Genomic DNA, 57671 nt, shown 5'->3' on the forward strand with positions numbered 1-57671 from the left:
CGTTACGTTTGAAGCATGCTTTAATAAGATACTGTTACCCGCCATAAGGTTAGCAATCGTATAACGAATAACTTGATAAGCCGGATAGTTCCAAGGCTGAATGCCATAAATAATACCAATAGGCTGATAAGTTACGATACCTTTTTTTAGTCCTTCAAGATCACGTTCTTCATATGCTAAAGCTTCTACCCCTTTGTTAGCAGTGAAATCACAAATACTTTTACAAAGGTCGATTTCTTGCAAGCTATGCTCGTAAGTCTTACCACGCTCTTCGGTCATTAATTTAGCTAGCTCTTCTTTATACTTCATAAGTTTATCACCAATAGAGTTGATGACCTTAGCGCGTTCATCTGCTGATTTCTCTCTCCACTCAAGGAATGCTTCGTGAGATTTATTGATGATACGATCAACTTCATCGGCGCTCATATATGAGTACGATTTAATTTCTTCACCATTAGTAGGGTTTATTGTTGTAATATCTGACATAATTCATCCTTATATATTATTATCTATTTTCTTTTGGGTGTCTTATTAACCGTTTTTTTAAATTTAAAATTAGCTATTTAGCTATTTTTACTATTTAAAAACCTAGATACCTAAAGAAGCAGATTCACTAAAAAGTACATAAAACAGCATTGCTATTAGGTCTGTAGTTAGCTATACAGATACGTAAAAATGTACGGTTCTCTAGGTTCTAATAATTATGTGACTATTAGAATAACAGGCAAAGACTTAAAAACCTTTGTTAGGATGTAATTAACTGTGCAATAAGTGTTTAACTTATTTATTAACTAAGTAATTGTTTTTATTAGAATAAATGACTAATTACTTGGGTTTCATTTTTATCAGCTTCTTCATCAGCAACAACTTGACGCGCAACGTGCATAATTAGTTGACGTAGCCATCTATGGGCTGGGTGATGTTGTAATAAGGGAGACCACGCCATAGTTAATTCAAATTCTGGAATAAAAAATGGCGGCTCTTTTAATACGATACTGTCATTTGTTGCTTGCATTTTTGCAACTCGTGTCGGTAATGTTGCTATCAAATCTTTATTAGCGGCAAGCATAGCAGGCATTTGATAATGACGAGTAAAGACACTAATTTGACGTTTTTGACCTAAGCGTTGCAAGGCTTGATCGATAGAACCCAAACCTCCTGACTTATCAGGATTTACGCCAAACCCTACCCCCATACCTGTTTTTGATACCCAGACATGCTGAGCTTTTAAATAATTTTTTAGATTAAAGCGGTTGGCGTAGGGGCTTTCTGCTGCTAAAAGGCAACTAAACGTGTCTCGCCATACTAAAACTTGGTGAAAGCTTTGCGGAATCTCATTAAATCTGTTAATAGCTAAATCAACTCTACCCTGCTCCATATCTCTATAAGAAACATCAGATGGCGTCAAAAAATCTAAAATGACATTAGGCGCTTCTGAACGTAATGCTTTAACTAATCTTGGAACCAGTGTGGCTTCGGCATAATCCGAGGTCATAATTCTAAATACACGAGAGGTACTATAGGGTCTAAACTCAGTTCGTGGCTCTAAAAGTTGAGTTAGCTCTGCTAGTATTTCACGTACACGGGGCTGTAGCTCTAAAGCTCTTTCAGTTGGTGTCATACCTTCTGAAGAACGTACTAATAAAGGGTCATTGAATAACTTACGTAAGCGCCTTAATATGTTACTCATTGCAGGCTGGGTAATGCCTAATTGTTCTGCTGCGCGGGTGACATTTTTTTCACGTAAAAGGACATCTAAGTTGACTAACAAATTTAAATCAACGCGTTGTAAGTTCATAAGTTTCTCGATACCCTATATTAAAAGTGAAGTATTAAAAGTGAAGTATTAAAAGTGAAGTATTAAAAGTGAAGTATTAGATATAAAATGATAAATATATTTAGCTATAATTTGTATTAATTTGGTATTTAAAATTTATGGTATTTAAATTGGACTAGCATTTAAAGCAAGCTCGTATTTAAAGTAGATTTACGTGACAGCGAATTAGCTCCGAATAGGGTTATTTAATAAGAGTTTTTTATGCCATTAATATACATAGGAAAAATAATTTAAAACCTTAGGGTCTGTTGAACATTCAAATATGGAACTGGCGGCGGTTATTTTTTAGGCAATATGCAGGGAAATTTTAGACACTTAGTTATTCTAAGTTAGAAAATTTCACAATATATTGACAAAAAATAGACCCGCCCCGTAGGGCTGATGCTAAAATTGCCCCAAACGTTGTTATAAACCTAGCTAAGGTCTAGACATTATCGTCGGTTTATGCCTAGTTTGGAACAATTTTAGCTATCAGCAGTCCTAATATTTGAATGTTCAACAGACCCTAGCTTAAGATATATAGTTCAATAAAAAATTCTTTAATAGACTATATTGTGGCGATATAAATCAACTTATCTTAATTAAATAATGTGCGTCTGTATACTTAAAAAGGCCAAATTCCATGCGTCAAAGCATTGTAATAATTATACTATAAATTAAATAAATACCCAAGATAACCCTCATAAACTAGATAAATTCTACGATTCTCGTTATAGTGCTTTACAGAAAAATAAATACGGTTAAGTTTTAAAACAAATTAAGTTTAATGTAATGTTTTACTTTGTTTTTTTATTTTGAATTCACAGTTTATATGTCATAACACCTATATAAAAATTAAAATGGTTTAGATCATATTAGTTTAATTGGAAAGTTAATGATTGAGTTCAAATTGAATAAGTATTCGTTTTTAGATAATTATTCGTTTAAAAAATTATTAAAATACCAAGGAAAGTTATGTACTACCTTGTCTATGCAGTAAAATTAAGAAATTTATCATATATAAACATGAGAAAATTTTTTAAATAAATCATCCTCAAACCTGGAGACAATTAATGTCAAATTACCAATCAGCTATTGAACATATCCGCGCTGTAAAAGAAAAAGTCGGCAACATGGATAATATCAGTGCCGAAGATGCCGCTCGCATGAAAATGCAAAACCGTTTCAAAACGGGTCTTGATATCGCTAAATACACAGCTGGTATCATGCGTCAAGACATGGCAGAGTATGACGAAGACACCTCTAAGTACACTCAGTCTTTAGGGGCATGGCACGGTTTTATTGCACAACAAACAATGTATGCCAAGAAAAAGTACTTCGGTACCACGTCTAAAACATACATCTATCTTTCAGGATGGATGGTAGCTGCTCTACGTTCTGAGCTTGGTCCATTACCTGATCAATCAATGCATGAAAAAACGACAGTACCTAACCTTATCGAAGAGATCTACACTTTCTTACGTCAAGCTGATGCTAAAGTGTTAAATGATTACTTCCGTGAGTTAGACGCTGCTAAAGAAGCCGGTCAAGACACGTCTAAAATCATCGCTAAAATTGATAACTTTGATTCACACGTTGTGCCAATTATTGCTGATATCGATGCAGGTTTTGGTAACGAAGAAGCGACTTACTTACTTACTAAAGCAATGATCGAAGCAGGCGCTTGTGCTATCCAAGTAGAAAACCAAGTATCTGATGCTAAGCAGTGTGGTCACCAAGCTGGTAAAGTAACCGTACCACATGAAGATTTCATCGCAAAATTAAACGCTATTCGCTATGCTTTCTTAGAGCTAGGTGTTGACCAAGGTGTTATCGTTGCCCGTACTGACTCTGAAGGCGCATCTTTAACTCAAAAAATTCCAGTATCTGAAAAGCCTGGTGATTTAGCATCTAAGTACATTGACTTCATCGAAGCTGAAGAAGTTGATATCGCTGACGTTAATGAAAATGACGTACTTATCAAACGTGACGGTAAATTAGTTCGTCCAGTACGTATGCCTAACGGTTTATATCAGTTCCGTGAAGGTACTAACATTGACCGCGTTGTTCTAGACTGTGTTACTGCACTTGAAAACGGTGCTGATCTACTTTGGATCGAAACTCCGACGCCAAACGTTGAACACATCAAAATGATGGTTGATCGTATTAAAGAAGAGCAGCCTAAAGCGAAGCTGGTATATAACAACAGCCCATCATTCAACTGGACACTTAACTTCCGTAAGCAAGTTATCGCTCAGTGGGAAGAAGAAGGTAAAGACATATCAGCATACGATAAGAACAACTTAATGAGTAGCGACTACGACGGTACTGAGTTAGATGCTGCTGCCGATGAAGCTGCGAAGAACTTCCAGAAAGACGCATCTCGTGAAGCGGGTGTATTCCATCACTTAATCACGCTACCAACTTATCATACCACTGCACTAAGTGTACATGAGTTAGCTCAAGGTTACTTCGGTGAAAAAGGTATGCTTGCTTATGCTGCAGGCGTACAACGTAAAGAAATCCGTGAAGGTATCTCTTGCGTTAAGCACCAAGCAATGGCGGGTTCTGACCTAGGTGATGATCATAAAGAGATCTTCTCTGGTGATAACGCGCTTAAAGCTGGCGGCGAAAAGAACACCATGAACCAGTTCTAAGATAGTTTATCAAATTTATTAATTTTTATTTTAAAATACCCTAACCTACGTTAGGGTATTTTTTATGCATATAAAACGTTTTTAAAGTTTTATTTTTATAAGGCTCGGGGCTGTATAAAATGCTTTAACAACTTGCATTAATTTATAAGTTTTATACGTTGTAAATAAAATTAAAAGTTTTAAGCTTGATAATTTTATACCTATTAAATAATTTATTAATTACTTTTTAACGTTTCCCTGCTTTAATAAAACTTTAATATATAAAGCCATTCAAATCCTTGCCTTTACCAACACTATCCAATACGATATGAGCTATTATAGTCATATAATATTACTCAAAATAATTTTTAATCACCTTTTTAATTTAGGATAGATAATGCTTGAAATAGAGCTAAAGTTTTTAGTACCCGTTTACAAGGTTGAGTCATTGTTACGTCAAATTAACATCAAGTCCTCAATAACCTCTCAGCTTGAAGCTCATTACTACGACACGTCTGAACATTTACTGGCTAAGTCAAATATGGCCCTTAGAATACGTAAAGAAGGTGATGACTGGGTACAAACTTTAAAAACGAGTGGTGATGGTATTGCGTCTCGTGGTGAACAAAATGATATTTTAGATACAGGTAGCGTAGAAACTGCTATTAAGCAAGATGCCTTATATCCTGACCTTTCGCTTTATGATAAGCCTAAACTAAGTAAAACTTTAAATTACAAACCTTCAGACCTTAACTCTGTCCATAAAGATACTGAACATAAAGATACTGAACATAAAGATACTGAGCATGGTAACGCTAAGCAAAACCCGCTAATGCGCCAATATGTTACTGATGTAAAACGTACCACTCGATTGATTAAGAAAGAAGGAAGCATTATCGAAGTGGCTTACGATGAAGGCGAAGTTAGACATGGAGAAAACGAAAACATCACGCAGCCTATTCATGAAATAGAGTTTGAGCTGTTACAAGGTGATGTGTCTTTCTTATTACAAACTGCTCGTACTTGGTGTAAACGATATCATCTTTGCATATCGACTGTGACTAAAGCTGAACGCGGAGGTCTTTTAATTAGCGGTAAAGATTATTCAAATGCAACTAAAGCTGACCTTAAGTCCCTTAAAATAAATATGAAAACGAGTAAACCTAAGTTTATACGTGCTGTCGTTCACAATTGTTTGCTACAAATACTTCCTAATGTTAGCGCAATTGCTGATGGAAGTACTGATGGTAACCATGTTCACCAGCTTCGTGTAGGTTTGCGTCGTTTACGAACTGCTCTTAAATTCTTTGAAGAGTTTTCATCAGATATAAACCCCGAATGGATACCTGTTATAAAGCAGACTTTTTCATTGTTAGGCGAGTATCGCGATTTAGAAGTACTAGAAACCAAAACCCAGCCTGCACTTGAAGTTTTGGGCGGACCAAAAGTAGATTGGAACAAAGAAAGAGAAGCTTTAAAAATAAAACCTCTGGATGCAGTCCGAGCAAATGATTTTCAAATTATTTTACTAGAGCTTATCGCATTTGCTATGAGCAATCCAAAGCTTGATAAAGTTTTTAATAAAACTGGCGCAAAAGAAGAAGCGACCAAAATTATTCAAAAGCTATATAAAAAGATTAGTAAGGCTACCAGCCACTTCGCATCATTAAGCTTGGAAGAGCAACATGATGTCCGTAAGCGATTAAAGAGCCTACGTTACGTATGTGAATTTGTAAGCCCTATGTATAAAAAGAAGAAAACAAAAGCATTCTTGAAATATTTAGAGCCTGCGCAAGACATACTTGGTGAATATAATGATGATATTGTTGGTCATGATTTTTATCTAGCCAAAACGCATGAAGATCCAAATGCTTGGTTCGCGGTAGGTTATTTCGGTGCACAGCAGGGTCATGCGGCAACTGAATGCGCACTATCTCTTAAATCTATAAAAAATGCACCTAAATTTTGGTAGCTGTTTTTGATAGTTGTGTAGGATTTATATATTTCGATGTAATAAATATATAGTCATCCCTATTGTATTAACGTTCAATTATATCTACTCTTGTGCCTTCTTCGACTAAATCAAACAACTCAATGACGTCGTCGTTACGCATACGAATACAACCATGCGATAGCGGCGTTCCCATAGGTTCTGTATCAGGGGTACCGTGAATATAGATATACCTTTCATAGGTATCACAGCACCCTTTATTATTAGACCCTTGATTGTATCCAAGCTCACAGCCTTTGAGCCACATTATTCGAGATAATATCCAGTCTCTATTTGGATGTTGATACCCTAGTTGATCATTATAAACTTCTCCAGTAGGTTTGCGCCCTACAAACACAGTCCCGCTTAGCATATTTGTACCAATTTTATTTTCTATAACATGATGACCTAAAGGCGTACAACCCGTACCTTCCAAACTGCCTATACCATTTTTAGCTGTTGAAATTTGATATTCATTGATTTGAATAGCACTATTATTATTTAATAAATTCTGAAGGTTTTGATTTGGTGCATCTTGAGTAGTATTTAGAGATTTTAATTTATTAGATTTGTATAAAGTTAAGGTTTGCTTTTCAATATTAACTACTATGTGCTTATTATCCATAACCGTATTATCTACCTTCTTATTTTTTAAAAAAGTACTACTTTTAAAACAAATATATATGTTAGCTTGACGTCAAATATATAAGTATTATAGCTAATTGCGATGTAAATATAACGATATATCTATATTAGCCTTGAAACCTATGCAGTTCGCCCTTATGATAATTAAAATTATAATTAATAAGATCTTATGACTGCTCTTTTACCTACCCGAATATCAATTTACGATTTTCTTTATCAAGATACTCAGCCTATTGATTCAATTTTTGCTGATTTTGGCAATACATCATTACCTCAGGCTAGACTAATTATTGAAAATGGTATTCAAGCCTATACATGCGGCATTATCGCTTATAATCAAAATTATGGTTCACAAGCGATTATGAAAAAGCTATTTAATCGCAGTCAGGTTAAAGAGATGCGTAAGCACAATGCATTTAACTCAGATGCCATGAAAACCGCCAAACTCTATGGGTCTAATACTATTGATGCCCTTTATCCGAATGATAAAGTACAAAATAATATCATAGCGCGTTTATCTCAACTGTCTGCTTTATCAAAAGATAAGGTTATTATTCTCTTTGGTGCATTAAATCTAATTTGTTTACGTGAATTGGCGATTCTGACAGACTTCGCACAACTTGATGCAAATGAAGTTGATCAATGGTTACACCTACAAGCACAGTTCATTAAATTACCTCGACATCCTAGTGAATCTAATAACGAAATTAATATAATTGATTTAGACACTGAATATAACGATTACTATCAGCAAGTGCCAGAATTTAATGAAGAATGGCTAAAACTTACTGGCTGTCATTTAAATGAAATCTCAGAAGATATTCAGAACTCGCAAATGCCTAATTACGCCAAAGTAATAGGGCGAGGTCAAAAACCTGCATCTGAAGTTGATTCTGAATACGTATCATCACCTATCGACTCAAACCCAACAAAACTAATAGTAGATAATGCCAATGAAAGTGATGTACTCACCTTCTGCTCAATCGACAACATTGCTTTACCTTATCAGCGCTGGTTACTACAGCTGGCTAAAATCTCTGACATATATTTAAGTAGAAATAGATTGAAGATTGCCCCCGAACCCATACAGGCACCGTCAAGACCTTTTGTTAATTTTGGCCTACTTGATAATAAAAATAAATCAGACAAACAACTTAAGCCCTATAAAGATACAACCAAATCTATTAGCAAACCAAAACCTTTTTGGAAGAACCCAGTCTTAATTTTATTAATCTTAGTGATTGGTCTGTTGAGTGCAATGGCCGTTGTCAAATATCTAAATAGTGATAAAGATAAAATGCTTACTAATACGATTGAACATCATGCATCTAATCAACAAATTAAAGATTTAAACTAATACTCTAATTCTTATTTAGTGACAGTAATTGAATGACAGTGATGATCTAGAAGATACTCATTTATTGAAGATATATTTTAAATAGAAAGTACTCTTATTATCTTAGATAAAATTAACTAACACGACCCATTCACCATTTCAGACAAATTAAAAGCGCAGAATAAAAATTTATTCTGCGCTTTTTTTCTTATTGGTTAATTATTTAAATTTGATCTATTGCCATTTGGGTTAATACACGACCTCGTGCAGTCCGTAGTACATATCCTTGCTGGATCAAGTAAGGTTCAATAACATCCTCTAAGGTACCTCTATCCTCGGCCATCGCAGCCGCAATCGACTCTACGCCTGCAGGCCCTCCATCAAACCTAGCATGCAGCATCTCAATATATCGCCTATCTAAATGGTCTAAACCACGTCTATCGACCGCTAACATGTCTAAGGCACTGTCAGCTATCGTTCCGGTTACTTCACCATTAGATTTAACTTCTGCATAATCTCGAACTCGTCTCAATAATCGGTTAGCGATACGAGGTGTACCTCGTGAACGCCGAGCTACTTCAACAGCACCGTTATCTTTCATCGTCACATTCATTAAACGAGCAGAACGACTCACGATAGTCGTTAAATCTTCAATATTATAAAACTCTAAGCGCTGAACAATACCAAAACGATCCCTTAACGGAGAGGTTAGCAAACCTGCCCGTGTTGTCGCAGCAACAAGCGTAAATCTAGGCAAATCAAGTTTAATTGATCGGGCTGCAGGGCCTTCTCCTATCATTATATCTAACTGAAAATCCTCCATCGCTGGGTATAATATCTCTTCAATTACCGGGCTGAGTCTATGGATTTCGTCAATGAATAGTACGTCACCCTCCTCAAGATTAGTGAGCATTGCTGCCAGGTCACCTGCTCTTTCTAAAACAGGCCCTGATGTGGAACGTAAATTGCCACCCATTTCACGCGCTATAATGTTGGCTAAAGTAGTTTTTCCGAGGCCGGGAGGCCCAAAGATTAACGTATGATCCAAAGATTCATTACGCCTGCGGGCGGCTTCTATAAATACTTCCATTTGTTCACGAACAACAGGCTGACCTATGTATTCAGCCAATGTGCTTGGGCGGATATTAGAATCGATAGAATCGTCGACGCGTTCTAAAGGATTTATAAGACGATTTTCCATATTGAGTTAACCAGTTTCAGACCACTTATAATAAACATAGCGTAATCGCTAAAAACTACACGAATTTTGTCATCGTTATACCTACTCATGTAATACTTGAACTCTTAAAGTTCTTAAAATTTTAATGTTCTTTTTTCAAAGACTTGTAGAAGATTTAAATCGAATTACTATGATAACTTATTAAATTATAAATCTCATTTTTAAATTTAAGTGAATTTAACATTTTCATATTTTAGATTTAGTACTTAAAAAATAAGTTCATAATTAAAAAAACTTATTAATTAATCATAATTAATAAGCTCTATTTATCGTAATTTATTGTTATTATTATTGTTATTTTTATTGGAACATTATTTGAAATTTAAATGCCAGAATGGAAATGTTTCTTTAATACCTCTAAACAACGCGTAATCTTAGCAGGTTGTTGATCACGGTCTAACGTTACGGCATACAGAATAAAATGCGGCAAAGAATATTCTGGTAATACTTCTACTAAGTTACCAGATTCAAGTTCTTTTTGTATATCTAAAGATAGGACTCGCGCTAAGCCATGACCTTCTTTAGCCAAAGTCGTTGCTAGGAAGACGTTATTAGTTTGTATTCGTGATGGAACTTTAATGCGATTCTTTTTACCAGTCTCAACATGCTTAAACTCTAATAATGTTGGATCTTTCATTAAATCAATAGCGATAAGCTGATGACTAGATAAATCTTTTGGTGCGGTTATTTTATCTCGCTGTCTTAAATAATCAGGAGAAGCAACCAATATCTGCTTAACATCAGACAAAGGATAAGTCTCAACCGAACTATCTTTGATGTTAGGACTCATACGTATGGCGATATCAGCACGCTCATCAATAAGGTCAATATAATGGTTGTCTGCAATAAAATTGATGTTTAAATCATCGTGAGCAGCCATCCACGTCGATAGCGCAGGTAAGATATGATTAACCCCTAACTCTGGCGTCGTGGCAATTCTTAGGCTACCTGCAAGCTCATCTCGTAGCTGATTGACACGTATACGCCCTTGATCAGCTGCAGATACAACATCTTTTGCTGACTCATAAAAACTCGCACCAGCTTCTGTTAAGCTTAGTTTACGGGTAGACCTGTGTAATAATACGACACCTAGGTCTCGTTCTAAAGATCTAATTTGTTGACTTACTGCACTGGTAGTAATGCCTAGCTGGCGTGCTGCGCCACTAAATGAACCGTGACCAACAACACTGGCAAAAACAGCCATTCCTCTAAGATTGTCTAACATTATTCAAATACTCAACTAAGTTATACCGGACAAGCATTATAACTCATTTTATTTGACAAATGTTGACTTTTTTAATCAATTGTTGGGATTCAGAGCGATAAATGAGAATTAATATTTAATGAAATTTAAAACTTAAAGTAAATGTATAATATTATTTTTTATATTCAATTTTTAAAATAATTACTTTAGATTAAATAAAAATATCTATCTTGGCTATCTAATTTTCAATTAACTTTAAATGGGTGACTTTACCATTAAAATTACTTTGCAAAGTTTGTAGAACTGGGCTGTTAAGAATAAGCTGCTTAGCATAGCTTTTAGCTTTATCTTCTCTTTGCTTTTGTCGATTTTGCGGTAACAGATCGGCACTTTTAGTGTTCAAACTACTATCTATTAATATAGCGACTGTAGAATTAAACTGTTGTTCAAGTTGGCTTGCAATATGCTTAAATATACTCTGCATGTTTTTGGTATCAAAGGCAACTTTGAATACAGCATTACCATTAATGTCTCCAGTCATGACACCTTGCCTAGCCAACGCCAACTGATCTTGGTGCAACCATCCTAATTCTCGGGCCGTTTGCAACCAATAGTCCCATTTGTCGGGTGTCCATTCACCCTCAAACTTGATGGGTTCACATTTCAATAGATGACGTGGGTCATCTGCATGATCTATCACGTCACTACTTTTAGAGATAGTCTGTTTTTCTTCTGTATTTAAGTCAACATTAGCCTGCTGTAGTTCACTGTCTTTATTATCAACTACTGATAACTCTACTCTATTTTGAATTAAAGAATCCTGTTGTTCAGAATGTCGATGTTCATAGTCAGGCTTTGACGTTTTCAAGTCTTGTTGAACGCTAATATCTTCAGATTGAACGTCGTTTGGTTGTACCTCGTTTGGCTGCACTTCACTTGGCTGCACTTCGCTTAGGTGTACGTCGTTTGTTTCGATATCTTTGAAAGAGGATGTTTTTTCTAGATGATCGAAAGACTCAATGTTTGGTTCAAAATCATCGTCTGACTTAATAGTTTCATTAGAATATTCAGTCACTTTTTCATTAGCGACCGTGGCTCGAGTCTCAGCTGTTTTCAAAAGTGCGCCATCGTCAAAAACCTCTTCATTATCTTGATTGACTGGTTGCGATAATGGCTCGGCTTCGACTTCAACTGGCGCTGTCACTTCATTGACAGCTAAAGGTCTAAATGCTAATAGACGTAATAGACACATTTCTAGCGCTTGCAGCGGTGTATTGGCTAATTTAATTTGCTCACGCCCTTGTATCACTATTTGATAATATAGCTGGAGGACGTCGGCATTAATTGTAGATGCAAGCTCATGAATTTTACTAGCATGAGTTTCATTAACATTTAAAGCAATATCAGGTAGAATCTGATGCATCGCAATTTGATGTAGTAACTCTGCCAAACCATCAAACATGCTACTGGCATCTACCATTTGAGCTCGCATTTGCTCAATATGCTGTGATACGGCTCCATTATTACCATGGTATATATCAAGTACAAGACTAACTAAATCTGAGCTGTCTATTAAACCTAACATATCATTAACCGTTTCATCAGTTAATTCGCCTTGACCAAACGCTATCGCTTGATCGGTTAGTGATAAAGCATCGCGTACAGAGCCTTTTGCTGCGTTAGCCAGCTGCCACAAAGAGGATTGAGTGAATTTAACATCTTCTTTAGAAAGTAGACTCTCCAAGTGCTCGCTAATTGCCTGCTGAGGTAAGGGGCGTAGTACAAATTGTAGACATCGGCTAATAATTGTAATCGGTAGCTTTTGTGGATCGGTAGTGGCTAGTAAGAACTTTACATGCTCTGGAGGCTCTTCTAAGGTTTTAAGCAAGGCATTAAAACTATGAGTAGACAGCATATGGACTTCATCAATAAGATAGACTTTATACCGACCTTGTGTCGGCGCATAAGGCACGTTATCGATAAGTTCACGCGTATCTTCTACTTTAGTACGTGATGCGGCGTCAATTTCAATAAGATCAATAAATCGACCCTCATCAATAGCCACACAGCTATGACATACCCCACATGGGGTACTGGTAATACCCGTTTCACAATTTAGACATTTCGACAAAATACGAGCAATCGTTGTCTTACCAACTCCGCGTGTACCTGTGAACAGATAAGCATGGTGCAGACGGTTGTGATCAATTGCATTGATTAACGCTTTAGAAACATGGGTTTGTCCAACCAGTTCATGAAAATTCTTTGGACGATATTTGCGTGCCAAAACTTGATACTGCTGTGACATAATGATGTCCAAACCTATATATATAGAATGGTAAATCGGAATTTTACTAAAGGGTATTCGAGTTAATAACTATTTAAGTTAAAAACAATTTTTAGTAGATGGATAATTTAGTAGATGGCTAATTTAGATTATAGCTATCCTGACTAATAGTTTATAGTTTATAAGCGTTTCAATTTAAAGCATTTTTATTAAATTGCTATAATGCTAAGCTGACAAATTAGTGATTAAGCCAATCCCTGTGTTTGTTCGAAATATTGGTGTTCTATTTCTGACATTTCAAATCCAGACTTATGGTATACATCCATTTGTACGGTCACATTACCTTTGCCATCATGGTTCGACATATCAAAACCTAGTATAAAAAACTCTGACATGGCTGGATCTTGAAGCTGTGCATTAATGTCTAGTAGCATACTATTATAGTTTTGTTCTACTGCTTCTTTAGAATATTCGGCATCTGGCCGTAAACCATAAACTATGAGTACGTAATGATGCCCAAATTCGTTATATGAGTGCTGATGACTTACATACCCCTCATAACACTCTTCTTGTGAACGATGTTCGTAAGCGACCATTTCTTCCATGATACTTAATCTGGTATACATAGATTCGTTTACTAATGATTGGACCTGCTCAATAGGAATTATATCATCTGACTCATGCCTACGCTCTGTCGCTTTATTAAGCAGCTTCTGATACATCGTTGAATAGCTTTTTAGTTTGGTACTAAGCTCTTGTCTCAACTTCTCCTTTTCTTTATCGCTTTCATCTGATTGAATCATTGTTAACAAGCGACTTTCCACATTGGACATTAAGCCGATATCTACTAGCTTCTCTTGTACCGTAACTGCTCTTTTAAAGAACTCTGGACTGACAATAAATAATTCGGCTAAAGCTATCTCATCTACATAGCTTTGATAATCCACCAATTGATTGAGATGAAAATCTATAAAACTTATAAAGTCGCTCGGTGTTTGCAGCAATTTAACAATTTTATAAAACCCATTTAAACTAAATAGTTGTAAGACTTTATTGTCATCATCTAAATCAAATACACAATCTTCTTGAAAAAACTTACTGCCGTATAAATGTTCAATCTGATAATTTTCACCTCGGAAGTTGACAGCAAGCGAGGTAATACCGATATATTTAATATCATCGTATTTTGAAAGATCAGCATCATTACTCTCAGCCGAACTATCTAATGCTTTTAATCTTTCTACTTTATTCATGATTTGATGATAACGTTTGTTAATGAACATTGCCGAGCTTTGTTTTAACTTTTCAAGTTTGTTGGCAGAAACTTCTGGGTTATTCGACTTGATGCCCTCTTCATTAACCAAAACGTATAGACGTTTGTCACCGATAACAAACAAATAGTCAAATAGTCCTTCCCCTACTAATGGATCTTCTTCATCTAGGTATAAAGACATAAACGTGCGATGGAACATGCCAAGCCAATCAAAATTTATCGGTTTGGTTGTTGGATTCTTCTTAACAGCAGGAGGCGCCCCTCCTTCTGACATAGGATTAATAAGTGGTCTATTGTTATTCGCTCTCGTATTAGATGTATTAGATGGTTTCATTGATTCTTCTTCATAGTTTGCAAAGCGTCGATCTTGGTTATTTAAAGAAACACTTTTGATTTTTTGGGCAGAGTAATTTGCCATATCATCCATTTAACCTAAATTGTGAATTTATTAATATGGTTGTCTATCGTATATTTATCAATATTAACACGAGTCATGCGGCATATTGACTATACAATAAATATTTCTTTTTCTAAATATTTATTTAAGTTTATATTACACTTATATATTAAACCTACTAAATAAATTTAGGACTGTATTGTTTATACAGTCCTATATCTTAAAAACAGCATTCACCGACCGTATAAAATCAATAATTGATGATTCGGGGTTATAATTAGTTTTTTTGGCGCATATGCGGGAATAAAATGACATCACGAATGCTGGCCGCATCAGTGAATAACATTACTAATCGATCAATACCAATACCCTCTCCCGCGGTTGGTGGTAAGCCGTACGATAAGGCTTCAATATATTCTGCATCAAAATGCATGGCTTCATCATCGCCTGCATCTTTTTCAGCAACTTGGTTATAAAAACGTTCCGCTTGATCTGCAGGATCATTAAGCTCGCTAAAGCCATTTGCAATTTCACGACCACCAATAAACAGTTCAAAACGATCAGTGATTTCTGCATTTTCATCATTACGACGAGCCAGTGGTGAGGTTTCAGCAGGATATTCGGTAATAAAGGTCGGCTGACGTAATTTATGCTCAGCGGTTTCTTCAAAGATAATGGTTTGAAGTTTACCGACACCAAAGCCTTGTTTGACTTGCTGCTTGAGTACATTTTGAGCGTAATCAGCCAAATAATCCCTATCATCTACTTTAGATATATCAAAGTCTTCGGCATATTTTGCAATCGCATCTTTCATACTTAAACGCTCAAAAGGCGCTTTTAAGCTAATGCTCTCTTCTTGGTAGGTGAGCTCTGTTGTAGCTAAAATATCAGTCGCCAATTCGTTGAACATTCGCTCAGTTAAATCCATCAAATCTTTATAATCAGCATAAGCTTCATAGAATTCGATCATCGTAAATTCAGGATTATGACGTGTGGATACCCCCTCATTACGAAAGCTTCGGTTAATTTCGAACACCCGCTCGAATCCGCCAACTACCAAACGCTTTAAGTATAATTCTGGAGCGATACGCAAATACAGTGGCATGTCTAACGCATTGTGATGCGTGATAAATGGACGTGCAACAGCACCCCCTGGGATGGGGTGCATCATTGGCGTTTCAACTTCCATAAAACGCTCATTGAGCATAAATTTACGAATTCCGCTAATCACTTGACTACGAACCATGAAAGTATGACGACTGTCTTCGTTGGTCATCAAGTCCAAATGGCGATTACGATAGCGTGCTTCGGTGTCTGCTAGACCATGAAACTTGTTTGGTATGGGTCGTAATGACTTAGTTAATAAAGTAATCTCTTCGATGTGTACGTACAAATCGCCTTTACCTGAACGACCAATAAACCCTGATACGCCAACGATATCCCCTAAGTCTAACGACTTAATTAACGCTTTAGTATCGTCATCAAGCTCTTTACGAGCGACATATAACTGAATGCGACCCGTCATATCTTGAATGACCATAAATGAGCCACGGTTTAACATCAAACGACCGGCTACATTAACTGAGGTCTTATTGCCATTTGAGACTTTTTCTTCTATTTGTTGCTTATCAATACCCTCGAACTGCTGTTGTAAGTCATCTGCGTAATCTGTACGTTTGAACTGATTAGGATAAGCAATTTCGCCTGAGGCTGAAATTTCATCTAACTTAGCTTGACGTTGAGCGATTAGATCATTTGTTTCATCGACTGATGGGGCTTGTTCAGGTTTATTATTAGACATAAGACTCTCAAATTTATAAATTTTAAATTATTTAAATAGTTTGTGTAAAATATCAATCAACACATATAGCAGGTTGTAACACACCCTGTTCTATAGTTTGATAACATCCAAAAGGACTGTTGGTGCTTTGGCATGTACCTATATGATTGTTAGTCCCAGCAGGCTTGAATTCGCCCTGAGAAGTCAAACAAGCACCTTCACAGTCACTAGCGTCTTGACATGATTGACCGGCATCTTTAAAAGTGATGACGCACATATAGCACCCCATCATCCCTTCTCTTTGAAGCATACCATTTTGTTCTCTACATTCTAAAACATCATTTTTAGTACCTTTTGGACATGCTTCAAACTGGTCGCTAAATTTAGTTAAATCTATAGGTAATGGTTGGTTTGTATTATTGTTATCAGCTATACCGTCCGTTGTGCAACCTGATAGTATCAATGCACTTGAAGTTAAAACACCCAACAAGCTAGATTTAATGTATTTAATCATAATTAAAACCTATCGTTTAATAAATTCGAGCATCATAATAAAAGGATTAGCAATCCTGCTGAATATAAGTATTACATGTATAACTAATAAGATAATAAATATCCTAAATAGTTAGTCATTTTCAAAAGATGACATATAAACGATCATTCGTTACCTATGATTTAAATAACTATAACGTGTTGAGTATTTAACTATTAAATTACTAAGTATTAATCAGAAAATTGCCCAGCTAAAAGCTTACTATGAGAAATGATAAATAGTAAATATTAATAAATAGTAATTATTCACCACTTACAGTAGCCATTAAATCTGCTTGATGTTCACGCGTTAATGCATCTAGTATCTCATCTAGATCACCTTCCATAATGGCATCTAACTTGTAAAGCGTTAAGTTGATTCGATGATCCGTCATGCGTCCTTGCGGAAAGTTATAGGTACGGATGCGCTCACTACGATCGCCACTACCGACCAAATCACGTCTAAGCGCATCAGCAGTATCAACTTGTTCTTGAACCTTGGCTTGTTGAATACGAGAAACAAGCATTTGCATCGCTTTTGCACGGTTCTTATGTTGACTGCGTTCTTGCTGACATTCTGCAACGACACCTGTTGGTATATGCGTTAAACGTACCGCCGAATCTGTCGTATTAACGTGCTGTCCACCTGCACCACTAGAGCGAAATGTATCCATTCTAATATCAGCTGGATTTAAATCTACCGTATCGTCAATTTTGACCTCGGGCATAACAGCGACCGTACATGCCGAGGTATGCACGCGACCTTGGCTTTCTGTTTCTGGCACGCGCTGAACACGATGCGCGCCCGATTCAAATTTTAAACGGCCGTATACATCATTGCCTGATACGCGTGTAATGATTTCTTTATAGCCGCCATGCTCGCCTTCATTGGTAGACAATATCTCAATGGTCCAGCCTTGTGAGGACGCATAGCGCTCATACATGCGAAACAAATCACCTGAGAATATAGCTGCTTCATCGCCGCCAGTACCTGCACGAATCTCTAAAAAGGCAGGCACTTTATCGTTAGGATCTTTTGGTAGCATCATAACGTTTAGGGCTTCTTCCATATCTTTAATATCATCTGTGGCAGTGTCAATCTCTTCTTGCATCATGGCTTTCATATCAGGATCACTGGCCTCACCAATCATCTCTTCTGCGTCTTTTTTATCAGCTTCAGCTTGTAAGTATCGTTGCCACAATGATGTTATTTCGCTGAGATCGCTGTGCTCCATTGACAGCTCGCGGAATTTATTATTATCACTAATGACATCGGGGTCAGATAGAAGAGCCGTCACCTCTTCGTAGCGATCTACCATCTGATCTAGGCGTTCTCTTAATGAGTCTTTCATAAGTTAGCTTTTTTTGATAGAGAATTAATAGTCTTTAAGGCGCCGTATTAGACTGTCCTAAAGTTCAATAAAATTTAAGCCGGTAATTATAGCAAATTCTGTAATAAATACCGACACTTAACATGTTTGAATTCAAAGATTTTAGATTTAGGGTCTGTTGAAAATTATAATGGTTTAAAACTATGCTTTTCTTACCAGTATTGAGCCAATTGAGTACCCCGCCCCAAACGAACACATTACCCCCAAATCACCTGACTCAAGCTGGTCTTTATATCGATGGAACACGATGATAGGACTGGCCGAGCTGGTATTGGCAAACTCAGCAATTACTGAAGGCGCTATTGCAGGGTCGGCATCTTTACCAACAACACTCCGAAGGATCAAACTGATCATGTTTGCATTGGCTTGATGTAACCACATCATTTTAACTGTCTTTGGATCAAACTCATTTTCTTGTAAATGGGTTTTGATTAATTCAGATACTTTTGGACATACTTCACGAAATACTTTGCGCCCATTTTGTAAAAATAACTTGTCATTAACGGGGTCGTCAATATCATGATACATCTCAGCCTCTTCGGCTAGATACTGCGCTCTATCTAAAAAGCCGTATTCATTCTTGATATTGGTTGAAAACTGAGTAAATAGTTTAGCGTCTATAATCTCATAACCTTTAGGGCTATCGGAGTGCTCGGTATCAAGCTTTTCTACAATAGTTGCTGTTGCTACGTCACCAAAAATAAAATGACTGTCACGATTTCTCCAATTCAAATGAGCAGAAGTGATCTCAACATTCACGACTGCAATACGTTTACCTAAACCAGTTTGGATAGAACCTACTGCTTGTGAGATACCAAACGTAGCGGCACTACACGCCACATTCATATCATAAGCAAACCCTCCATCCATACCAATTGCCTGCTGAATCTCAATAGACAATGCAGGATAGGCACGAGGAAGGTTAGAACACGCTACAATAATGCCATCTAGTTGACTCGCCTCTATACCCGCTTCATCCATTGCTTGCTGTAGTGCATCTACCCCCATCTCAGCCATTAATGATACTTCTTCACCTAACTTACGCGGTGCAAGAATAGGCGTCATTAAGTCTGGATCTAATAAGCCTGATTTATCCATCACATAGCGCGACTTGATACCTGAGACTTTCTCGATAAATTCAGGAGAGGATTTTTCTAAAGCCTCGCGTTTACCGTCATCAATCTCAGCAGCATATTTTTCGTTATAATTGTCTACATATTGATTAAAGGTATCTACCAGCTCCTCGTTACTGATGCTGTGAGGTGGTATATATAATCCTGTCCCTGTAATATATGTCTTCATGTGGCTTCCTATTTTAGGTCATTCATCTTACTTATAAAGTAGGCTAATTATTAATCAATCAACTCTACCTATTAAGCAAGCTTGTTAATTCAATAATTAAACTTAAAGCATTTAGCGCTATTAATGGTTAAAATCTAAATTAAAGTTTTAAACAATTATTATGCCTGTTTTGTTTTATTATTCCTAATAGAGTGTGTTATAAATTTTTAAACAGTGTACTTTATTACTAGGTCGACGCTCTACTATGTCGACGCTCTACTATGTCGACGCTCTACTATGTCGACTCTCTATTATTTCGACTCTCTATTATTTCGACTCTCTAATAGATACTCTAATGATTGCACGGCTAACCTATTCTAGATTCCTTATCTGATTCAAAACCCTGGTAATAAGTTTTTTATGTCAATCAATCCATATCCACAGCTTAATAAGACACGTTGCCAAACCAAACAGTGGGGGATTTTTAATGAGTCTAAATCACTAACTCCTTACGCATTGCCAGACGATTTACGCATATATGAAACTCCTGAACTGTTTAAAGTACTGGTTTTAGGCGCCGAAAGCACTGGTAAAACGACGTTATGTAAAGATCTAGCGGCTCATTTTGATACGCAGTGGGTGGGTGAATACATGCGTTCTTACTTGCAACACAAGTGGGATAACTCGCGTACATCTTGTGAATGGGAAGATTTACTGCCTATCGCTCAAGGTCAAGTTGCTAATGAAAACGCACTTTCCAAATTGGCCACTGACTATCTATTTTGTGACACCGCATTATTTGAGTTGATGGTATATTCTTATTGGTATTATGATGATTGCCCTTTGGCAATTGAAGCTGCCGCCTTAAACCATTCATACGACCTAATTTTGCTAACAGAAGTGGATGTGCCTTGGGTTGAGGATGATCTTCGTGATGCGCCACACCAAAGGGAGCAGATTAGTCAATTTTTTGCCGATGCATTAACCTACCATAGCAAACCGTTTAGACGTATTGGCGGAACCCGACAAGAGCGCGTCGATAAGGTTGCATCTTGGTTAAAGCAGCTTAGTTAAGACAACTTATACAACGCAGCTTATTAAAACAAACCAATTAAGGGGATCTGGTTTTGATCAATTACTTATTTCAAATTGCTTAAGCTCAATCTCTTAAGTTCCAAGTTCCAAGTTCCAAGTTCCAAGTTCCAAGTTCCAAGTTCCAAGTTCCAAGTTCCAAGTTCCAAGTTCCAAGTTCCATTCCTTAAATCATATTGGTTATAAAGCTTTGAAACTGTAATTTTTCTAATGAAGATTTTAAAGAGCCTTTAGTTTAGTTCGAAAAACTCACTTTCTAATAAGTGCTGTGCATCATGTTGTTTAGAACTTAATAAGCTGTTTAAGTCCTCAACTGATATCGTTGTTAAAAATTCTGACGTATCTTTTTGTTTTACAAACTCATCTAGATTATGCATACAGTCTTCTAAAATTTTTCCGAATTGTGTTATTCTATCAATTAGGCTCTCTTCTCTAATTTTAGATACGGGTTCAGGGTATGACTCCATGATAGCGCTACGCAAAAGGTGCGGTATAGCATGGCTCATGATCGTATCAAATACTTTTAATGGCTCTGTACTAACCATTGCATCATCAGCGCAAATCAAGGTTTGTTCTGCGATATGAACCAGCTGTCCTAACTCTATAATAATCTCATCGCCCAATATCTGTTTGTTATTGCTTAATTTAATTATATTTGGCGAAGTTTGAGTAGGCGTCTTTTCGCTCGTAGAACTCGATGCTATAAGCTCATCGCAATCTATAAGATAAGACTCACCTAGCGTATACATAATTTCTTCACTAGTAGTGTCCTTAATATCCATGTCTTCTATATCCATGTCCTCTATATCTAGATAAGTATTAAGGTCATTATATGTATCATTTAATTGACTATTATTATGTGTGGCATCGTCTTGATAGAAAGAATCATAAACTGTTTTTAGATACGTGCTATTTATAAGGATATTGTTCGCTTTATTAGATTGACCCTCTTCTGCTAGACGACGCAAAAACGCAAACATCGAATCAAGCTGATTGTAGGTCACATCATGACTTGTTAACTGTTTGTGTTTATCAATAATTGAACGTTGAGCAAATTCAGAATCTAAATCGAGATAATCTTCTAGTATTTCAGGTAAACGTGTACCTATTAACTTATCGATAGTAAAACGCTGTTCATTTGAAAGCTCTTGCGTCGATAAATAACTATATTGTTCATGCAATTTAGCCAATAGCTGGCGGTAATCTATCGGCATTGTAGATAGATTATGATAATAAATAATTGTATCGCCTATTTTTATATCGGGTCGAGACTGGTGTAGCTCCCCTTGTGCCTTAGTTGCTATAAACTTTTGATGTTGATAACTTGAGCTGAGTTGCTCACGGCGCGACTTTTCTATAATAATAAATAAAATTGGTATGATAATTACCAAGCTGACAAGTAATACTAAATAGATGAAATCCATAGTTATTTGTTCTGTTAATGAGACATTTAGTCTGTATATAAAGGTCTGAAGAATTAAAGCGATACCCTAACGTATTGTAAGTTCTAAATATTATAATACCGCCTTAATAAAGTACACTTTTAATGATAATAAAAAAATAGTTCTAAAACTTTTATTGACCCGTATATAGCTTGTGTCTATACTCTAAAAATATTATGAAATGTAATTAATAAATTATCGTTTAAAATAATTATCGTTTAATATAATTATCTTTTTTTATTGAATAGCGCTATTAAGAGTATTTTGCATTTGATAGCTTTTAATAAACAGTACGGTTTTAAAAGTGACACAACAGCTCTCTCCTCTTTATAAGGATATTCTATGCAGCAGCATCCTTTGAATACTCAAAGTCTGTCAAACTACCGTCCCACAACTGCCTATATAGGTGCAACTTGGGCAGTATTGGGTGTTGGTACAATTGCCTTTTTTGTTGGCTTATGGAATGCAGCAGGAATGGCGCTGAGCGAAAAAGGCTTTTACGGGGTAGTTTTGGCATTAGGATTGTATGCGTCTATAAGTCTTCAAAAGACTGTACGTGATAGAGCGGAAGGCATACCTACATCGGTCATGTACTACTGGATCAGTTGGGCAGCTCTTGGGGCATCCATTGCATTGATGATAATCGGGTTATTAAATGCTGGTGGACTGTCGCTGAGCGAAAAAGGCTTTTATCTGATGTCATTTACCATGAGTATGTTCGCCGCCATTACTATCCAAAAAAATACTCGCGATGAAGCGCAAATTAAAGCCTTACAAGCTGGTAACACGGCCCCAATACTGTCACACAATATTCACGATGTGACTAAAGCCAAGACTAACGATGAGGGGGAGAAATCGTTATTCGGGACCATTAGGTCCAAAGCTAAGTCCGAGTCTTAGGCTCCTATATTCATAAGAACCTATACTCTTAAGCTCCTCAAAACTAACTACTCTCAACATATTTTAGTAAAACATAGTGTCATAATAAAATGGTGTCACAATAAAAATGGTGATCTATAAATAGCGCTATAAAAAACACTATGTACGCTGTTAATCATATTTTATAAATCGCGTTGGCGACTTTTGCCAATGACATAGAGCAGCTTCTACAGACTGGAAGCTCATTTCTAAATGCTCAGCCAAACCAATAGCATGATAGTCAAGCCGTTCATTTCTAAGCATACCAAATAATAATTTAGCACCTCTTTTTGGACCACTAGCCTCATTAATATAACAACCATCTGGCTCAACCTCAGCCAATATCATTTTGCTCATCAAACATAAATATTCAAATGTTGACAACCTACCAAATCGATAAATGCGTTGTCTTATTAACGTGTACAGATAATTAAAATAAGCTTCTTTATCCAACTTTTGGTGATACGGTTTAAACAGCGCTTGATGCCCGCCCTGCTCTTCTATGAAATCAATATAGCTTTTAAATACTGTCGGCAAATGTTTTAACGATTCATAGGCACGATGATGGCCGAATTTGGGTTTATTCGGGCTTTGTGCTAAATTAACCGCTAAAGCTTCTAGTCGTGGATTGATAAGATGGTTATCATGGGTAATAAACTGCCAACTTAGCACTTTTGATGAGTGTGATTCGCTACTTTCTACTGCGTCTATGCCTACTTCAGTTTCTACGGTATTATTTAACTGCTTGCTTTTTATATCAAATGTAGATTCCCTTTTGTAAAGCTGTCTAATAAAAGTCCAGTCAGATTCTGCATTATCATCGGTATAAATAATTAAGAAACTTAACCAACACGCCTCATCATGGTCTTTTTGATTTAGATAAACTATAGCTTTTATTGGATCAAAAAACTGTGAGTATGGATCGCAAACTTGTTGGTGTATCTGACCGTCAAAAAGAGCGTGTATGTCGGTTTCGTGTTTGATACTTTCTAACAACTGAAGTGCTAAGATTTCATACGAAATACTAGGTAAATTAATACTTAGGCTATTTTTAATCAAATAGGTTCTGATTTGCTCCGCTATATTCATATAGGTATTATTTTGATAGTCGTCAATCATGTATATCGTTTTATCCGTGTTAAAATTAAAAAAGTGAACCAAATCTCGTTAGTTCACTTATTTGTTGAAAATTTAGGGAAATAAAAAGATTATTGGATATAATTTCTACATCACTGCACACTTTCATCTTTAGATAGTATATTAAGGTTATTTAGCTCTTTTACCACTTCACTAACATACAGTCCGAGATCAGGTTCTAAATGAAAGCCAGCAATAGGTTGATTCAACCCTTTTTGTTTGCCTAGACGAACAATAATTGTATTGGACTCTGGTAGTACCAATACTCTTTGACCTAAATGCCCAAGCATGGCATAAAAAGGAATGGGACTGTCAAGATCAGTCCAAATAGAATGACCATATACCTTAGCTTCACCGTCATTAAAAGCCGCGTTATTTGGCGTTATCATCCAATGTACATGCTCTTTAGATAGTAATTGTTTACCCTGCCATTCGCCGCCTTGTAAAAGCAGCTGTCCAAATTTGGCAAAATCTAAAGCATTTGCATTTAAACAGCAGTACATTTTTTCAATTTCTGCAGAGCCATCAAGCGACCAGTAAGCGTTATCTTTCATGCCAAGCGGTTGCCAAAACTTCTCCTCTAAATAACTTGATGCAGTATATCCATGCGGTGCTAAAGCTCTCGTCAGCGCAATGCCTAGTAACTGAGTGTCGCCTGAAGAATAATCAAAGTGATTACCACACGGTTCAACAAAATCCCGGCTAGTCATCTGTTTGATCAGCTTATTGCCATAATAAGCTTTAGCCGTTGGGTTAACAGGTAAATAATAATCCTCAAGCCAATCAAAACCTGAGGTCATACCTGATAAATCTGCAAGCGTGCATTCCTTGGCATACTCATTGTCTGCATATTCGGGCAAAAACGTCGTTATAGGTTCATCGACACTGTTGATATAACCCTCTTCTACGGCTTTTAAATAAAGCATTGTAGTTACCGTTTTCGCCATCGAGAAACTATTGGTATGTGACTCGCCGCTATAGCCTTGCCAATAGTTTTCATACAATAACTGACCATCTTGTATAACGGCAAAGGCGATAGTTTGATCTGTATCTAAGGCGGTTTGGAGAGGGGGTGTTAATTCAAAGTCATCGGCATTAGGGTGAGAACCCCAAGGGATGTGTGTTGCAGGTTTGATCACTCTATTATCAAAATCGACATAATCATCAATGTTTGCGGTCTTTTCACCTTTAAGGTAGGTTAATTGAACACCGCGAAATATATAGCCATTCCCAGTCAAAATCAGACCTAAAGATATAATTATTAGCAACCCAAAAATCGGCAACAAAATCCATTTAAATAATATTCGTAAAACTACCATATAACTTTCCTTAGCTATAAATAGGGGCTGTATAGTCAGCGAACTTATAAAGAGTCACGGTGTTAACCTCGTTAAGCCTACCTTAGTAGTACTTGCACTCGGTTGCCTTGTGACTACTTTAAAGTTCTTTGACTATATTTATAGTCATACCACTCTTAAAGTATAATCGCGTTAAACTTACTAAGCCTACGTTAGTAGTACTCGCGCACGTTCAACTTGTTCCGCTTTTAAGATTGATTGACTATATAATTCAACAATTATATCTATAACAATAAAAGGATGTTGGAATTTTATCCAGCATCATTTAATAGCTCTTATTTAATTTTAAACTTCACCTTATCCCACAGTTTGTTTAATCGCTTTTGCGACACGGCTTGACGCGTCTTCATTGGCTGAGCAAACAGTTGAATACGGAACTCTTCAACCAGCCAGCGATAGTCACAGATAAGCTCATCATCAGCACGACCGGCTAAACGTTCCATATGCTCATCAAGCTCGTACACCGCATCTAAATCACCATCCAGATTATGCTCTAAGCGCTCAATGCGAATTTCTAACGCCTCAAGATAGCGTGGATATTGTTGCCAGTGCTCATAATCCATACGATACACAAAGTCTGATAAATGCAAATCATCGAGCTGATCTTCAATGTCATCAATTGACTCACCAAATACCTCACTGTCGAGCATCAGTAGGCTACGGCGAATGCGTTGCCAGCGCGTATAGACCTCTTTTAATAACTTTAGGACGGTTTGCCCTTGTAATAAAAACTGACCCAATACTGCCTCTTCGGTTTTGGCATAATTACTCTCATCTATAGGCAATTGAACAGCAAGCTTTTCAGCGACTTTATCAGCATTATCAGGGAGCGCTTCTTTATTACTTTTAAAATGTGGCGCATGAGATTCAAGCGTGGCATCTAAGGTGGCATCAACCACAATAGTTTTAAGCTTTTCCATGTCCCCTAAAGGTGCAAAAGCCAGTTTAAAGGTCTTGTCGATTTGACTGGTTAACTGTTTTTGTTTTGCACCCAGTTTTGACTTAATAAGACTAAGAACGCCTTTGCGATGTGCCTTTAAAGCGGCGCTAACATCGGTAAATTGATAAATGGTCACCGCCTCACCTGCTTCATCAGCGACTAAGGCTGAAAACTCTTTCATCACAATACCTGCACTGTGACGATTTTTACTAAATTTAAAGTGCTCTGGGAAATGGGTATGAACGCCCTCACTGCCTTGACTTGAGCTAACCGCTTGACTGGTCTCGCTTGCGTGACGCTGCTGTAGCGCTTTTAAGTCTCGCCCCTTTTCAATTACCCGCTTTCTGTCATCTACGACACAAATTTGTGGCTGGAGATAACGGTCAATTGATGAGGGATTAAAGTCCTCAGGTTTAACGCCCACAATTCCTCGACGCTGAAGCGCTTGGCACAGCTGATTCAGTAGCCCTTGTTGGTGATTGGCTTCTAACTCATCAAACAAGCTGTCTGCGGTATCAGGAATGGGAACGATTTTTCTACGGATATCTTTAGGTAAAGACTTGAGCAGTTGCAATACTAATTCATAACGCCAGCCCGGCACTCCCCACAACAGCTCAATAGCATCGAGTTGAGGCAAAGCAGCAAGCGGCACTCGAATAGTGACGCCATCATCTTGTGATGCAGGATCAAACACATATTTTAAGGGTAACTTTAGGTCACCCAGTTGCCATACTTCAGGAAACTCGCCAGTAGTGGGTGCTGTCTCTTTGAGTACATCATCATCAGTGAAGAACAAGAACTTTGGGTCTTGTTTTTCAACTTCTGCACGCCAGTCTTCAAACGCTTTTCGGCTTGCAATATGCTCAGGGATTTTACGCTCATAAAATTGATATAAGTCTTCTTCATCAACCAGTAAGTCACGACGACGCAGCTTATCCTCGATGCGCTCCACATCCGCAATCTTGTCCATGTTGTGTTGCAAAAATGGTGCTTGACGCCCCAAGTTACCCGTTACCAAGCCATCTCGGATAAAGATTTCACGAGATTCTTCAAGATTAATCTGTTCATAGTTGGTCAGCTGCTTAGCCACCACAATCAGACCAAACAAACTGATTTGAGCATATGCCCGCACCCGTCCCGTCTTCTTCGACCAATGTGGCTCAAAGTAATGGTACTTGAGCAAATTACCGCCTGCCGAGATAATCCATTCAGGTTCAATTTTGGCGACTGTGCGCATAAATACTTGTGAGGTTTCCACTATTTCAAATGCCATTAACCAAGGTGGTGCTTGTTTAAATACAGTACTTGCAGGGAAAATCTTAGTTTTCTGTTGACGTGCTGCCAGATACTCACCGCGCTGGTCTGTTTTATGCGCAATAACTGATAACAAACCAGTTAATAGCGCACGGTGTAGATTGGCATATTTAACCGCTCGCTGCTCTTCATTGACTTCTTTTTTATCAGTCACAATTAAGTCAGTCGCGACATATCTAGCCACTTTGGTTTGTTGCTGGTTATTGTTCTTAGATGGGTTGACTTTTGGTTTTGCACTGTTTCCTTTTTTACCGTGCTTATCATGACGGGCTTGTGGTTTTTGCTTTTTATCAGTACCTGAGTCGGTTAAGAGCCTTAAATCTGAGACCATCTGCTCTAATTGACGATACGTTTTCTCCCACTCACGCAGACGCGGAAAACTTAAATAATGCTTTTTAGCAAATGATTTGCGCTGACTATTAGTTAGCTTATTGGTGCCGCCCTCATATAGCGCCTTCCATAAACTTAGATAAAACAGAAAGTCAGAGTCTTCTTGACGAAATATGGCATGCTTTTGGTCTGCTTGGGCACGTTTTTCTGCTGGGCGCTCACGTGGGTCTTGCACGGCTAATGCTGCTACAATAATCAACATCTCTAGCATACAATCAAAGTCACTACCTGCAACCAGCATGCGAGCCAGCCTTGGGTCAATGGGCATACGTGCCATCTTCTGACCTACTCGTGTCAGTTTCACCTCATTTAAGGTTTGCTTTGCAAGTGGCTTGGTGCTATTTGGGTTTTTGGGAGTAATGGCGCCAAGCTCATCGAGTAGCTTGCGACCATCTTTTACCAAGCGGCTATCAGGTGGCTCAATAAAGTCAAAGTTCTCCACTGTACCTAAGCGCAGGCTAGCCATTCGTAAAATAACGGATGCCAAGTTGGTTCTTAATATTTCAGGCTCGGTATAAGCAGGACGATTTTCAAAATCTTCTTCTGAGTACAAGCGAATACAAACACCTGGTGCAATACGCCCGCAGCGCCCTTTACGCTGATTGGCTGCCGCCTGACTTATCGCTTCAATTGGTAGACGCTGAACACGCGAACGGTATGAATAACGAGAAATACGGGCAAAGCCTAAATCTATAACATAGCGAATACCCGGTACGGTTAATGCAGTCTCAGCGACGTTGGTAGCGATAACAATACGGCGCCCTCGCCCAGAGGGTTTGAAAATACGTTGTTGCTCAGCGTACGACTGACGAGCAAACAACGGTAACACTTCAGTATGGCGCGGACCATGCGCTATTAGCACCTCTTGCATCTCACGGATTTCGGCTTCGGTGGCTGCAAATATCAAGATATCTGCATGCTCTGGATGACCTTTAGAGATCGCATCTTCAAAACACTCTTCAACTGCTGCGACCACTGCACGAGGTAGATTATCCTCAAAGTCATCAAAGCTGTCATCATCGGAGCTGGTAACAGGTTCATCGGTAAGTGCTCGGTAGCGTACTTCGACCGGATAACCCCGACCTTCCACATCAATAACAGGCGCGGGCACCATACGCTTTTTGGCTTTATCGTAGTGTGCAAAGTACTCGCTAAAGCGACCTGTATCGAGGGTTGCAGAGGTAATGATGACTTTCAAATCGGGACGCTTGGGCAATAGCTGTTTAAGATACCCCATAATAAAGTCGATATTTAAACTCCGTTCATGCGCCTCATCAATGATAATAGTGTCATAACGGGTTAAAAATCTATCGTGACCCAGCTCAGCAAGTAAAATACCGTCGGTCATTAACTTGACCACAGATTTAGCGGTGCCTTGCTCATTAAACCGAATCTTAAAGCTAACCGTATCACCTAGCTGCTCACCGAGCTCTTCAGCGACTCGGTTTGCCACACTTCGTGCCGCTAATCGCCTTGGCTGGGTATGACCTATTTGTCCAGTGATACCTCGCCCTGCCATCATGGCAAGCTTAGGAAGCTGGGTGGTCTTACCTGAGCCTGTCTCACCAGCAACAATAATGACCTGATTATCAATAATCGCTTGAACGATATCTTCGCTACGCTTACTCACAGGTAGCTCATGATTGAGCCGCTCAGCCATATTATATGGAATACTGTCAATACGTTCTTGTACCACTTGTTGTGAGCGGTGTTTTATTTTTTCAAACTTAGCCTTTTTTTCTGCCAGTACCTTTTCAGGGGTATTGTTGTTAGGGCGAGCGAGCTCCCTTTGCAAGCGGCTCAGAAAATGTCGGTCTTTGGCAAGGACGGGGACTTCTGTAGAGGTCATCGTTTGATTTTTTGCTGTGCTCTCTAGCACCTTGTTTTTGATAGGTATTAGTTTATTGTCTATTTGATTGTTTTGATTAGAATCTGGCATTTGCTTAGGCTATTATTTGCTATGTGTTGGTTTTTTATGGGGGTTTTGGAAGGTGGTTTCAAGATGGTTTTGTATTTAGGGTTTTACTCGTTGATACTTATTATAACTTATTTCATTGTACGATGGTTGCATTGGAGGTGCGGTTTAGCCCCGATTGCAGCGGATATACTGCATGACAGGACGAGTTGCAGGCGCTAGCTATGCGGTGGCGCGCGAAGCAGGCGACACCACATCGCTTAGCGACTGCCTCGTTATGGCATGCAGATAGCAGCGTAAAGCGGTGATAGCTACCTGTTTTAAGGTTTATTTATTGCAACTGTGTATTCATTAAGCACTAAAAAGACCACCTCATGTGGCCTTTTGCGTTAAATTATAATCTATTTAAATTTAGAATCCTTTTATTCAAAGCCCCTATAAACTCCTAAAAGCCCCTAGTAGCCCCTAGAATCCATAATCGCGCGGTTCGTTTTGGAAAGAAACCCAATGTGTTTTGGTAAACTCTTCTAGGATTTTGTCACTGTTAAAGCGTCCAATACCTGAGTTTTTGACACCGCCAAACGGTACCATGCTCTCATCATTAACTGGCATGTCATTAATATGAGTCATACCCGCTTCCATACGTTTGGCAAAATTCATACCTTTTTGCATATCATTGGTAAATACAGCACTTGATAAGCCAAATTGGGTGTCGTTTGCGAGGGTTAGCGCTTCTTGCTCATTTTGAGCTTTTACAATGGCGGCTAATGGACCAAAGATTTCATTACGGAACAAGTCCATCTCTGATGTCACCTCAGTAAATATATAAGGGTGTACAAGTTGACCCTCAATTTTACCTTCTAGAAGTAAATTAGCCCCTTCGTTTTTGGCGGTTTCGATTTTATCTTTTAGCGACTCTAGCTGGTTTTTGTTAATAATAGGTCCAATAAAGGTATCTTCATCATTGGGATCACCTACTTTCAGGTAGGTCACCATATCTTTGAATTTTTCTACAAAGCTGTCGTAAATGTCTGCTTCAACAATAATACGGTTAATTGCCATACAAATCTGACCTTGATGCAGGAACTTACCAAATACCGCAGCTTTTACAGCCTGATCGATATCAGCATCTTTTAATACAACAAAGGGGTTGTTGCCACCTAGCTCTAATGCCACATCTTTAATGTAGTCACCGCTAAAGGCAAGCTCGCCAATGTGCTTGCCGACAGGGGTAGAACCTGTAAAGGACACTAGGCTTGGGGTGTCATGGGTGACAATAGCATCGCCAATTTCACTGCCTGCACCAACGACAACGTTTAATACCCCTTTTGGCAATCCTGCTTCTTCAAAAAGCTTAGCAAGTAGCAATGCACCTGTCACTGGTGTATCACTGGCAGGCTTTAATACCACGGCATTACCAAGGGCAAGTGCTGACGCTAGCGAGCGCTGAGTTAAATGTAGCGGAAAGTTCCAAGGACTAATTAAAGCGATTACTCCGATAGGGTCGCGAAACACAAAGTTTTGTTTGCCAGGGGTGTTACAAGGTCTAATTTCACCATGCACGCGGTTAGGATAGGTTGCTGCTTCTACTGTAACAGTACGAGCAATCTTAAGCTCAATCTCTGCTTTAATACGAGTACTGCCAGATTCTTTGATAAGCCAATCGGCAATTTCATCATGGCGCTGGTCTAAGATTTCAATAAATTTATACATTATAGCGGTGCGCTCAGCAGGCAGTGTTTTCGCCCATTCTTTTTGTGCGTCACTCGCTGCTTGAAAGGCCTCATCAAGCTGCTCTTTGGTTGCTTGAGTGATTTCAACTAAGGTATCACCCGTATAAGGGTTTGTGTTGATATTGGCGCTGTCATCTTTACCTTTTACCCACTCGCCTGCGATGTATTGGTAGTTGAAGTCTGTATAGCGTTGTGGTGCCTGATCATTTGCTGTGTTTGTTGTATTAGACATATTATGATTACCTATAGTTAGTTATTATTAGAATGTTTTATAAAGTTTTTTAAGAGTGTTGTAAGGATTATTAGTAGGCGATTAAATTCAAGGCGATAAGCATTTGTTTTGAGATATGCGTTTATTTAGCTATATGCTAAATTTATTAAAGGCGCTTATAAACCTACATTTTATTAACTAGAGCTTTTAAGCTCAAAATTATGCTATCACAGGCTTAAATATATCTGCGTAAATTAATATGAGATATTGTTTATCTAACGTGACTTCAATATATTTAATACTAAGCAATAGTTAATAATAAGAATATGATACTTAGTACATTTTAGGCATTTTAATATAGATCACTCGTTGTCGACCTTGTGCGCTCTTTAAAAACTTTTGTAAATCCAGCAAGGCCAATCTAGGAAAAGGTAAATGTAAGGATAATAATAACTGTTCAAATAAATCCATTTCATTTAGCAAAGCTTTGCAAATATCAGGATTGATTTCAATATGTTCATATAGGTTATCTATCAACCACGTTACTTTAGGGAACTTTGCGTTGTTATGAACTTGATATAACGTCGTTATCATATCATTCGTAATTCTGTATCGTTTTTTACGACCCATACCGATTTTGTAGTACATATCTAGCGCCATAAACACCTCCATAAAAATTTAGATAATAAACTAATATATTAAACACTAATTCATGATAAAAACGTAATAAAGCTTAATCTCGTACTTATAAAATTAATTTAGCCTCTTTAAATAGATTATAACGACTATAAGGTTCCCTTCAGAAATTTCATCGCTACCGCAACGGTTGCTTGTGGATTTTCTTCCTGGGGCACATGACCTAAGTTATCAAAAATCTCTAACTGACTGTTGGGTATCGCTCTTTCAAATCTATACGCACTATCGATTGGGATAAGCTTGTCCTGCCCGCCCCAAATAATTAGCGTGGGATGTTTGATATCGGACAAATTACCTACTTTAGCGCTAGACAACCCTTCACGCATTCGTTTTAATAATGCGGCGCGGTTTCCTTGGCGTAATGCTAGCTCATAGTAGCGATTGACTAAAGCGCTAGTAACTTTGGACTTGTTAGCATAGACACTATACACGCTGTCTCGGATTAAACGCTTAGGAAGCACCTTAGTAATAATTGGTTCGAGCACGCGATATTGGGCCAATTTAAAGCCTATGGGTACGCTATGTGACTTGAACTTGAGACCTGAGGCGTCGATTAGTATTAACTTCACAACTCGGTTGGGATGCTTTAATGCCATCAGCCATGCCACACCCCCACCCAGTGAGTTGCCCGCAACCGATACTTTATCAATACCTAGGTTATCCATAACCTCAATGACGGTGTCGACATAATTGTCCAAAGTATACCGCTTGTGCGCAGCAGTATAAGGCCCCGTTAATCCAAACCCTGGCATATCCAGACGTAGCACGCTATATTCCGACTCAAGCGCTTTACTCCAGCCGTACCATGTATGCAAGCTTGAAGACGTACCGTGCAATAGCAAAATGGTTTCTTGGAGTTTGTTATTGTGGCTTACCTTTATTACGTCATCAGTAGAATCGAAACATTTACCTGACATAACCACATGAACATTCGCATCACTAATAGGCACAAATTTACTGTCTGATAATTGCCAATGACGCAATTGTTCAAGCGATAAATCAGGTCTCCATACTGCTTTTGCTATAACGGTGCCTAAGGTTATCGCTATACCTGTTGCAATTGTGGTTCTATTAATAAAGGATTTAGTTTTATTATTTTTAGTGACTTGGGTTTGTTTTTTAAGTTTAGTATTCATCTGCTAGCAACAATCCTTGTTTTATGCTTTTATTTATATGCTTTTCTAATATGATTTTTTTATAAAAACTATTCCGTTATCTATAGTCAAAGAACTTTAAAGTAGTCACAAGGCAACCGAGTGCAAGTACTACTGGAGTAGGCTTATCGAAGTTAACACCGTGACTTTTTATAATTTCGCCGACTATATTTGAGATTAGATAAAATCTTTTCTAAGCTTATCAAATTGTAATTAGACCTTATATCATAGTATGACACACAAAAAAGCGACCATAAGGCCGCTTTAATTATAAAATTGACTGGTAAATAACAATCAACATTTAACATCAACAGGTTGATTACTTTTTAAGCCGTTTATCTTGTTCAAGCTTAGTCATTATCTCAGGCAGCTTGTCACTCACAGCGTGTAAGACAGACTTGGTAGCCGCGCTGCTCAATCCAGTAACTGCTGAATGAGCCGCATTAGCTAAACCTAACTTTTCGACTAAGGTAGGTTTCTGACGTGACATTAAAGCGAATACCTGATGTTCATCCATTTGCTCAAGTAAATAAGCATCAGAAGTTTTAAGATTATCTACTAAATTTAATTTAAGCGCATCTTCACCATACCAGTGATCGCCATTAGCTACTTTTTCTAAATTAAGCTGTGGACGGTATGTGGTCACGAAATGTTTAAACAGTTTGTGAGTTTGCTCTAATTCTTCTTTATACTTAGCACGGTCTTCATCATCGTTTTCACCGAACATAGTGACCGTACGTTTGTACTCACCTGCGGTGAACATCTCATAATCAATATCGTGATTTTTTAACCATTTGTTAAAGTTTGGAATTTGAGACACCACGCCGATTGATCCTAGGACGGCAAATGGAGCGGCAATAATTCTATCCGCAACACAGGCCATCATATAGCCACCACTGGCGGCAATTTTGTCCACTGATACTGTTAGCGTTATTCCCGCATCCTTAAGACGTACCAGTTGCGCAGCCGCAAGACCATAACTATGTACCATACCGCCGCCAGACTCTAAACGAACAACGACTTCATCGCCTTTTTTTGCAGTGCTAATAATAGCGCTAATCTCTTCACGTAAGTGTTTAACCGCTGACGCTTTTATATCGCCGTCAAAATCTAAAACGAAAATACGCTTTGGCTTTTGCTTATTTTTGGTGATATTTTTTAATCTTTTTTTAGCTTCCTTGGTCAAAGATTTTTTGAAGTGCTTGACTGCATTTTTATCTTCAATAGCTTCAATCAGTTTAGTACGCTGCTCATTTTGTTTTTTATTAAGATGTACTATTTTAAGTTCTACTGGATTTTTTGTAGGGTGAAATAACATAATTTTTTAAATTTTCCTATCAATAATGTATAAAGGTTCTAGGCGAATAAAACATAATATATTCTAAGCTATCTATAGATATTGTTGCATAAACTGACAATTTCAAGCTCATTGCCTTTTAGGCTCAAGATTTATAGCTTACTAAGACCAAATGGCTTCAGTAATTAAGCCATAAATAAATAAGCACCAATTTAATAGCCACTACATAAATAGCTACAAAATAACTTAAATAAAGTAATGCTTATCAAATTTTAGCATTTAATCCCCCATGACCTTACCTTCGCGGCGAGGATCGGCACCTCCTTGAAGTCCTTCTTCAGTAATAACAATACCCTGTATCCCTGAGTTTAAGTCTCGCACTTTGGTCTTATAGCCCATACTTTCTAACAGGGGTACCGCTTGGGTAGCTTGGGTATTTTCTTCAACTTCAAAGGTGCCAAACCGATTTAAAATATTGGGTGAGGAAATGGCCTGTTGAATATCTAGCCCACCATCAATATGGGTCATTAGAGTTTTTGCGACATAACCAATAATGCGGCTACCGCCTGGAGAGCCAACTGCTAAATACGGCTCCCCATCTTCCATTACGATTGTGGGTGCCATTGAAGAGCGAGGCCGTTTTCCACCTTCAACGCGATTGGCCACAATTTCACCATCTTCTTCTGGTTTAAATGAAAAATCAGTCAATTCATTGTTTAATAAATAGCCATTTGCCATCAGTGTCGAGCCAAATGCATTTTCTATAGACGATGTCATCGATAATACATTCCCCGCTTGATCTACAACGACAATATGACTGGTCGAGGGCAACTCTATGGCTTCTGCAGACACATAACTGGCGATTTGATTACTTAAGTCTGGGTCTTTGAGCTGTATGTCGCCTGGTACCACATTAGGAATACTAAGGGTTGTTGACTTAATCAAATCAGCTCGTTTTTTTAGATATTCTGGCGATAGCAGCTCAGCTGTGGGAACAGTGACATAATCTGGATCGCCGACATATTTGCCACGGTCTGCAAAAGCTAACCGTGAGCTGTCTGCAAGCACTCGTAATGTATTTGCTGGATTATCGGTAAGATACTCAGGTGTAAATTGATTTAATACCCCCACTATCTGTCCAACTGCGATGCCACCGGAGCTAGATCCACCCATCCCGCATACGTCGTATTTGCGGTACTCACTACAGACGGGGTCTCTTTCAATTATTTTATAAGATTGAAAATTAGAGGGCCGTAAATCACCAGGATTATCATGCGCCATCTTCACTTGCTGAATTATATTATTGGCTAATTTACCTTGATAAAAAGGAGTGCTACCTTGCTGCGACAAGACTTTGATACTTTTTGCATACTCAGCGTTTTTTAGCAATGTGCCTGCTTGAAGCGGCTGACCATTAGGTAAAAAATACGATTTTGTTTGCGGATAGCGAGACAATTTGTCTGAATTGCTTGCAATTGAAGCCGCCATGCGCGGAGAAACTTTAAATCCATTTTCAGCCAATCGGATTGGCGTATCAAATAACGCAGACCATTCAAGCTTTCCATAACGCTTATGCAGTACCTCCATCATCTTAGGTACACCTGGCACACCGACCGAACGACCACCGATGACAGCCTGCATAAATTCTAGAGGTTCTCCAGATTCGTCTAAAAACAGCTCTGGCGTTGCAGAGAATGGTGCTATTTCACGTGCATCGAAAGTGGTCAGCTCTTTATTAATATTATTCCAATAAACCACATAAGCGCCGCCGCCTAACCCCGATGATTGCGGCTCAACCAAACCTAATGTCGTTTGAATGGCTACCATTGCGTCAACCGCATTGCCGCCCTTTTTAAGTATGTCATAGCCTGCTTGCGTTGATAATGGATTTGCAGAAGCTACCATATAATTATCAGCATATACTAGCTGCTGATTGGTGCGGCCAGTCCCGTATTCAGGTGCAATTAAGTCAGCACTTTGCATCCCTTTATTACTATCATTTGACAGTAAGATTTGATTTGCTTCAGTGGTCTGATTTGATACTCCATTATGCATGTCAGTTGAAATTATCTGACATCCTGTCATCAATAAACTCATTGTCATAACAGCACTGATATAGGTTTTTAATTTAGTATTATCACCAGAACTGCTACCTTTTGTATTCATAGTCATATTTATCTTCCTTAGCAACCGTTATAAACTTAAATGCACTTGGTATAGCGCCACATGTTTAAACCTTACCTTAATCGATAGACCCCAGTACACATTTAATTTATATTTTTACTGTTTTATAGGCTGTGAATTTTTTAGAGCGGCTATCTGCCCTTTGTTCAAAGCATTTCAAATCAATTTGTAACGGGCTAGGAGTTGTGACAATGCGCAATAACAGGCATAATGTGCAACTAATCTAACATCTTATTTGCAAGAATTTTATTTAGATCCTTTTTCTATAATATTAATTAATATAGTGGACCATTTATGATGCGTACTGAGTATTGTGGAGCAGTAACCGAAGAGCTATTAGATCAAACCATCACTATTGTAGGATGGGTACACCGTCGCCGTGACCATGGTGGGGTTATATTTTTGGATATGCGTGATCGTGAAGGTATATTGCAAGTTGTCATTGATCCTGACACCCCTGAGGCTTTTGCTACGGCAGATGCCGCGCGTCCTGAATATGTGTTACAGATTACTGGCCGTGTACGTAAACGTTACGAAGGTACTGAAAATAAAAATATGACCAGTGGTCAGGTTGAGTTATTGGGTAAAGAGATTGAAGTTTTAGCCAAATCTGAAACCCCGCCCTTCCCATTGAATGACGAAAACACAACTGTTAATGAAGACTTACGTCTAAAATATCGTTATTTAGACATGCGTCGTCCGGTGATGCAAGAACGTATGGTATTTCGCGCTAAAGCGACCTCAACGATTCGCCGCTATTTAGATGAAAATGGTTTTTTAGATGTAGAAACACCAATCTTGACACGCGCGACACCAGAGGGTGCACGTGACTATCTCGTGCCATCACGTACACGCCCAGGTAACTTCTTTGCACTGCCGCAATCACCACAGTTATTTAAACAGCTATTAATGGTATCAGGCTTTGATCGTTACTACCAAATCGCCAAATGTTTCCGAGATGAAGATTTACGTGCTGATCGTCAGCCAGAGTTTACTCAGGTTGACATCGAGACTTCATTTTTAGATGAAGAACAAATCATGGACATCAACGAAGGTTTGATTAAAAATCTATTCAAAACCATGCTTGATGTTGAACTCAATAACTTTCCACGTATGACTTACGCCGATGCAATGCGCGACTATGCTTCTGACAAGCCAGATTTACGTATTCCTTTAAAACTTATCGACGTTGCAGACCTAATGAAAGACGTTGAATTCAAAGTATTCGCAGGTCCCGCTAATGATCCAAAAGGCCGAGTTGCTGCCCTACGCGTTCCTAATGGTGGCACTTTAACGCGCAAGCAAATTGATGCTTATACAAAATATGTCGGTATATACGGTGCGCGCGGCTTAGCATATATCAAAGTAAATGATGTGACTAACATCAACAATGGTGTCGATAAAGAGTCGGGTCTACAATCGCCAATTATTAAGAACATGAGTCATGATGTTCTGGTTAGTCTTGTAGAGCGTACAGAAGCTCAAGATGGTGACATCATCTTCTTTGGCGCAGATAAAGCGAAGATTGTGAATGATGCCATGGGTGCGCTACGTGTCAAGATTGGTCTTGATATGAACATGGAAACCTGTGAATGGGCACCTTTATGGGTAGTTGACTTCCCAATGTTTGAAGAAACCGACGATGGTCATTGGACTTCAATGCACCATCCATTCACTAAACCTAAGGGTTCAGTTGAGGAACTTAAAAACTATCCAGAGTCAGCCCTTTCGATCGCTTATGATATGGTATTAAACGGTACCGAAATCGGTGGTGGTAGCCTACGTATAAATACGGTTGAGATGCAGCGAGCCGTGTTTGATGCTTTAGGTATCTCTGAAGAAGAAGCAGATCAGAAATTTAGCTTCTTACTCGATGCGCTTAAATTTGGTGCGCCGCCGCACGGTGGCTTGGCATTTGGTTTGGATCGTCTAATTATGCTAATGGTTGGTGCCAGCTCAATCCGTGATGTGATTGCGTTCCCAAAAACCAAAACTGCTGAGGACCCTCTAACTCAAGCGCCTGCTAAAGTAGATAATCGTCAATTACGTGAGCTAGGCATTCGTATTCGTGAAAAAGCTCAAGCTGAAAACAAAGCCCAAGATTATAATAATTAAGCACTATATATATTATTATATTTACTGACCTTATATCAGTAAGTTATGATCATAAGGCGATATCGGTATCCGATTATCGCCTTATTTATGAGTAAATTAGAATGAATCCATTGAATGTCTTCAAATTTGTGCCTTTGCCCGTTATTAGAGTAGTGGCTCATTTTGTTGCATGGATAATATTATTAATACCTGATTTAAAACTTAAAAGAAATATTAAGATTAATTTTGATCTTGCTTTCCCAGAGCTGTCTAAATCTAAACGGTTAAAGCTCATGAATGCCAGTATTAAAAATCAAGTGCTTGTGGCTTTTGAATCTGCTAAGTGCTGGGCTATGCAGCCTGAATGGAGCATTAAGCAAATTGACAACGTTTTTAACAAAGACTTATTAGAAGATGCTTTAGCCAACCCAAATGGGATGCTCGCGATTGTACCTCATCTTGGTACATGGGAGATGATGAATGCCTGGCTTAATCAATATGGCTCCCCCACTATTTTATACAAGCCAACTACTCACAAAATGACGAATGATTTTATTCTTCAAGGTCGTCAACGTCTCAATGCTAAGCTGGTGCCGACAGATTCAAGCGGTGTCAAAGCTCTGTTTAAAACCTTAAAGTCTGGTGGCTTTAGTATTATTTTACCTGACCATGTACCACAGCCTTCTGGTGGCGTCGTCGTTCCTTTTTTTGATGTAGAAACTTTAAGTAGTACCTTAGCGCCTAAGCTTGCGAGTAAGACCAAATGCGCATTGGTCGGTTTAACTTGTCTGCGTAATAATAATAATAGATTTGATATTCATTGCATAAAGCTAGATAACCCTGATCTATATTCACGAGACTTACACATAGCAACCCATGCTTTAAATTCTGAAATGGAATCAATGATTAACGTCTGTCCTAATCAGTATATGTGGAGCTATAGACGTTTTAAACGTGTTCCTGATCTTGGTAACCCTTACAAAGCGTCGGCTTCTGATATCGAGGCTTATCTGCAAAAACGTGCTGAAAACAACCCGCTTAATTAGAACACTAATTTGAATAAGAAAAAGTAATTAGAGTTAATCAAGAATAATTAAGTTGAATCTTTATAAAGATTAAATTAGATTTTTTAATCGGGCAATTTGATACCTTATATTGTATTGATGACTTAAATACCTTTACTTGTTCATACCTATTATATAACTTACTCATAGTTATGAAAATATTTTAGCATTCACTTAATTTGGAATTTAAAAGTGACAAACTCTCAAAAACGCTACATCATTTGTATGAAATGGGGGACCAAATATGGTCCTGAGTACGTTAACCGTTTATATAATATGGTTAAGCGAAACCTAAGTTTAGATTTTGAAATGGTTTGCTTAACAGATGATGCTACCGGTATAAATAGCAATGTGACTTGCTACCCTATTCCTGAGTTGAACTTACCCGATGGTTTGCCTGAGCGTGGCTGGAAAAAGCTAACCACGTTCAAGCCAGAATTATACGACCTAAATGGTACAGCGTTATTTTTAGATATTGATATCGTTATAGTTGATAACATTAATGCCTTTTTTGAGTACCAAGCTGAACATGAAGACAGCGTGGTTATTATCCGTGACTGGAAAAAGCCGTGGCGAATGGTGGGTAATAGCTCAGTCTATCGCTTTAAAATTGGTCAAAATACCTACCCTAATCTACTGAGTAATTTTGAGCAAAACTTTGCCAAAATCAGCGCTGAGGTGCGCCATGAACAAGCCTATCTCTCTAATTACTTACGTGAGCATCACCATTTAGAATACTGGGACAAATCATGGTGTGTCAGCTTCAAGTACCAGTGTATACAGCCCTTTCCTTTAAGCTTTGTTAAAGCCCCACGGTTACCTGAGGGCGCAAAAATCGTTATCTTCCATGGTGAAATTAATCCACCTGATGCCCTTAAAGGTGGCGGGGGGAAATGGTATCGTCACGTGAAACCCAGTCCGTGGCTAAAAAAGTATTGGCAGTAGCTATTATTATTTATTAGCTATCGATTTTGCCTTACTTGTTATTTGAACACCCCTACTTGGTAATACTAACGGACTTATTATGACGCAATCTAGCCAACGATCGATTGATATTGTTATAGCGTGGGTAGATGGCAATGACCCAAAGCTAAAACATAAGCGCGCGCAATATCAAAAAAAAGCAACGCTTGCATCTGATGCCATAAGTGCCACGCGCTTTGCTAGTAATGATGAAATTTATTACAACGTTGCGTCAGTCTTAAAATTCGTCCCTTTTTGCCGTCATATCTATATTGTCACTGACAATCAAAAGCCAGAATTTATTGACGAGTTTGAAGCACAGGGCATTTGCGAGTCGGGAAAAATTCGTATAATCGATCACAAGACCATCTTTACTGGTCATGAAGATGCCTTACCAACATTTAATACCCGTTCTATTGAAACCATGCTGTGGAATATACCTGGTTTATCCGATTACTTTATCTATTTAAATGATGACTTCTATTTTAATCAAAACGCCTCTTTATATGATTTTATTGACGACAATAAAATGGTCATTTATGGTCATTGGCGCAGTTGCCTACCTATCCTCACCAAGCTTGAGTACAGAAAGTCTTTACAGAAAATAACGGGTAAACCTGTACAGCCTAAACATACTGTGGCTCAAATGCTAGGGGCAAAAACCGCTGGCATGACTAAGTTTTTTAAGATTCATCATTATCCGCATATCGTTGATAAAAATATTTTAAAAAATTTCCTATTGGATAATCCTCAGCTTCTACAGCATCAGATACAATACAAATTTAGAGATGTTAATCAATTTAATCCGATTTCATTAATGAATCATCTTAAAATCAAAGTCAACGAAGTCTTATTAAAGCCAGATATAGAAGTAAATTATTTAAAGGATGACCGCAGTGTCGAAAGCTTTATCAAAAACCTAGACAACACTTCAATCAAGTATGGCTGTATTCAGAGCCTAGATATGCTTAAAGTAAAAAACTCTCAAAATATTACCACAGCTATGGTGCATAAGTTTAAAGATTATCTACCCTCTTCTCTATTAGAAACCGTTTAAAATAGCTATTAATAATGTGGTAATAAGCCAGTCATATTGCAATAAGAATACGATGAAAAAAACAAACCTATAGAGAGTTATTAAATCATTCAGAATTCTAAAGCCCTATAATAAGAATAATAAAAAATATACAAAGGATAAATATGAACATAACAGTAGTGGGTACCGGCTATGTGGGATTGTCCAACGCCATGTTATTGGCGCAACATAATACAGTAACTGCCCTCGATATACTTCCAGAAAAAGTAGCTCAATTAAATGCAAATATATCGCCTATCGAAGATAAAGACATTGAAGACTTTTTAGCAAATAAAGCACTGAGCTTTTCAGCCACTTTAGATGCCAAACAAGCCTATGCAGATGCTGACTTTATTATTGTTGCAACACCAACAGACTACGACCCAAAAACTAATTTCTTTAACACCAAAAGTGTCGAGACCGTTATTCAAGATATTATGGAAACAAACGACACGGCAACTATCATTATTAAATCAACCGTCCCAGTTGGCTTTACCAAAGACTTAAAAGCACGCTTAGGCAGTAACAATATTATATTTTCTCCAGAGTTTCTACGAGAAGGTCAAGCGCTTCATGACAACCTTTGTCCTTCCCGTATTATAATCGGTGATGACTCAGAAAAAGCCAAACAATTTGCACAGTTACTGCTTGAGGGCGCAATTAAAAAAGATGTTACTGTTCTTTATACTAAGTCGACTGAGGCAGAGGCCATCAAGCTTTTTTCAAATACCTATCTTGCCATGCGTGTCGCCTACTTTAATGAATTAGACACTTATGCTCAGACTTATGGACTGGATACCAGACAAATCATTGAAGGTGTTGGCTTAGATCCCCGTATCGGTAATCACTACAACAACCCTTCGTTTGGCTATGGCGGATATTGCCTTCCTAAAGATACCAAACAGCTACTGGCTAATTACGATGAAGTACCTAGCAATCTCATAAAAGCCATTGTGGATTCTAACCGCACCCGTAAAGACTTTATCGCGGATTCTATAATCTCTAAACGTCCTAAAATAGTTGGCGTTCATCGTCTCACTATGAAAAGCGGTTCGGATAACTTTAGAGCATCATCTATTCAAGGGGTTATGAAGCGCATCAAAGCCAAAGGGATCGAAGTGGTGGTGTATGAGCCTGTCTTACAAGAGGACTTGTTCTATAACTCAAGAGTGATTAAAGACTTAGATACGTTTAAGTCTATGAGTGATGTTATCGTCGCCAACCGCATGTCTGATGAATTATCAGATGTTGCCCATAAGGTATTTACCCGTGATTTATTCGGTAACGATCAATAGCAAGTCTTTACATTCAATTTTTTTGATAAATACCGCATACTTGTTTAACTGTTTACCCTTAATATTTTAAAGACGCTTACTATGAAAGTTTTAACCTACTTAATCAACTTAGATGGCAGTGATGCGCGTCTAGAGCGCTCTGTGAAACAGCTTGATAATATCGGCTGGTCTTATGAGCGATTCCCGGCCTTTGATGGCCGTGGTAAAGCACTGTCTGATTTTGAAGACTATGACGATGAAAAAGCGCGCGAAAACTTAGGCAGAAGCTTATTAAGCTCTGAGATTGGTTGTTATTTAAGTCACTATCAATGTGCTAAGAAGTTTTTAGAAACTGATGCTGATATGCTCGTGGTTTTAGAAGACGATATGAAAATGGCGGACAACTTTAAGCCTGTCATTGAAGCAACTCTAGCCTATCTAGATTCTCATCCTAGCCTAGACTGGTACTTGGTGAATATCGCTGCCAAAAAGAAAAAGCTGGCTAAAGATATTACAAATGTAGATTCGCATACGCTTTGGCACGCTTATTACTTCCCTATCCGTGGTCTGGGACTCATCTGGTCACGTAAAGGTGCAGAGCATTTTATCAAACAAGGTAAACCTATTAGCATGCCAGTAGATATTTTCTTTCAAAGATGGCTGAGTCAAAATGGTAAGGGTTTAGGTATTTGGCCAGCGGTCATCAGCCCAATGGGAATAGACAGTGACATCTTAGGGACCCAAGCGTCACAAAAAATCTCACGTAAAGAAAAAGAAGGCAGAGACAGCACTTATACTATTAAAAAACACAAAAGAATGTTGCAAGACAAAGCAGCTGCCGTTAAACACTTATACTTAAAGTATTAGTTTTAATAGACTAAAACTGGTTTGGCTAAGTATAAATAATTTAGCTGTTTTTAAAGATACGGATGACTATGAAAAAAATCGTAATAAGCTTAGACTCTGCCAGTGAGCGCCGTGAACACATCAAAACTGAATTTGGTAAACATCTTCTAAACTATGAATTTTTTGATGCGTTACGACCTGATCAAGCTAAAGAATACGCTAAGCGTTTAAATATTGATAATAATTCAAGCCTTACCCCTACTGAGCTTGCGTGTATGATGAGCCATGTTGCTGTGTGGGAGAAGATTATTGAAGAGTCACTGCCTTACGCAGTGGTATTTGAGGATGATGTGTTTTTAGGAGAAGATGCAGAAGCCCTGCTGACTGATTCTAACTGGATACAGCCTGACTGGAATATCATTAAAATTGAGGCATTTTCTAAAAAGGCATACTTATCATCAAAAACTTTCGAGGTGCTAGCCAACAAACGAGAGCTCGCTATACTTGAGGGTAAAAACTTAGGGGCGGCTGGTTACATTCTGTCTCACCAAGGCGCTAAACTACTTTTAGATTTTGTTGTATCCCATCCTGCCCAGCCTGTAGATAGAATGATTTTTTCAGACTTTATTACCTCTCAAGATGAGCCCGTGTATCAAATGCTACCAGCGCTTTGTGAGCAAGAGAAAATAATTAAGAAAAAACAAGATGATAAAAAAGAGCTTCGTTTGCCAAGCTCGTTAACTGCTGAGCGCAAAGAGCGACGCAAATTTGAAAAGAAAAAGGGCTTTAGTAAGCTACAAAGAGAAGCCAATAGGCTAGTTAGGAACACTAAAAAACAATTATTTGCGAAAAAAATTATATTTAAATAGTGAGTAGATCTAACCCTACTCACCCACTCCATGTATAAGGTTTATGTTTAATGATTAAAGTTGAACAACTCAAACTATTAGGACAAGGCACTCAAAAACTGGTTTATCAACACCCAGAAGCGTCTGACAAAGTTATTAAGTTAATGAAACCTGAAAATGCCACTGCCGATGGAGGACGAGCGAGCCAGCATCCTATACGTTCAAATCGTCATCAGGGAATATATCGTCAGTTTCGCCGAGAGTTACTCCAGTACCTGCAGCTATGCAAAAGTAGTTATGCTAACAAACAATTCATTTTTCCTATTGAAACCGTTTATGGCTTTATTAGTACTGATATGGGCTTAGGCTTAGTTACTGAAAAAGTTATCAGCCCATCAGGAGAATCATTAACTTTAGAAGAAGTGGTTAATCAGGGATTGTTTAAAGAGAAGCAAAGACAAGCGCTTGATAAGTTTTTTGATGACTGCTCTGATTATCACGTTGTTTTTGGTGAAGTGAATATAGGCGGTATTATGTATACCGAATCGCGCCAAAACCGCCCTGAGTTCGTATTGGTAGACGGGATTGGTGAGAAACTCGTTATTCCATTTAGAGCCATTAGCAAGTCTATAAATACTCGTAATGTTCGCAAGGTAGAAGAGAAGATTAAGCGTAAACTTGGCATTTAGACCATTAAATTGGTTGCTCTAGTTAAGTAAAAACCCTTTATACAGAACCTGTTTATAAATTGATTTTTACTGAAATCGTCCTTTATTGATACAACCAGCTAGGACTTTCTTTCATAGTTTTATTAACAATGTCTTGCATTACTTGCGTCTTTAAGACTTTATGTTTGTAATTATCAGAAAAAACACCTAATGCGTTATAGCGAATTTTTTTCAGCTTAAGCTTCCTATCTAAATCTTTTAAAAAACTATTGAACTTCTCTTCTGAGTAATGCTTATGCATAAACAAAATTCTTGATTTATACCATCTATGATAGAAAGCGTAATCATTGTTCGGCTCACTGGCACCGCATTTATGATAGACACTTAAATTTTCATTTTTAATAAGGGGTAACCCTTGCTTTTTGATTCGATAGCTTAAATCGACATCTTCAGAATACATAAAAAAATCATCGTCAAATCCATTAACTCGATTAAATGTATCTTTACTAATGAACATTAAAGATCCTTCAATCCAACATATCTCATTTTTAAAACCAAAATTTTCTGAGAATTCATAACTGTAATGATCACACCCGTCTCGTCCATTATCATTAAGAATCTTACTACTTATAATGCCATAGTTAGGTGTCTCAAGTATAAAGTCATACATTGACAGCAAGTAATTATTATGTGTCATAAAAATATCTGGATTGATGATAAGTAAATGTTCAGCCTTTGCCTCATTTGCAGCTGCATTAGTTGCTCTGCCAAAGCCGATATTATCATCCATATTTATGACCTTGATATTTAACTCTCCAAAATCATTATTTTCAATCATTTGATCAAGTTTATTGTTTTGTACGTTATTACTAATAATTACTTCAAAGTCTTCAGGTGGCATCGTTTGCTGTTTCAAGCTTTTTAAAAGTGCTTCAAGATATTTCTCTGTATTATAATTGACTGTTAATAATGATAGTTTCATACTGTTCTCTTCTTAATACTATAAGTATATTTAATATGGTTTTATGGATTAGTATAAGTTCAGAAGTCTTAATTCAATAATTACTAGAGATATACTGTGTGTTTTATAGTCTAACTTAATATTGCTGGATTCCAATCTCTTAGAACGTTAGACTGATTATATTTAGAAAGTACGTCCTTTTATTATTAAACATTTGAATTGAGCTTTTAAATGAATTTGAACATTTATCAAATTTGGTACGATGATAACTCAAAGCCTGATCTAGACTCCCGTCTCAAGGCTTATGACTGCCGTAATAATCCTGAATTTTATAAACGCGAGATTGCTCATTTAATCCGTTTTTATGATGACGTCGTGTCTAAAGCGCAGGATGATGATTACTTTGCTTTATTATCACCAAAATTTAGTGACAAAACAGGGCTATCGATAGAAGCAGTAGAATCCTTTATTTTAGATAATCCTCAATACGATATATATCTATTCAACCCTTTCCCAGCTACAGTATATATAGACTTCAATGTTTGGGAAAATGCAGATTCCAGACACCCTGGAGTTAAAAACCTTACCCAAGAGTTATTTAAAACAGCCAATGTTAATTTCAACATTCATGCATTACACAGAAATAATATTTCTAATACCGTTTATTGTAATTATTGGGTTGCTACAAAAGTATTCTTAGATGAGTTTGTCGCATTTGTACGTATTTTGGACAATGCCATAGAAGGGATGACCGAGAGTAAAAAAGCTCTGTATTTTTCACAAACACGTTATAACACCAAGGCGAGTTTTTATCCTTTTATTTTTGAAAGACTGATTAATACCTTTTTATTGATGAATCCAAGCTACTTATCTAAACCTTATGCTTATAATTTCCCTTTTCCAGGCAGCCATAGTCTAACTCACTTAGAGTCAGACTTCTATTTTTCAGAAAATAGAAGCTATTTTGATGACTGGGAAGCTAGGCAAGATGATATTCAGCTGGTTTATAATGGGTTTAAAATTATCCAAAATAGGCTGAAGCCAAATGTACAAATTTATAGACACGATACATTAAATCGCTTATCTAACTCTGCTTTAAAAAGAGTATTTAAAAAAGCACCTTTTAATCTTAAGAAAAAACTAACGTCTTTAGAGAGCAACAACCTATAGTTTTGGAGATAGAATGAGTTTACACCCCACCAAGATAGAAAACCCAATTCAGTTTGAAAAAAAATATACCTTTTGTACTTTAGTGACTCGTTATGAAGAGTACATGGAAATGGTAGATAGCGCTAAAAGAGCTGGATTTAATACTGATGATGTCGAGTTTTTATATTTTGATAATCAAATTTCGAATCAGTTTGATGGGTTTAATGGGATCAATAGAGCATTGAAAGAGTCAAGTGGGGAATATCTTATTTTTTGTCACCAAGATATTTTATTTAATTTTGACACGAAATCTGTTCTAGATGAAAGGTTATTTGAATTAGAAAAGAAAGATAAAAACTGGGTATTAGCAGGCAATGCAGGTAAAAGCCCTCATGGTAAAGCTGCCTCAAGGATTACTGACCCTAACTCTATCAACTGTGCCAAAAGGGTTGAGAACATGCCTTTTTTAGTTGAAAGTCTTGATGAGAACTTTATTGTTATAAATCGAAAAAATCAAATAGCGTCCTCCTCAGCTGCCCTAAATGGCTTTCACTTATATGCATTGGATTTATGTCAGAATGCTAAATACTTAGGACTTAATGCTTATGTTATAAACTTTCATTTACTACATAAAAGCGGGGGTAATGTTGATAATAATTATTTTAAAGCTCAAGATAATTATACCGACTTAATACGAAGACGTAGACAGTTTGCGTATCTACCTGCCGTGTGCTTTTCTTTTTTTGGCACACCTTTTAAATGGTTAAACAAGTTTAATAAGAACCCAAGAGCTATCAAATTCTTTCGTAGTTTAATAAAGCGAGCTGATAAAGCATCTAACTAAAAGAACATGGGAATCACAGAAAGTTTTAGCAATCATTCAAGTTGTAATTAAAACTACCATTGAACTTTTTATTTAAAATTGAAAGGTCATAAAATGAACATACTAGTAACCGGTGGCGCTGGATTTATAGGCTCCGCTGTCATTCGTCATATCATAAAGGATACAACACATAATGTCCTTAACGTTGATAAGCTCACCTATGCTGGAAACTTAGGATCGCTCGCTGAGATTTCTAATAACCCGCGATATCAATTTTCAAAAACTGATATTTGCGATCAACCATCCATTACGCAGTTAATGAACGATTTTAAACCCGATATTATTATGCATCTAGCAGCAGAATCACACGTTGACCGTTCAATTAATGGATCTGCAGAGTTTATGAGAACTAATATTATTGGTACTCACACCCTTCTTGAGTCTGCACGTCATTATTATGAGACCCTGACTGATGATAAAAAATATACCTTTCGTTTTCACCATATTTCTACTGATGAAGTTTATGGAGATTTGGAAGGGACAGATGACTTATTTACCGAAACAACTCCCTACTCTCCAAGTTCTCCATACTCTGCTAGCAAAGCCAGTTCAGACCATCTAGTTAGAGCATGGCATAGAACCTATGGATTACCAATCGTCATTACTAACTGCTCTAACAACTACGGACCTTATCATTTTCCTGAAAAACTTATACCACTTGTGATTTTGAATGCTATTGAAGGCAAGCCACTCCCTATATATGGGAATGGTCAGCAAATAAGAGACTGGTTATATGTTGAAGACCATGCAAGAGCTCTACTATTAGTCGCTACTGAGTCAAAAGTTGCTGAGACTTATAATATAGGTGGTCACAATGAGCATACAAATATAGACGTGGTACGATCTATCTGTTGGTTATTGGACGAGCTTGTTCCTAATAAACCGAAAGGCGTCTCCAATTACACTGATTTAATCACCTATGTTAAAGATCGTCCTGGGCATGATCTACGTTATGCTATTGACTCAAGCAAGATTCAAAAAGACCTCAACTGGACACCTCAAGAGAGTTTCGAAACGGGTTTGCTTAAAACTGTTCAATGGTACTTAGACAATCAAAACTGGGTGAAAAATGTTCAAAGTGGCGAATATAAAAACTGGATAGAAAAACAGTATCGATAACAGTTATTTGTTTTAAAGCAATAAAGGCAATTCATGAGAATATTATTACTGGGTAAAAACGGACAAGTTGGTTGGGAGCTACAACGTGCATTACAGCCTATAGGAGAGGTTATTGCACTTAGCCGAGAGTTGAAAAACGGACTGTCTGGTGACGTGACTGACTTTGAAGAAATCCGTAAGCTTTTCGAATCATTAAAACCTGATGTCGTTGTTAATGCAACGGCATATACTGCTGTTGATAAAGCTGAGCAAGAAGTCGAAAACAGCAACTTGATTAATCACATAGCTGTCGAAAATCTAGTGGGTTTATGCAATCAATATTCAAGCTTATTTATTCACTATTCTACTGATTACGTTTTTGATGGTAGTGGCGCTGAACCATGGACTGAATCAGATACCACCTCTCCAGTTAATCAGTACGGTATGAGTAAAAGAAACGGTGAGTTATCTATAGAAAATAGCGGATGTAAATTTCTGAACTTTCGCACCAGCTGGGTGTATGGTGCGCATGGTAATAACTTTATTAAATCAATGTTAAACTTATTTCAAATAAAAGAGTCTTTAAATATTGTTTCTGACCAGATTGGTGCGCCGACAGGTGCCGCTTTAATTGCTGATATAACTGCCCATGCTATCCGTCATTACTTCTCTCAATCCAGCTCCCAACAAAAGAATCTTATCGGGCACTACCATCTAGCCGCTGATGGCGAGATCTCATGGTATGATTATGCACATTATATATTAGAGATTTCGAATAAACTGGAATTAAATTTAAGAATTAAAGATATTCAACCTATAGCCACATCGCAGTATCCAACACCTGCTAATAGACCCTTAAACTCGCGTTTAGATACTCATAAACTAAAACATAATTTTGATCTACATATCCCCGATTGGAAGTTAGGGGTCAATCAAGTAATACAGGAGTTAATTTATGAGTAATTTAGAATCTGTTTCGATCAAACGTAAAGGTATTATCTTAGCGGGCGGGTCGGGAACACGTTTATACCCCATCACCATGGGTACGTCTAAGCAGTTGTTGCCTATCTATGATAAGCCAATGATTTACTATCCGTTATCCGTTTTGATGTTGGCTGGTATTAATGAGATTCTGATAATTTCGACACCTGAAGACTTACCTAATTTCGAGAAACTTCTTGGGAATGGTAGTGAGCTTGGCCTCAAACTGTCATATAAAGTTCAACCCTCACCTGACGGTCTAGCTCAGGCATTTATTTTGGGTGAAGACTTTATCGGCGATGATAATGTCTGCTTAATCCTAGGTGATAACATATTCTACGGTCAGCACTTTAGTGATCAATTAAGTCGAGCTAATAATAAGACAGATGGTGCAACCGTTTTTGGTTATTACGTCAATGATCCACAGCGATTTGGAGTCGTAGACTTCGATAGTACAGGTAAGGCGTTGAGTATAGAAGAAAAACCTGCACAACCTAAGTCTAACTATGCTGTAACTGGCCTATATTTCTATGATAACGAAGTGATAGAGATTGCAAAGAATATCAAACCCTCACATCGTGGTGAGCTTGAAATTACCGATGTAAATATGGCTTATTTAGAAAAAGGGGTTTTAGATGTTGAGCTATTGGGTAGAGGTTTTGCTTGGCTCGATACAGGGACGCATGACTCACTGCTCGATGCAGGTCAATTCGTTCAGACCATCGAACATCGACAGGGTCTTAAAGTTGCATGCTTAGAAGAAATTTCCTTTTTAAATGGCTGGATAGATGCCAATCAGCTACTTGAGCGTGCTGACCTTTTCAAAAAGACTGGCTATGGTCAGTATTTATTAAAATTACATGAAGAAAAAACAAGCTGATTTTATACATAGAATTCCTTTAATCAAAACTTTACAGATGACTAAATTGTTGAACTTATGAATATAATTGAAACTAAAATACCTGATTTATTGATTTTAGAACCTAAGGTTTTTGGAGATGACCGTGGCTGGTTTATGGAAAGCTTCAACTTAAAAACATTTAGTTCAGCACTGCATGAACGTGGATTGACTGTACCTGAATTTGTTCAAGATAATCATTCGATGTCACAGGCAGGCGTTCTACGCGGTCTACATTATCAACTTGACCCTTTTGCACAGGGGAAATTAGTTAGAGTAGTACAAGGCAGAGTTTTAGATGTTGCAGTTGATATAAGATGCACCTCTCCTACTTTTGGTCAATGGGTTAGCGTTGAGTTAAGTAGCAATAATAAGCGTCAACTCTGGATCCCTGCTGGCTTTGCTCATGGGTTTTTAGCTTTAGAAGACAATACCCAGTTTTTATACAAAACTACAAACTATTATAATAACGAAAGCGAACGCAGTATCGTTTGGAATGATAACACCTTATCAATTGACTGGCAGGCACAGAACTTAGAATTAAAACTTACTGATAAGGATAGAAATGGCGCTAGCTTTAAACAAGCGATAGATAATTCCGACGTTTTTTAGTTATTACTATATACGTAAGAATTATATCGTTTTAAAGCTAAGTTATACATGCTTACCCTCCTTATTAAATAGGTATTGTTAATGAAGATACTAGTAACCGGCGCCGCAGGCTTTATCGGCTTTTATGTCTGTCAAATATTACTTGAACGGGGCGATCAGGTCATCGGAATTGATAACCTGAACGACTATTATGACGTATCATTAAAACATGCAAGATTAAACCAGCTAGGTATTACCTTACCTAATGAGCCTGACACTAAAAATACCTATACCACTAAAGATAAGACTTTTAACTTTATCAAAATGGATATCGCAGACCGTGAATCTATGGAAGCTTTATTTAAAAATCATCAGTTTGATGTCGTCTGTCATCTGGCAGCACAAGCTGGCGTTCGATATTCATTGGAAAATCCCCATCAATATGTAGAAGCAAATATTGTTGGATTTTTGAATATATTAGAAGGCTGCCGCCAGCATAACGTGACTAACTTATGCTTTGCATCCAGCTCCTCAGTATATGGACTAAATCAGTCACAACCGTTCAAAACCTCCGACCATACCGATCACCCTGTATCATTATATGCTGCCACAAAAAAATCCAATGAAATGATGGCGCATACGTACGCACATTTATTTGGCATAAGATGTACAGGGCTTAGGTTCTTTACCGTGTATGGTCCATGGGGGCGCCCAGATATGGCGCCCATGCTATTTGCAGATGCCATCACCAATGACCGCCCTATCAAAGTTTTCAACCACGGTAATATGAGCCGAGACTTTACCTATGTTGAAGATATTGCTCAAGGGGTAGTTGCTATTATTGACAATCCAGTGACAGATAGCGATGAAGCGTCTTTTGATCCGCTGCTTCCTCAGCCTCAGACCTCCTCTGCACCATATCGAATTTATAACATTGGCAACAACTCACCTGTGAGCCTAATGATTTTTATTGAAATTTTAGAGAAAAATCTTGGTGCTGAAGCTAAAAAAGTCATGATGGATATGCAGCCGGGTGATGTGGCCTCGACTTATGCTGACGCCTCTTCGCTTAAAGACCATGTCGGTTTTGCACCTAATACAGATTTAGAAGAGGGTATTAGTAAGTTTGTAGCTTGGTATCGCCATTATTATTCGGTTTAAAACTATAGTCAGCTAAATACTAAACGGTTACGGTGTTAACCTAGTTAAGCCTACTATAGTAGTACCTGCACTTGGTTGACTTGTAACTATTTTGGATTTTTTTGACTATACCGCTACTCTTTTAAACGATTTAAATGTACAAAAAAACCGAACACCATCTTGGTGCTCGGTCAGTTATATTATTATTAAATTCGATAATGAATACCAAATCTGAAAATTAACATATCGAGTAATACAAGTGCAAACGGTATAAGTTGCCGGTTCAGCGAGTTTGAAAAAGATTAGTAATTTATCAAAAAAGGTATGACTAATTAGTTGATAGCTATTTGATAGTTATTTAATAGTCATTTAGTCGATATAAGTTAACCAATCCATATATTTTTCATTACGACCATGCACCACATCAAAATATAAACTTTGAATTTTTTCGGTGAGCTCGCCACGTCCGCCATTACCAATGGTGCGGTCATCGTATTCACGAATTGGCGTAACCTCAGCTGCCGTACCTGTCATGAATATCTCATCTGCTAAATAAAACTCATCGCGTGTGATACGACGCTCTTTAACTGTGATACCTAAGTCTTCGGCAAATGTCATAATGGTTCGGCGGGTAATGCCATCTAATGCTCCACCTGCAAGATCAGGGGTATGTAATTCACCATCTTTAACTAAAAATAAGTTCTCACCTGAGCCTTGACAGACATAACCTTGAGGATCCATTAAGATGGCCTCATCATAGCCATTACGCGTCACTTCTTGATTGGCCATGATTGATACAGGATAGTTGCTCGCCGCTTTCGCTTTGCACATTGTCACATTCGTCATGTGATGCGTATATGAAGAGGTTTTGACCCTTATACCATTTAGGATACCCTCTTCTCCTAAATAGGCGCCCCACTTCCATGCTGCGACCATCGCGTTAATACTATTATCTGTCGATGAAAGGCCTAGTTTTTCTGCGCCTACCCATATCAGTGGACGTATATAAGCAGATTCAAGGTTATTTTGTTTAACGACTTCTATTTGTGCGTTATTTAAATCTGTCTTATCAAACGGCACCTTCATTTGAAAAATCTTTGCAGAGCCTAATAATCGATCTGTATGATCATTTAATCTAAAAATAGCAGTACGTCCGTCATCTGATTGATACGCGCGTACGCCTTCAAATACTGACATGCCATAGTGCAAACTATGAGTTAATACATGAATTTTTGCATCTGGTTGGTCAATCATATCGCCATTTAACCAAAGCTTTCCATCAGTTGTTGCCATGCTCATATAGATTCTTCCATTTTATAGATTTTAATTTAGTTCAGATTTAAAAGTATATCATTTGCTAAACGAGTAACTAATCCTTAAGCGATAATAACTTAAGATTGGTGGCTGTCTAGAATTAAACTCAATCAATTTATAATTCAAAATTTTTTAACGCATTATCTTACAACAATTTCATTCCACTTTGATATAACAAACTCACGAGTTTTGGACCATTTATCTGAATCGACGATCACATCATTATTAGCCAGTGCGATATTATGCATCTCAGATCGCAAATCTAAGTATGCTTGAGTAAGCTTCTCACAAGTATCCAAGTCCCAAACACCAGAATCGGTCAAACTTTTGAGAATACGGACGTTATCACTCCATTTGGTTAATTCTGGATAATCATGTGCGTGAGCTAATACACCGTATTGTGCCATAAACTCTATATCAACAATACCACCTGCGTCTTGTTTTAAATGAAACTTACCTGCTTGCTGTGCTTGTTGATTACTGCCTAAATGATCTTTCATTTTAGCGCGCATCTCTATCACTTGTAGTTTTAAGTCTGCAACATCTCGTTTACGTGTCAAAACCTGATGACGGGTTTCATTAAATGAATGCATAACTCGTCTATCGCCACAAATTGCACGGGCGCGTACTAACGCCTGATGCTCCCAAACCCATGCTTTTTCTAATTGATAGCGCTCAAAGGAACGACTCGATACCACCATCATGCCCGCATTGCCTGAGGGTCTAAGCCGCATATCGATCTCGTAGGCACGGCCATCACGTGTATGCGTGTTCAAATAGGTCATGAGCTTTTGAGCCAATCGCGCTGTAAATTTCATACCACTGACAGGTTTGGCGCCTGTAGTCATGGCCTGCTCATTGATCTGATGAATAAACACTAAGTCAAGATCAGAGGTATATGACATCTCAATACCGCCAAGCTTACCGTAGCCTATAATCGCAAAGCCATTATGCGCCTCATTTACCGACTCACCTTGTAAGTTTATAGGATAGCCATGACGCTTTACTAATTCTGAGAACGCCCTTTCTAACGTAAACTCTAATACAACCTCGGCAATATCAGTTAACGAATCCGAAACTTTCATAATCGGCCGTTCAGCAATCACGTCACTGGCTGCCACTGCCAATACTTGATTGTTCTTAAAAAGACGTAATACATTTAATAAAAGCTCTTCATCATTAGGCTCAACTCGCAATAACCGTTGCCTTAAAATATTTGATAGCTCTTGCTTATCAGGCAGGTGACGATATCGCTGCTGCAAAAAGGAGTCGAGTAACACCGGATAGCGCGTGAGCTCGCCAGCAATCCAAGGACTTGCAGACAGCATAGGGATGAGATTTACCGTCGCATTTGGGTTTTCTGCAAGCATGACAAGATAAATAGATCGACGGCATATGGCTTCAAGTAAGTTTAGCAACCTTGGCAGTGCCACATTAGCCAATCCTTGCTTTTTATCATGTACCAATAAGGCATGAGCAAGTACGGGATAGGCATCATCCAACCTTTGTTTTGCTTCCTCGCTTAGATTTGCAACCAGTTTGCTGTCCCAAAACTGTTGTAATTTGGCTTTATTTTCATCATTTAAAATATCATCCAAATTCTCTATATCGACATTCAGTGTATCAACAGTGTCTGGAGTTTGACGCTCAGTCACCATCCGATCAAAAGGCACATGCACATTTTGTCGGTGATAATTTAAACACTTGATGAATTCATCCCAGTGGTTAAATCCTAAAGTAATGGCTAGATTTTTCTGTAATTCGGTATTATCTGGCAAACGCTGTGTCTGCTGATCATGAATAGCTTGAATACCATGTTCTACGCGCCGCAAAAATCTATAAGCTTCTTTTAGCTGTTCATAGGTAGTGTCGTCAATAAAATCTAACTGATTTAATGCTCGCATCGCTTTTAAGCAGGCTCTAACTTGCAGCTCGGTATGACGTCCACCATAGATCAGCTGAAACGCTTGAACCACAAACTCTATATCTCGTATACCACCTGCACCCAGCTTAACATTGTCCAAATCTTCACGCTGAGCCACTTGATTATTGATAAGCGATTTCATTTCTCTAAGCGCTGCAAACGCACTATAATCCACGTAATATCTAAAGACGAAAGGCATGATGATGTTATCAAGCTTACACTTAAAGTCATCACTCACCGTATTCACAATACGTGCTTTTAGCCATGCAAATCGCTCCCAAGCACGGCCATGTGCTGAGAAATATTTGTCTA

General features: G+C 37.9%; 43 protein-coding genes (2 of these 43 only partly in view). 20 read left to right on the forward strand and 23 right to left on the reverse strand.

Annotation, left to right across the window (positions count from 1 at the left end; genetic code table 11):
* Both AC21OH_RS06105 and AC21OH_RS06110 read right to left on the reverse strand, forming a co-directional pair.
* Nucleotides 1-486: the beginning of an NAD-dependent succinate-semialdehyde dehydrogenase gene (locus AC21OH_RS06105; RefSeq protein WP_487371571.1), read on the reverse strand. 912 nt of this gene lie to the left of the window's left edge; the window shows 486 of its 1398 coding nt (coding positions 1-486); it begins with the start codon at nt 484-486; the stop codon falls past the left edge of the window.
* A 322-nt stretch (nt 487-808) separates the two neighbouring features.
* Nucleotides 809-1798 (reverse strand): LysR family transcriptional regulator, encoded by a 990-nt coding sequence (locus tag AC21OH_RS06110; RefSeq protein WP_486535021.1) that lies wholly within the window; start codon nt 1796-1798, stop codon nt 809-811.
* A gap of 1091 nt (nt 1799-2889) precedes the next feature.
* Here AC21OH_RS06110 and AC21OH_RS06115 point away from each other — a divergent pair.
* Nucleotides 2890-4473, forward strand: a complete 1584-nt coding sequence (locus tag AC21OH_RS06115) for an isocitrate lyase (RefSeq protein ID WP_486535020.1) — start codon at nt 2890-2892, stop codon at nt 4471-4473.
* A 376-nt stretch (nt 4474-4849) separates the two neighbouring features.
* Nucleotides 4850-6424, forward strand: coding sequence for a CYTH and CHAD domain-containing protein (locus tag AC21OH_RS06120; protein ID WP_487371588.1), 1575 nt, complete (start codon nt 4850-4852; stop codon nt 6422-6424).
* 67 nt (nt 6425-6491) lie between these two features.
* On the opposite strand, the gene AC21OH_RS06125 is transcribed toward AC21OH_RS06120, so the two are convergent.
* Nucleotides 6492-7067 carry a L,D-transpeptidase family protein gene (locus AC21OH_RS06125; protein WP_486535018.1) on the reverse strand — a complete coding sequence of 192 codons (576 nt, stop codon included), beginning with the start codon at nt 7065-7067 and terminating at the stop codon, nt 6492-6494.
* A gap of 189 nt (nt 7068-7256) precedes the next feature.
* Between AC21OH_RS06125 and AC21OH_RS06130 the strand changes: the two genes are divergently transcribed.
* Nucleotides 7257-8444, forward strand: coding sequence for a hypothetical protein (locus tag AC21OH_RS06130; protein ID WP_487371589.1), 1188 nt, complete (start codon nt 7257-7259; stop codon nt 8442-8444).
* Between the two features lie 202 nt (nt 8445-8646).
* Here the strand turns inward: AC21OH_RS06130 and ruvB are convergent, their stop codons facing one another.
* The 8 genes from ruvB to AC21OH_RS06170 all read right to left on the reverse strand — a co-directional run bounded on the left by ruvB (nt 8647) and on the right by AC21OH_RS06170 (nt 19828).
* A complete protein-coding gene (gene ruvB, locus AC21OH_RS06135; protein WP_486535016.1) occupies nt 8647-9624 on the reverse strand; it encodes a Holliday junction branch migration DNA helicase RuvB in 978 nt (325 codons plus the stop codon).
* A gap of 361 nt (nt 9625-9985) precedes the next feature.
* Entirely contained in the window at nt 9986-10888 is a 903-nt protein-coding gene (locus AC21OH_RS06140; RefSeq protein ID WP_486535015.1) for a LysR family transcriptional regulator, read from the reverse strand.
* 217 nt (nt 10889-11105) lie between these two features.
* Nucleotides 11106-13175, reverse strand: a complete 2070-nt coding sequence (dnaX, locus tag AC21OH_RS06145; protein WP_487370690.1) for a DNA polymerase III subunit gamma/tau — start codon at nt 13173-13175, stop codon at nt 11106-11108.
* A gap of 224 nt (nt 13176-13399) precedes the next feature.
* Nucleotides 13400-14845 carry a hypothetical protein gene (locus AC21OH_RS06150; protein WP_486535013.1) on the reverse strand — a complete coding sequence of 482 codons (1446 nt, stop codon included), beginning with the start codon at nt 14843-14845 and terminating at the stop codon, nt 13400-13402.
* A 256-nt stretch (nt 14846-15101) separates the two neighbouring features.
* Nucleotides 15102-16625: a lysine--tRNA ligase gene (gene lysS, locus AC21OH_RS06155; protein ID WP_487370691.1), complete on the reverse strand. Its 1524-nt coding sequence runs from the start codon at nt 16623-16625 to the stop codon at nt 15102-15104.
* Between the two features lie 52 nt (nt 16626-16677).
* On the reverse strand, nt 16678-17118 hold the full coding sequence (locus AC21OH_RS06160; protein WP_487370692.1) for a hypothetical protein: 441 nt from the start codon (nt 17116-17118) through the stop codon (nt 16678-16680).
* A gap of 280 nt (nt 17119-17398) precedes the next feature.
* Nucleotides 17399-18487 carry a peptide chain release factor 1 gene (prfA, locus tag AC21OH_RS06165; RefSeq protein ID WP_487370693.1) on the reverse strand — a complete coding sequence of 363 codons (1089 nt, stop codon included), beginning with the start codon at nt 18485-18487 and terminating at the stop codon, nt 17399-17401.
* Nucleotides 18488-18667: 180 nt separating this feature from the next.
* Complete coding sequence (locus tag AC21OH_RS06170) at nt 18668-19828, reverse strand: beta-ketoacyl-ACP synthase III (protein ID WP_487370695.1); 1161 nt, start codon at nt 19826-19828, stop codon at nt 18668-18670.
* Nucleotides 19829-20227: 399 nt separating this feature from the next.
* On the opposite strand from AC21OH_RS06170, the gene AC21OH_RS06175 reads away from it, so the two are divergent.
* Nucleotides 20228-20881 (forward strand): AAA family ATPase, encoded by a 654-nt coding sequence (locus AC21OH_RS06175; protein WP_487370696.1) that lies wholly within the window; start codon nt 20228-20230, stop codon nt 20879-20881.
* A gap of 248 nt (nt 20882-21129) precedes the next feature.
* On the opposite strand, the gene AC21OH_RS06180 is transcribed toward AC21OH_RS06175, so the two are convergent.
* Nucleotides 21130-22323 (reverse strand): hypothetical protein, encoded by a 1194-nt coding sequence (locus AC21OH_RS06180; RefSeq protein ID WP_487370697.1) that lies wholly within the window; start codon nt 22321-22323, stop codon nt 21130-21132.
* A 360-nt stretch (nt 22324-22683) separates the two neighbouring features.
* Between AC21OH_RS06180 and yiaA the strand changes: the two genes are divergently transcribed.
* Nucleotides 22684-23241: an inner membrane protein YiaA gene (yiaA, locus tag AC21OH_RS06185; RefSeq protein ID WP_487370698.1), complete on the forward strand. Its 558-nt coding sequence runs from the start codon at nt 22684-22686 to the stop codon at nt 23239-23241.
* A 150-nt stretch (nt 23242-23391) separates the two neighbouring features.
* Here yiaA and AC21OH_RS06190 read toward each other — a convergent pair whose 3' ends face one another.
* The 8 genes from AC21OH_RS06190 to ggt form a co-directional block, all read right to left on the reverse strand.
* Nucleotides 23392-24378: an alpha-glutamyl/putrescinyl thymine pyrophosphorylase clade 3 protein gene (locus AC21OH_RS06190; protein WP_487370699.1), complete on the reverse strand. Its 987-nt coding sequence runs from the start codon at nt 24376-24378 to the stop codon at nt 23392-23394.
* Between the two features lie 110 nt (nt 24379-24488).
* On the reverse strand, nt 24489-25634 hold the full coding sequence (locus AC21OH_RS06195; protein WP_487370700.1) for a serine hydrolase domain-containing protein: 1146 nt from the start codon (nt 25632-25634) through the stop codon (nt 24489-24491).
* Between the two features lie 395 nt (nt 25635-26029).
* Nucleotides 26030-30247 carry an ATP-dependent RNA helicase HrpA gene (hrpA, locus tag AC21OH_RS06200; RefSeq protein WP_487370734.1) on the reverse strand — a complete coding sequence of 1406 codons (4218 nt, stop codon included), beginning with the start codon at nt 30245-30247 and terminating at the stop codon, nt 26030-26032.
* A gap of 531 nt (nt 30248-30778) precedes the next feature.
* On the reverse strand, nt 30779-32278 hold the full coding sequence (locus AC21OH_RS06205) for an aldehyde dehydrogenase family protein (protein ID WP_487370701.1): 1500 nt from the start codon (nt 32276-32278) through the stop codon (nt 30779-30781).
* Between the two features lie 312 nt (nt 32279-32590).
* A complete protein-coding gene (locus AC21OH_RS06210; protein ID WP_487370702.1) occupies nt 32591-32917 on the reverse strand; it encodes a hypothetical protein in 327 nt (108 codons plus the stop codon).
* 125 nt (nt 32918-33042) lie between these two features.
* A complete protein-coding gene (locus tag AC21OH_RS06215) occupies nt 33043-34089 on the reverse strand; it encodes an alpha/beta fold hydrolase (RefSeq protein WP_487370703.1) in 1047 nt (348 codons plus the stop codon).
* A gap of 337 nt (nt 34090-34426) precedes the next feature.
* Nucleotides 34427-35425, reverse strand: coding sequence for a protease SohB (sohB, locus tag AC21OH_RS06220; protein WP_487370704.1), 999 nt, complete (start codon nt 35423-35425; stop codon nt 34427-34429).
* A gap of 258 nt (nt 35426-35683) precedes the next feature.
* A complete protein-coding gene (ggt, locus tag AC21OH_RS06225) occupies nt 35684-37576 on the reverse strand; it encodes a gamma-glutamyltransferase (RefSeq protein ID WP_487370705.1) in 1893 nt (630 codons plus the stop codon).
* A gap of 306 nt (nt 37577-37882) precedes the next feature.
* Between ggt and aspS the strand changes: the two genes are divergently transcribed.
* The 8 genes from aspS to AC21OH_RS06265 all read left to right on the forward strand — a co-directional run bounded on the left by aspS (nt 37883) and on the right by AC21OH_RS06265 (nt 46441).
* Nucleotides 37883-39703, forward strand: coding sequence for an aspartate--tRNA ligase (aspS, locus tag AC21OH_RS06230; RefSeq protein WP_487370706.1), 1821 nt, complete (start codon nt 37883-37885; stop codon nt 39701-39703).
* A 101-nt stretch (nt 39704-39804) separates the two neighbouring features.
* Entirely contained in the window at nt 39805-40728 is a 924-nt protein-coding gene (locus tag AC21OH_RS06235) for a lysophospholipid acyltransferase family protein (RefSeq protein WP_487370707.1), read from the forward strand.
* Between the two features lie 243 nt (nt 40729-40971).
* Nucleotides 40972-41691 carry a glycosyltransferase gene (locus AC21OH_RS06240; RefSeq protein WP_487370735.1) on the forward strand — a complete coding sequence of 240 codons (720 nt, stop codon included), beginning with the start codon at nt 40972-40974 and terminating at the stop codon, nt 41689-41691.
* A 79-nt stretch (nt 41692-41770) separates the two neighbouring features.
* Entirely contained in the window at nt 41771-42766 is a 996-nt protein-coding gene (locus AC21OH_RS06245) for a Stealth CR1 domain-containing protein (protein WP_487370708.1), read from the forward strand.
* Between the two features lie 143 nt (nt 42767-42909).
* Nucleotides 42910-44079 (forward strand): nucleotide sugar dehydrogenase, encoded by a 1170-nt coding sequence (locus AC21OH_RS06250; protein WP_487370709.1) that lies wholly within the window; start codon nt 42910-42912, stop codon nt 44077-44079.
* Between the two features lie 81 nt (nt 44080-44160).
* Nucleotides 44161-44925: a glycosyltransferase family 25 protein gene (locus AC21OH_RS06255; RefSeq protein WP_487370710.1), complete on the forward strand. Its 765-nt coding sequence runs from the start codon at nt 44161-44163 to the stop codon at nt 44923-44925.
* Between the two features lie 68 nt (nt 44926-44993).
* Entirely contained in the window at nt 44994-45773 is a 780-nt protein-coding gene (locus tag AC21OH_RS06260; RefSeq protein ID WP_487370711.1) for a glycosyltransferase family 25 protein, read from the forward strand.
* Nucleotides 45774-45823: 50 nt separating this feature from the next.
* The gene (locus AC21OH_RS06265) at nt 45824-46441 is read left to right on the forward strand and encodes a YrbL family protein (protein WP_487370712.1); all 618 of its coding nucleotides are present in this window, start codon (nt 45824-45826) and stop codon (nt 46439-46441) included.
* A gap of 82 nt (nt 46442-46523) precedes the next feature.
* On the opposite strand, the gene AC21OH_RS06270 is transcribed toward AC21OH_RS06265, so the two are convergent.
* The gene (locus tag AC21OH_RS06270) at nt 46524-47402 is read right to left on the reverse strand and encodes a glycosyltransferase family 2 protein (protein ID WP_487370713.1); all 879 of its coding nucleotides are present in this window, start codon (nt 47400-47402) and stop codon (nt 46524-46526) included.
* Between the two features lie 210 nt (nt 47403-47612).
* Between AC21OH_RS06270 and AC21OH_RS06275 the strand changes: the two genes are divergently transcribed.
* The 7 genes from AC21OH_RS06275 (at nt 47613) to AC21OH_RS06305 (ending at nt 54142) form a co-directional block, all read left to right on the forward strand.
* Nucleotides 47613-48551 carry a hypothetical protein gene (locus AC21OH_RS06275; RefSeq protein WP_487370714.1) on the forward strand — a complete coding sequence of 313 codons (939 nt, stop codon included), beginning with the start codon at nt 47613-47615 and terminating at the stop codon, nt 48549-48551.
* A 13-nt stretch (nt 48552-48564) separates the two neighbouring features.
* On the forward strand, nt 48565-49374 hold the full coding sequence (locus AC21OH_RS06280) for an acyl esterase (RefSeq protein WP_487370715.1): 810 nt from the start codon (nt 48565-48567) through the stop codon (nt 49372-49374).
* Between the two features lie 93 nt (nt 49375-49467).
* Nucleotides 49468-50532: a dTDP-glucose 4,6-dehydratase gene (rfbB, locus tag AC21OH_RS06285; RefSeq protein ID WP_487370716.1), complete on the forward strand. Its 1065-nt coding sequence runs from the start codon at nt 49468-49470 to the stop codon at nt 50530-50532.
* A 33-nt stretch (nt 50533-50565) separates the two neighbouring features.
* A complete protein-coding gene (rfbD, locus tag AC21OH_RS06290; protein ID WP_487370717.1) occupies nt 50566-51474 on the forward strand; it encodes a dTDP-4-dehydrorhamnose reductase in 909 nt (302 codons plus the stop codon).
* A complete protein-coding gene (gene rfbA / locus AC21OH_RS06295) occupies nt 51467-52372 on the forward strand; it encodes a glucose-1-phosphate thymidylyltransferase RfbA (RefSeq protein WP_487370718.1) in 906 nt (301 codons plus the stop codon). The genes rfbD and rfbA overlap by 8 nt, the downstream gene beginning before the upstream one ends.
* 57 nt (nt 52373-52429) lie before the next feature.
* Nucleotides 52430-53002, forward strand: coding sequence for a dTDP-4-dehydrorhamnose 3,5-epimerase (rfbC, locus tag AC21OH_RS06300; protein ID WP_487370719.1), 573 nt, complete (start codon nt 52430-52432; stop codon nt 53000-53002).
* Nucleotides 53003-53083: 81 nt separating this feature from the next.
* Nucleotides 53084-54142 (forward strand): NAD-dependent epimerase, encoded by a 1059-nt coding sequence (locus AC21OH_RS06305; RefSeq protein WP_487370720.1) that lies wholly within the window; start codon nt 53084-53086, stop codon nt 54140-54142.
* 348 nt (nt 54143-54490) lie between these two features.
* Here AC21OH_RS06305 and AC21OH_RS06310 read toward each other — a convergent pair whose 3' ends face one another.
* Nucleotides 54491-55420: a branched-chain amino acid transaminase gene (locus AC21OH_RS06310; protein ID WP_487370721.1), complete on the reverse strand. Its 930-nt coding sequence runs from the start codon at nt 55418-55420 to the stop codon at nt 54491-54493.
* 155 nt (nt 55421-55575) lie between these two features.
* Nucleotides 55576-57671: the 3' portion of a bifunctional [glutamate--ammonia ligase]-adenylyl-L-tyrosine phosphorylase/[glutamate--ammonia-ligase] adenylyltransferase gene (gene glnE / locus AC21OH_RS06315; protein WP_487370722.1), read on the reverse strand. Its footprint extends 877 nt past the window's final position; only the last 2096 of its 2973 coding nucleotides appear in the window; its start codon lies off the right edge, out of view; its stop codon occupies nt 55576-55578.

It is taken from the genome of Psychrobacter sp. CX10 (assembly GCF_057621575.2).

Bases quoted from the DNA above. Each gene is read 5' to 3' on its own strand.
- sohB (WP_487370704.1), bottom strand. From the start codon at position 35,425: ATGTTATTTCACCCTACAAAAAATCCAGTAGAACTTAAAATAGTACAT.
- rfbD (WP_487370717.1), top strand. From the start codon at position 50,566: ATGAGAATATTATTACTGGGTAAAAACGGACAAGTTGGTTGGGAGCTA.
- AC21OH_RS06235 (WP_487370707.1), top strand. From the start codon at position 39,805: ATGAATCCATTGAATGTCTTCAAATTTGTGCCTTTGCCCGTTATTAGA.
- AC21OH_RS06305 (WP_487370720.1), top strand. From the start codon at position 53,084: ATGAAGATACTAGTAACCGGCGCCGCAGGCTTTATCGGCTTTTATGTC.
- AC21OH_RS06205 (WP_487370701.1), bottom strand. From the start codon at position 32,278: ATGTCTAATACAACAAACACAGCAAATGATCAGGCACCACAACGCTAT.
- AC21OH_RS06275 (WP_487370714.1), top strand. From the start codon at position 47,613: ATGAATTTGAACATTTATCAAATTTGGTACGATGATAACTCAAAGCCT.
- ggt (WP_487370705.1), bottom strand. From the start codon at position 37,576: ATGACTATGAATACAAAAGGTAGCAGTTCTGGTGATAATACTAAATTA.
- AC21OH_RS06210 (WP_487370702.1), bottom strand. From the start codon at position 32,917: ATGGCGCTAGATATGTACTACAAAATCGGTATGGGTCGTAAAAAACGA.
- AC21OH_RS06175 (WP_487370696.1), top strand. From the start codon at position 20,228: ATGTCAATCAATCCATATCCACAGCTTAATAAGACACGTTGCCAAACC.
- AC21OH_RS06215 (WP_487370703.1), bottom strand. From the start codon at position 34,089: ATGAATACTAAACTTAAAAAACAAACCCAAGTCACTAAAAATAATAAA.
- AC21OH_RS06150 (WP_486535013.1), bottom strand. From the start codon at position 14,845: ATGGCAAATTACTCTGCCCAAAAAATCAAAAGTGTTTCTTTAAATAAC.
- rfbB (WP_487370716.1), top strand. From the start codon at position 49,468: ATGAACATACTAGTAACCGGTGGCGCTGGATTTATAGGCTCCGCTGTC.
- hrpA (WP_487370734.1), bottom strand. From the start codon at position 30,247: ATGACCTCTACAGAAGTCCCCGTCCTTGCCAAAGACCGACATTTTCTG.
- AC21OH_RS06245 (WP_487370708.1), top strand. From the start codon at position 41,771: ATGACGCAATCTAGCCAACGATCGATTGATATTGTTATAGCGTGGGTA.
- AC21OH_RS06265 (WP_487370712.1), top strand. From the start codon at position 45,824: ATGATTAAAGTTGAACAACTCAAACTATTAGGACAAGGCACTCAAAAA.
- rfbC (WP_487370719.1), top strand. From the start codon at position 52,430: ATGAATATAATTGAAACTAAAATACCTGATTTATTGATTTTAGAACCT.
- AC21OH_RS06130 (WP_487371589.1), top strand. From the start codon at position 7,257: ATGACTGCTCTTTTACCTACCCGAATATCAATTTACGATTTTCTTTAT.
- lysS (WP_487370691.1), bottom strand. From the start codon at position 16,625: ATGTCTAATAATAAACCTGAACAAGCCCCATCAGTCGATGAAACAAAT.
- yiaA (WP_487370698.1), top strand. From the start codon at position 22,684: ATGCAGCAGCATCCTTTGAATACTCAAAGTCTGTCAAACTACCGTCCC.
- AC21OH_RS06250 (WP_487370709.1), top strand. From the start codon at position 42,910: ATGAACATAACAGTAGTGGGTACCGGCTATGTGGGATTGTCCAACGCC.
- AC21OH_RS06120 (WP_487371588.1), top strand. From the start codon at position 4,850: ATGCTTGAAATAGAGCTAAAGTTTTTAGTACCCGTTTACAAGGTTGAG.
- AC21OH_RS06170 (WP_487370695.1), bottom strand. From the start codon at position 19,828: ATGAAGACATATATTACAGGGACAGGATTATATATACCACCTCACAGC.
- rfbA (WP_487370718.1), top strand. From the start codon at position 51,467: ATGAGTAATTTAGAATCTGTTTCGATCAAACGTAAAGGTATTATCTTA.
- AC21OH_RS06115 (WP_486535020.1), top strand. From the start codon at position 2,890: ATGTCAAATTACCAATCAGCTATTGAACATATCCGCGCTGTAAAAGAA.
- AC21OH_RS06125 (WP_486535018.1), bottom strand. From the start codon at position 7,067: ATGGATAATAAGCACATAGTAGTTAATATTGAAAAGCAAACCTTAACT.
- AC21OH_RS06160 (WP_487370692.1), bottom strand. From the start codon at position 17,118: ATGATTAAATACATTAAATCTAGCTTGTTGGGTGTTTTAACTTCAAGT.
- aspS (WP_487370706.1), top strand. From the start codon at position 37,883: ATGATGCGTACTGAGTATTGTGGAGCAGTAACCGAAGAGCTATTAGAT.
- AC21OH_RS06110 (WP_486535021.1), bottom strand. From the start codon at position 1,798: ATGAACTTACAACGCGTTGATTTAAATTTGTTAGTCAACTTAGATGTC.
- AC21OH_RS06240 (WP_487370735.1), top strand. From the start codon at position 40,972: ATGAAATGGGGGACCAAATATGGTCCTGAGTACGTTAACCGTTTATAT.
- AC21OH_RS06270 (WP_487370713.1), bottom strand. From the start codon at position 47,402: ATGAAACTATCATTATTAACAGTCAATTATAATACAGAGAAATATCTT.
- AC21OH_RS06255 (WP_487370710.1), top strand. From the start codon at position 44,161: ATGAAAGTTTTAACCTACTTAATCAACTTAGATGGCAGTGATGCGCGT.
- ruvB (WP_486535016.1), bottom strand. From the start codon at position 9,624: ATGGAAAATCGTCTTATAAATCCTTTAGAACGCGTCGACGATTCTATC.
- AC21OH_RS06190 (WP_487370699.1), bottom strand. From the start codon at position 24,378: ATGATTGACGACTATCAAAATAATACCTATATGAATATAGCGGAGCAA.
- AC21OH_RS06310 (WP_487370721.1), bottom strand. From the start codon at position 55,420: ATGAGCATGGCAACAACTGATGGAAAGCTTTGGTTAAATGGCGATATG.
- AC21OH_RS06140 (WP_486535015.1), bottom strand. From the start codon at position 10,888: ATGTTAGACAATCTTAGAGGAATGGCTGTTTTTGCCAGTGTTGTTGGT.
- AC21OH_RS06180 (WP_487370697.1), bottom strand. From the start codon at position 22,323: ATGGATTTCATCTATTTAGTATTACTTGTCAGCTTGGTAATTATCATA.
- AC21OH_RS06280 (WP_487370715.1), top strand. From the start codon at position 48,565: ATGAGTTTACACCCCACCAAGATAGAAAACCCAATTCAGTTTGAAAAA.
- prfA (WP_487370693.1), bottom strand. From the start codon at position 18,487: ATGAAAGACTCATTAAGAGAACGCCTAGATCAGATGGTAGATCGCTAC.
- dnaX (WP_487370690.1), bottom strand. From the start codon at position 13,175: ATGTCACAGCAGTATCAAGTTTTGGCACGCAAATATCGTCCAAAGAAT.
- AC21OH_RS06260 (WP_487370711.1), top strand. From the start codon at position 44,994: ATGAAAAAAATCGTAATAAGCTTAGACTCTGCCAGTGAGCGCCGTGAA.